The sequence below is a fragment of the Citrobacter cronae genome, from assembly GCF_016893685.1.
Lineage (GTDB): Bacteria > Pseudomonadota > Gammaproteobacteria > Enterobacterales > Enterobacteriaceae > Citrobacter > Citrobacter werkmanii.
Window position 1 is genome coordinate 1966333 of sequence record NZ_CP069763.1, and the last position, 57015, is coordinate 2023347.

Sequence of the window (57015 nt, forward strand, 5' to 3'; positions counted from 1 at the left end):
CTTTTTTTAACCCTGAGCTGCCACCACTTTGATTTCAACCATCCCGATCCCCAGCTTCCGCGGCGAGTGGCCGAGAATATTGCCCTCGTTGGTGGCAACCGGATCGGGTGGGATAATCACCAGCGTATTGGCATCCGCCGGGTTTTCAAAATGTAGGGTAGTGGTGCTGATATCATGGCTTAACACCAGCGTCTGTTCTTCATTGCCAACGCGCACGGGTATCGGGCGATTGGCGTTATCGCCATAGGCTTTGGCGGTGATGACCAGATCGAATTTCTTCGGCAATGGCGCTTTGTATTCGATTTTTACCTCTTCACTGAGCTGCGCATTGGACCAGCGTCCCCAGGATTCGGGGCGTGAAATACCACTAAATTGTTTCACCTCTTCCGGCGCGCCCGCCACGTTAAAGACGAAGCTGTCGGCTTTGTAGCGAATATCGTTATCGACAATTTTCAGCGTATCGACGTTTCCTTTGTAGCGCTCCATGTCGATCACCGTGTCTTTAAAGGCGGTTTTGCTTTTCCATTTGGCTTTGTCAACGTGCTGCACAATTTGTTGCCCGCCCAGTTGCCCCTGAGAGACGCACCAGTCGGTGGAAAGCGCCAACTCCGGCGCCCACAGCTGCGCCATTTTGTAGCAGCGATCGACCCAGACAAAGTTATCGCGCGGCGCGAAATCCGCCAACTGGAAGCGCAACGGCGCCGAGTATTCGCTTTCTGGTAGTGGTTCGACGCGTTTATCCGATACGCGCAGCAGCAGTGGCAGGCGGAAATGACTGCCGGAGAACGCGATCATGTTCTTGTCATGGTCAATGGTGAACTCTTTCATCTCCTTCGGGAAATTCCACAGGCGGATGATATCGGGCTTCCACGCCAGCATTTTTTCTTTGATGTTGAGGAATACTTCCGACACGGATTCGCCCGACAAACTGCTGCGGCCAAGGCCGATAAAGTTATCGCCGCCCAGAATATCCAGCACCGTTGCGCCGTTATCCATCGTGTTACGTTTCACCGCCAGCGTATCCTGTTGCGGCTGGTCGCCGCGTAGCACGAAGAACAGGTTGTTGCGGTCCTGCTTGTTCAGATACTTCCAGGCGGTGTTGTTCATTGCCAGATGATCGGACGAAACCACGATCACGGTATCTTTAAACCACGGGGATGCTTTGATTTTATTAATAAATTCAGCGATGTTTTCCTGACTGCAGCTCACCGCGCTGAAAGATTGATTGGCCTTACCGTCGATGTCATAACGTTTACGGTTACAGCTACGAGAGATAAATCCATCCGGATGATGGGTATCCACGGTCAGGGTAAACAGTGAAAAACGTTGTCCTGAACGCGAAAGTTCTTCAAATTTTTTCCATGCTTCGTCCAGCACGGTGTCATCGTAAAAGCCCCAGTCGTTACGATATGCGGGATCCGCCACCACGCTTTTTAACTCTTCTGCGCCGTACAGATGATCAAACCCGTGAGATTTCAGGAACACATCCTTCCCGGCAAAGCGCAGGTTGGCCCCCTGCACAAAGTAGTTTTGGTAGCCGGAGTTTTTCAGGATATCGCCGAGACAGATATTGTTGGGGAAAAAGCTGGAAACCGATGCCGAGGCGTTGCCTTCAAATGGCGCAAATAACGGGATGCCACATTGCGAAGCGACCATGCCAGCGATGGTGTAATCCGTCCCTGGTAGCTGCATGGTGTTGCTGAAATCCATGCCTTCGTTTTTCAACGCGCCGAGCTCCGGGGTCAGATCCGGGAACGCCTCGTTATTAAAGTAGGTGCGTTCGAGACTTTCGCCGTAGATATAAACCAGGTTCAGCTTCGGATGAGGGATGGTTTTCGACGGCTCTTTATAATAGGTCAGGAAATCCGGATCGCCATCGCGCGACTGAGATTTCACCAGTTCAGTTATCTGGTGAAACGCCGGGCTGGCGTCAACGGAGGCCAGCGCCAGCAGCAGGGCCAGTAGGCTGTAACCCACGTGATGCGGGTGATGGCGACGGCGGCGAAGGATCCAGCCGAGGGCGACGAAGACGGTCGTCAGCGCCAGCGCAATGCCGACGCCAGGCAGAATATATTTCCCGATACCTGCGCCGGTCAGGCTGTTGGTCAGAGTATAAAGCACCGCGTCGTTGATTCCGTCGCCGGTAAAATAGTCACTGGCATACAGTGTGATATTTAAGACAATAAAAATCCCCAGCACCGTTAACGTGGCGGCAAACCACCAGGTATTGCGACCCGCTTTCCAGGCATAAATCAGCACTGAAGCGAGAAACAGAGTGATGGAGATTAATTCTGACACGGTCGATCCTCAGTAAACCGGGCACATGCCTGGCAGGCTAATCATTTGGTGAGAGAACAATGTAATAGCGTTGTTATATTGCTGCAATTGTAGTGACATTAAATTACGTTGTTATTCAGAATTGGTTTAGATATGCGCGTTTTTGGCGGGTAATTACGGCTTTCGTGATGGCGGTCTGTATCGGCAGGAATAGGGGGATGCCGCGCAGGGGATACGCGGCATTTAATGCCTCAGGAAATGAAGTTCATACCCTGTTTTAACACCAGATCGCAGGCCTTGGTTTTTACCTGCTTCGCCAGCGAGCTATTACCAATCGTGTTCAGGTCCAGCTGTTGGCCATCTTTGGCGTTGAGCAGGCCCTGAATGCCGTCCATGTAGTTGGTGTCTTGTTTCTGCTCTGGGGCACTGAGGCCGAGTTTATCCAGCACCTGGTTTTTGACGTTTTGCGCGTCGGTGACCGAGGCCAGTTTCTGTTTGGCGCAATATTCCAGGATCCCGGCGGCGTTATTCATGCTGCTTGAGGTCAGTGACTGATTGCTGCCATTCAGCAGACTGGTCAGGGAGGAGAGCGACGAGCTGCCCTGCGAGCCGGAGCTTTGTTTGCTCAGTTCGCTGGCCGCGCTGGAGAGCGAGTCCTGCCAGGAGGCGGCAAAAACGCTGGTGGAGATGAGCGTACTGGCGGCAAGCGCACAGCACAGCAGACGTTTGGTTGTTTTCATCATTATATGCAACTCGTGTTATGCCTTTTCAGCGCAGTATAGCGCTGGCAGCTTTAGGAGTGGTCCTAATACGTTAATACTCTTTTCCTGTTACCCGGCTACGGTAGCTGTCCCAGTTAAAAATCACCCACAGGCTGTTACCGAGACGCATGCGATCCATCACGCGCTCACCCAGCAGTTTGTTCATTTCGTCCATATTGCTGTTGGTTAACATACCGGTCGGGCGTTTTGAGGACGATCGGCGATCGACGATCTGATTGATGATCACTTTTTCATAGCGGGATTCGGTCTGCATGCCGATCTCATCGATCACCAGCAGATCTACATTGCTAAGATCGTTGAGCAACTGTTCTTCGCTGGTTTCACGGTTACTAAAGGTTTCTTTCATCGCCGACATGATATCAGCCACGGTAATGATCAGTACCGACTTACCGCGGAGCAGCAGTTCGTTGCAGATAGCTGCCGCCAGATGGTTTTTGCCGGTGCCGGGTTTGCCCGAGAAAATAAAGCTGGCGATGTTGCCGTCAAACTCATCAACGTACTGGCGGGCTTTGCTCAGGGCATTCATCTGACCTTCGCATTCCACCCGATAGTTATCGAATGAACAGTTTTGGTGCAGCGGACGGATACCGGAGCGGTTGAATGTGCGCTGCATTTTCATGGCCCGGTTTTCGCGGGCCAGCGCTGCGGCACGAATTTCACCTTGCTCTTTTTGCCATGCCAGTAGCTCTTCGCCCGTTTTAAAGGCAGGCTCGACATTGGGCGGCATCATTTTTTGCAGACGTTTCATCAGATCGCCAACGTTTTTCATCGTTATCCTCTAAAACCTGGTGGAATATGGCTGTCAGGTTCGCTGACACTGTTCACATCGCGCTTGGGCATTCCGCCATTGCTGGCCCGGCCAATCTGGATGCTACGCGCCAGTTTTTGCTGCCACTGAATATGGTGAAAGACTTTGCCTTCGGCCTGCCAGTAGGCGACGAATGAGGCCAGTTCCTCGGCGGTGACCGGTTCTCTTAACGCCACGCCCCACAGGGCGGCCTGGCGCTGAAAGTCGGCATCGGGCTGCCAGTCAGCGTACATCGCAAATTTCCCCATTGGCACGGCCACGGGCGCAGCTTGGGGCTCTTCATAAAATTGCGCATCCAACGTCACATCGCTTCCTGGACGTGACAGCTTCTCTTCAAGCGCCAACAACTGAGCCAGTCGCGCAGGCGTCAGCGCGTAAAACGCTGGCGCATTGTTGGCGAATACCGCTACGGCGCCACCCGCAGACTTTGTCAGTACCGCGTGGTGATCGTGTAGTAAGGCGTCAATGCTGATGACGTCCGGCGTCAAAATTTTGCAGGGCATAATGTTTCTCAAAACTGAACAACAACCGAGAAGGGACTGCTTTTATAGTAACACAGAGAACCAGGAGAGCAGCAGATGAGGGGGAGATTCCCCCTCTGCGAGGCGCTAAGAAATTACCGCGCTAGACGCGTGGGCGTTTGCGATACAGCCATAAGCCTGGTACGGATAAGCCGATAGAGAGCGCGCCGACAATCGATGAAGCTTTCAGGAAATTGGTCAATAGGGTGATCATCAGCGCTTCGCTGTAGCCGAAATGGCCGATTTTTACCGCGGAGATCATGGCGGTGTAGGCGGAGATCCCGGGAAACATCGGGATCACAGCCGCAACGGTGAAGACCTTAGGATGCGCCAGATACCAGCGCGACCACTGGATCCCAATGCAGCCAATCAGCAGCGACGCCATAAAGGTTGACCATTCAATATTAAACCCTGCGCTCATCATCACCATTCGTGAACCGTGGCCCAGCGCGCCGAGTAACGCACACCAGGGAAGCGCGCGGTGCGGGACGTTAAACACCATGGCAAAGCCCAGAGCCGGGATCGCCGACAGGATCATGTCCTGTATCAGCGCCAGAATGAAATCGATCACGCCCATCCGCGCAGCCCCCATAAGGTCATCGACATAACCACCCCAATGCAGGTTGCCAACGTCAGGAGACTGGCAATGGCCCAGCGAGCCAGCCCGGTATTAATGTGCCCCTTAAACATATCCGCGACAGAGTTGATCAACGGAAAACCCGGAACCAGCAACAGCACGCTGGCAGCCATGGCGATGGTTGGGGTGTGATTAAAGGTCGGCAGCGTCAGCAACAGGCCGGATATTGTGGTCGCCACAAAGGCGGTGATACAAAAGTTGATTTGTGGGTGCAAATGCCGTGACGCCAGAATCTGGCGGATATACATTGCCACCATGCTGGCGAAAAAGGTGATCACCGCGCCGTCCCATCCGCCGTTATTGAGTTTGCAAAAGCAGGCGCAGGACAAACCGACCATCAATGCGACCAGCCATCTTGGATAGCGTAGCGGCTTAATCTGGCTGAAGCGCTTCTCAACGCCTTTTATATCCAGTAGTTTGTGTTCCGCTAAAATAACGATGTGCTGCACTTCCGTCACGACGTGCATGTTAATGCCGCGATCATGATTTTTTCGGGTCGACGTCAGGCATTGCCCATCTTTAATGGTAGTCAGGACAATCGCGTTGGAGGAGATGGCGCTTTCTACGCTATCCATGCCAAGCGCCAGGCCGAGGCGAGTGGATAGCTCGTCAACCAGCGCGCTTTCTGCACCATGCTGGAGTAAAAAAAGCCCACATTGTATACATAACCGTGTAACCGTTCGCTGTGACGACTGCTCTGTTTGCATGGTTCGCTCTGACTGAAAAGGATCTCATTGAATAGTGAATGTCTTCTTTTTATCATGAAGCATGAGCCAGTTGGCTCTGGCAAGATCAATCTTTGTGTTGAAAAAAGACGCAGGTCGTACTCGCTTACATGCCTTACCTGCTAATCAATAAAAACAGTATCACATGATAAGATAGTTTTATTTATCAGGATGGCAAATACGTAAGCAATTCTAACGTTCTATTTTAGTTCTTTTAATTGTACATAGAATGTATTTATGCGTAATTTTGTAATAACGGTTCAATAGTTTGAACGCTATTGGGATTATAGCGCCATTATTTTAATGTTTGAATGAAATCCAAGGATAAACAATTCACCTCGTCTATTGTTTAGGGTTTTCCTGTTAATTAATACGTTTAATTTATCAGGGATCTTCTAATAAATGCGAATACGGACTGGTGAATGTGGAGGGGATATGTTGCCAGGACGCTGCAAAAACGCAATTATTATTAGCAAATTACCGATCGTACAAACTGGGCTTAAAGGTGTAATGCAAGAACAGTTTGCTGATTACGAATTGACTTACTGTCGTTCTGTTGAAGAACTAACATTGTTGCAGTTGCGGTGCGCTGATTTGGTGATTGCTGATTTATCAGCAGACTGCAATCATCCTCGCTCAGTTTGCGAACAATTTTATTCTTTATTATCTCAATACCGTGATATTCATTGGGTGTTTCTTGTATCTCGTGTTTTTTACCCTCTCGCCATCGAACTGCTGATGTGCCCGATCAGTTCGCTGTTATCTGATGCTGAGCCGATTGAAAGTTTAGTGAATGTAATTCACGCGGGAAATACCCGAGCTGAGAGGATAAGTAAATCTCTGATTTCCCCTCCCGTAATGCCAGAGTTGGCTGACAATAGCGCCCGCTCAATTGCACTTACTCTCTCGGAGAGGAAAGTGCTGAGACTCCTGGGAAAAGGTTGGGGAATTAACCAGATTGCATCGTTACTTAAGAAAAGTAATAAAACAATCAGCGCCCAAAAGAACAGCGCCATGCGTCGCTTATCAATACATAGCAATGCAGAAATGTACGCATGGATAAATAGTTCTCAAGGATCGCGAGAACTGAATTTACCTTCAGTATATGGGGAGACCACGGAATGGAAAGCAGAAGCATTAAAAGAAACGTCGCACTTGTAGAAAAATGTGCGATGAGTCGCGTGGGTATTGAGAGTTTATTTAATACCATGCCGGATGACCAATACGCACTTCATCTTTTTTCGAACCAGCCTGCCTTTAGTCAGGCGATGTTAAAAATGTCATTTTCGGCAGTAATTTTTTCTCTTTCTGCTATCAGAACCGATCGCAGAGCAGGACTCGCCTATCTGACGGAGATGGCGATAAATTTCCCTCGCATCAGGCGTGTGGTGATTGCCGATGACGATGCTGAGGCACGTTTAATTGGCTCTCTGTCACCATTGCCGCTGGATGGGGTCGTTAGCAAAGCCTCTTCGTTAACTGTGCTGCAGGAAGCTTTGTTTACGTCGTTGAATTGCCCTACCCGGACAACCGAAAGCGCGAAAAACCATTGGTTTATCAATCAAAGCCGTGTGCTTAGCCCCACAGAACGAGAAATACTGCGTTTTATGTCAAATGGCTATTCGATGCCGCAGATTGCCGTTCAGCTTGAACGGAATATTAAAACCATTCGGGCGCATAAATTTAACGTAATGTCCAAGCTGGGCGTGAGCTCAGATGCGGGTTTACTGGATGCTGCCGATATCCTGCTGTATCTGCGCGCAGGCGAACCGACACCCATTTTTCAAGCGGCGTCGTGACGGTCAACGTAGACGTATTTTGTGTCGGGTTCAGTCACCGACCCGGGGCGTGAAACATCATTGGCACACATCAACCCAGGTGGCTGACGTTAGCTCAGCCATCCTTTCCGGCGTGATGCGAACCGCGCTGTGAATGGCTCCTGCCGCAGGCAGCACTTCAGCATAGTGCTTCAGAGAGACATCGCAATAAACCGATATCGGTGTTTCCAGCCCGAAAGGACAAACGCCGCCAACGGGGTGACCCGTCGCATTCACGACCTCATCACTACTCAGCATACGGGCTTTGGCGCCGAATGTGCTCTTTAGCTTTTTATTATCCAGCCGGGCATCGCCTTTGGCGACGACCAGAATGATGTCGTTCTTCACTTTTAGCGAAAGTGTTTTCGCGATCTGACCGGGTTCGACATTATGGGCTTTTGCTGCCAGCTCGACGGTTGCCGTGCTCTGATCTAATTCGATGATCTCAATATCTGGGGCATGTTGCGCCAAAAATTGGCGTACTGATTGCAAACTCATTCTTCTCTCCAAATCGCCTACGGGCAGCTCCATACAGCAGAAAACCGCATGGCGTAATTTGTCATAGGGGCAAGCTCGCTGTAAATATTTTATTGTAACAACATGGCAACATTGGCAGTTTTTCGATCATCTTCACAATCAAAGAAACCGGTTACAGTAACCGGTTGCAGAATGTTGAAATGACGATTAATACTGAAGTTGTCACTTCCTCTGTATCACATAATAAGAGCCATCTATGAAACTTAACTCAAAATGCAGTAGCGCTGGTGTTCTTCCCGGCACGGTTGCGAAAAAGTGTAATGAGCTTTGCGTGGTGGTGTTGATGCCTGCATGGCCGCAGGGTTTTGCGCAACGGGAGAGCGGCTATGTCTACTAATCATGCTGTGTTTAATGTGATTTTCCGCTTTGTTGAAAACTACGTCAGCCCTGTCGCCGGACGAATCTCTTCACAACGTCATGTGATGGCAATCCGTGATGGGTTTATTTCGGCTATGCCCTTTATGATCGTCGGTTCATTTCTGCTGGTTTTCGCCTACCCGCCATTTTCTCCTGATACCACATGGGGATTTGCCCGTGCATGGCTGGATATGGCAAAACAGTTTGAAGGCCAGATCCTCACACCGTTTGATATGACGATGGGGATCATGTCGGTCTACATCTGTGCGGCTATCGCTTATAACCTGGGTAAGCACTATGTGAAGTCGCATCAGTTAGATCCGTTTATGTGCGCAATGCTGTCCATCATGGCTTTTTTGCTGATTGCCGCGCCGAAAACCAAAGGCGCGATGCCCGTCGATAGCCTGGGTGGGACGGGGATTTTCACTGCTATCCTCGTGGCGATTTACTGTGTGGAAATGATGCGTTTCCTGAAGGCGCATAACATCGGCATCCGTTTACCCGATCAGGTGCCGCCAATGATCAAAAACTCCTTCGATCTGCTGATCCCGGTGCTGGTGGTGGTGCTAACGCTGTACCCTCTGAGCCTGGTGATACAGTCGCAGTTTGACATGCTAATTCCGCAGGCCATTATGGCCATCTTTAAACCACTGGTATCCGCTGCTGATTCTCTCCCGGCGATACTACTGGCCGTGCTGATTGGTCATCTACTGTGGTTTGCTGGGATCCATGGTGCGGCGATTGTGTCGGGGATGCTGCAAATGTTCTGGCTAACCAATCTCGGAATGAATCAGTCGGCGCTGGCACAGGGCGCGCCTTTGCCACATATCTTTATGGAAGCATTCTGGACGTTTTTCATCGTGGTTGGTGGGTCCGGCGCGACGATGGGGTTAGTGATTTGCTATCTGCGCAGCCGTTCGGCTCATTTACGCTCGATTGGGCGTTTGAGCGTGGTCCCCAGCATTTTTAATATTAACGAACCGGTGATTTTCGGTGCGCCGATTGTTATGAACCCGGTGTTCTTTATCCCATTCCTGCTGGCCCCGATGGTGAATGCGGTGCTGGCCTGGGCGGCGATGAAGCTGGATTTAATTGGACGGGTGATTTCCGTCGTTCCCTGGACGGCCCCGGCACCGGTTGGCGCGGCATGGGCGTTAGGCTGGGATTATCGCGCGGCCATCCTGGTCGTCCTGCTGGCGTTGGTGTCGGCGATCATCTATTTCCCATTCTTTAAGGTCTATGAAAAGCAGCTATTGGCGCAGGAAAAAGAAGAAGCACAGCGTATAGAAGAGGAAAACCAGCAGGTTGCATAAATTGTTGACGAGGGGCTACGGCTCCTCGCTTACTTCAGCGTACAGTCACCGCATTGCTGAACGTCGGGCAGGCGGTAACGCTGGCAGCAGGTTCTGCGCACCAGTAATCCTTCGCGTGGAACAACGGTACGCCACAACGGATTATCCTGACCGCAGGAGAGTTGTTTCTCAAAAAAGCAGGTTTGCCGCAGTGAGTTCAGCAGCTCTTCACCTAACAATGGCTTCATTTCCGTTAAATACCAGTGAATTAAATACCCGGTATTGCTCCAGATAAGCCTGGCGTTGATCTCGCCTGTTGCTTCCAGCGCCTGCACAACCGGCGTTAGTGCCGAGAGAATCAGCGTTTCCATGCGTTGTTGAGGCGACAGGGCTGTAGTCTGGTGATCCTGGTGGACGTCAATCCAGAAGCAGGCTGCACGGCCCGTTTCGTGAAACTCAACGCGCATGTGTTCAGGTGAGACGTCAATGGCCTCTTTTTGCGTTAGCAGGGCTACCATGAGTGGGGGCATCATCAGCCCGATATACCATTGCGCCCAGAGAGAAATCAGCGGCTTATTTTCGCGTGTCAGCGTGGGCTGGTTGCGATAGATATGGTCTGAATAAACGGCCAACAGCGAACTGAGCGTCGCTGGTTGCGTCCATTCATGTAGCGTCATCGCGCCCGGTACGGGGATTTCGTCAAGACGAATAAAGTCCAGCAGGTGCTCACGAGTTTGGGCTATCGTTTCGCGTACAGCAGCAGCCAGCGAGGGCATCTTTGCTGGAAGGTGGCTACGCCAGATGACATCTTCAACGATCGGTGCGGAACGATAAGCCATGGGAATATAAGGATGTTAATCTAAATGATAATGATTGCTAATCCTATAGTTGACGATGAACGATGGCAAGATCTTTGTCGCGATGACGGATGCCACCGCACAGATAGCTCAGAGTGAAGGGCGGTTTCCCCTCAGCTCATCGCTGACCAGCGTGTTGTTACGCCCAAGATTTTTCGCCTCGTACAGGGCTTTATCCGCTCTGGCGATAGCGGCCTCAATATCCTGCTCTACCAGCGGCGCAATGCCGATACTGACGGTCACGTTGGTTGCCACGTTTTCGTTAAACATGTGGGGGATTTTAAGGTCGTACACTTTCTGACGAATACGCTCGGCGGCGGCCTGTGCCTGCTGCGGATCGATCGCGGTCAGCAAAACCATAAATTCTTCGCCGCCGAATCGCGCCACCACATCCCGGGATCGTACGGAATCACGAATGGCGGCTGAGACGCGGATCAGCGCCTGGTCGCCCATCATATGCCCGTAATGATCGTTATAGGCTTTGAAGTGGTCGATATCCAATAACAGCACGTAGTGTTTCGAGTTACTCAGCGCCAACAGCGTATCGAGTCTGTGTTGCAGTCCCCGGCGGTTATACAAACCGGTAAGCGGGTCAAGCATGCTGAGTCCGTTGAGCGTTTCCCGTTCCTCAAGCAGTTTGTACATCAACTGCTGGGCGAAACCATCGTAGCGCTTTTGTATCACATGTTGGATGGCGATCCCGGCCATCGGTAACGCCATAAAATAGAAAATTCGTAAACTATGCTCGTTGCCGCTAAGCCATAAACAGACGGCGACGGAGGGGAGAGAATGAAGCGTAAACGCGATGATATTATTGGCGAAAGCAATAGATCCAATAAACAGCACGCTGAGCAGTGCGATTAACAGAAAATAATAGTCATTATGACCGAGTGTGGAATATTTCTGAAAAATATGGAATGCCCATAACAAGCCAAAGATTATTGAAATAAAAGGGAGATTAATTTTTTTATCCGTGTATTTCCCATGCCATATAAGCAGCAGCGTACTGGTGATCAGTATCAGCAGAGCCGGTACAGATAAGGCTTTGACGGCAAAAAGTGGGAAAAAAAGCGTAAACAGCGCGGAGACTGCGTTGAGAAGCAGAAACAAACGCAAAGAGAGTTGATATTTTTTAGTGCGCAGAGTTCGCCAGGATTGTACTGTCATAGTAAATATTGTTAGTTATCTGTAATATACGAAGATGTGTTGGTAAATAAAACAAATAACGAACGGGGTATCATTCGCTGAGGTCTTTATTTTTAGTCGAAGCGTTAACCGGCGAGCAATTTATCACCTTAGATTATTCATGTCATCAATCGTTAAGTAAAACTCATATAATTGATAGTGCCTCCCAGCTGACAAATGAGAAAATATATCATATGATATTGGTTATCATTATCAATGTCGTAGGTGGAACCATGTTGCAACGTACGCTGGGCAGTGGATGGGGAGTTCTGCTGCCAGGGATACTCATTGCCGGGATGGCATTTACCGACCTGTCGGTCAATGTATGGAAGGTAATGATTGTATTAGGATTACTATTGACTTCGCTCATGCTATACCACAAGCGCTTACGGCATTTTATTCTGTTACCTTCATGTGCAGCGCTGATTGGCGGCATTGTGCTGGTAATGATGAACTGGAATCAGGGATAAGCAAAACAGGGAAAAAGAGAAGGAAATAAGATAATTGGTGCGAGGGGGGGGACTCGAACCCCCACATCCTAAGGACACTAACACCTGAAGCTAGCGCGTCTACCAATTCCGCCACCTTCGCACAGTCATCTTATTTTTTTGATATCGCCTCGTTGGTGCGAGGGGGGGGACTTGAACCCCCACGTCCGAAAGGACACTAACACCTGAAGCTAGCGCGTCTACCAATTCCGCCACCTTCGCCCAGTGCGAGCAATATCAACGTGGATTATGGTGCGAGGGGGGGGACTTGAACCCCCACGTCCGAAAGGACACTAACACCTGAAGCTAGCGCGTCTACCAATTCCGCCACCTTCGCATACCATCGACACTCAAAAAGTATCGTTACCACGGAGGCGAATTCTAGAGATTTTATGCAGGGCGTCAACAGTTAATTATCGAACTTAACGTGATTGCCGAAAAAAAAGGCGTTTCTACGGTTTTTGGCGTTTTATCCAGGCCGGATAAGCGATAGCGCTATCCGGCGTTGCTCAGTGTCACGTCTGGTGGCAGCGTAAATGCCTGATCCAGCCTTGATCAGTTAGGCTTTTTTCGCCTGACGCGTCATGATGGTGCGATAGACCTTGAAGCGTCCGGTCTGTGCGATAACTTCATGGAATCCGAATACCTCATCCAGCACCTTCGGATAGGGCAGGAAGGCGTTCGCCACGATACGCAGTTCACCGCCGCTGTTGAGATGACGCACCGCGCCGCGAATCAGCGTTTGCGCGGCATCGAGGCTGGTCTGCATCCCATCATGGAAAGGTGGGTTGGAGATGATCATATCAAAGCGGCCCGTCACGTCAGAAAAAACGTTGCTGGCGATCACATCACCTTCAATACCGTTGGCGGCAAGCGTGGCGCGGCTGGCTTCAACAGCGGCCGCACTTACATCACACAGGGTTAAGCGGACTTTGGGCGAATGGCTGGCTAAAGCGACGGAGAGTACGCCTGCGCCACAACCGACATCCAGAACTTTACCTTTGGTATGTGGCGTCAGAGTGGAGAGCAGCAATTGGCTGCCAACATCCAGGCCGTCACGGCTGAATACGCCCGGCAGCGTTTTGATGGTCAGATTATCAACCTGATATTCATCCCAGTATTTTTCTGCATCAAAGACCGGCTGTTTTTCCAGACGACCGTGATACAGGCCACAGCGACGCGCGCTGTCGACTTTATTCAGCGGTGCGTATTCGGCCAGCATTTGCTCTGCGCTACGTACGCCGCTGCGGTTCTCACCCACAACAAAAACATCGCTGCCCACCGGTAACAGCGACAAAATGTTCATCAGCTGGAACTGCGCTTCCGGCTTATTCTTCGGCCAGTAGTAGATTAGCGTATCGCTATCGGCAACGTCATCGGCCTTAGCGACGAGGCTGAAACGGACGTTGTCACCCATCTGGCGGTTCAGCACCTGCCAGTGGTGAAGTTGTTGAGTGTGCGCACGGCTGGCAGCGCTTTCGAAGTGGGCAGGCAGATCATCCTGCAAATCACCGGCAAACAGAATACGGCTTTGTTCGAAATCATCACTGTGGCGCAGCAAGACTTCACTTGCCGGGGTAAAAGCAGACATGGAGTGCTCCTTAAATTGTACAGCCGGGGATTATAGTTGTTTGATGGCACGGATTCGACAAATTTGCTATATTTGCGCCCCTGATAGACAGGAGTGTTTCGCTATGACATCCCGACGAGACTGGCAGTTACAGCAACTGGGCATTACGCAGTGGTCGCTGCGTCGTCCTGGCGCACTGCAGGGCGAAATCGCGATCTCCATTCCTGCGCATATCCGTTTAGTGATGGTTGCTGCACAGCTACCCGCGCTAACCGAACCGTTAATGAGCGATATTTTACGCGCAATAACCGTCAGCCCGGATCAGGTTTTACAATTGACGCCTGACCGTGTCGCCCTGCTGCCGCAGGGCAGTCGCTGTAATAGTTGGCGGCTGGGAACCGAAGAGCCGCTGCTGCTGGAAGGCGCTCAGGTCGAGAGTCCTGCGTTTAATGAATTACGGGAAAACCCAGCGGCCCGCGCCGCGTTATGGCAACAAATCTGCGCATATGAACACGATTTCTTCCCTCGAACCGACTGATTTACCTGCAGCATTTCAGATTGAAAAACGCGCCCACGCTTTTCCGTGGAGTGAAAAAACATTTGCCAGCAACCAGGGCGATCGCTACCTCAATTTTCAGTTGAGGGTTGACGACGTGATGGCCGCCTTTGCGATTACGCAGGTGGTACTGGATGAAGCTACGCTGTTCAATATCGCCGTCGATCCTGACTTTCAGCGCCAGGGCCTGGGGCGCGAGCTACTGGAGCACCTGATCGATGAGCTGGAAAAGCGCGGCATTTTGACGCTGTGGCTGGAAGTGCGCGCCTCAAATGCTGCCGCTATCGCGCTGTATGAAAGCCTGGGCTTTAACGAGGCGACGATCAGGCGCAATTATTATCCGACGGCCGATGGTCATGAAGACGCCATTATCATGGCATTGCCAATCAGCATGTAAGACAAGGTGTAATGATGAAGAAGTGGGACTGGATTTTCTTTGATGCCGACGAAACGCTGTTTACGTTTGACTCGTTTACCGGCTTACAGCGGATGTTTCTCGACTATAGCATTACCTTTACCGCTGAAGACTTTCAGGACTACCAGGCCGTGAATAAACCGCTATGGGTGGATTATCAAAACGGCGCGATTACGTCATTACAATTGCAGCATGCCCGTTTCCAGAGCTGGGCTGAACGCCTGAAGGTCGAACCAGGCCAGCTTAATGACGCATTTATCAATGCGATGGCTGAGATCTGCTCGCCGTTGCCAGGGGCGGTCTCTCTGCTCAATGCGATTCGTGATAAAACGAAAATTGGCATCATTACTAACGGCTTTACGGCGTTGCAGCAAATCCGCCTTGAGCGGACGGGGCTGCGCGACTATTTCGATCTGCTGGTGATTTCTGAGCAGGTTGGGGTAGCAAAACCCGATCCCCGTATTTTTGACCATGCGCTGGAGCAGGCGGGCAATCCTGACCGTTCCCGCGTGCTGATGGTGGGCGATACCGCAGAGTCCGATATTCTTGGCGGCATTAACGCCGGGCTATCCACCTGCTGGCTAAATACGCACCATCGCGAGCAGCCAGCAGGCATTCAGCCGACCTGGACGGTCGCGTCATTAAGCGAACTGGAGCAGCTCCTGTGTAAACACTGATTGCCTCCCCCCCGTTGATGGGTAAAATAGCCGCAATTTTTCGTATTCAACTTGCACGGCCCGTTGCCGTGCTTACCTAAGAAGATTTGACTATGACGTTGTCTCCTTATTTGCAAGAGGTGGCCAAACGCCGCACTTTTGCCATTATTTCTCACCCGGATGCCGGTAAAACGACCATTACTGAAAAGGTGCTGTTATTCGGACAGGCGATTCAGACCGCCGGTACGGTAAAAGGCCGTGGCTCCAGCCAGCATGCGAAATCTGACTGGATGGAGATGGAAAAGCAGCGTGGTATCTCCATTACCACCTCTGTGATGCAGTTTCCGTATCACGACTGCCTGGTGAATCTGCTGGACACCCCGGGGCACGAAGACTTCTCCGAAGATACTTACCGTACCCTGACGGCGGTGGACTGCTGTCTGATGGTTATCGACGCCGCGAAAGGCGTTGAGGATCGTACCCGCAAGCTGATGGAAGTTACCCGTCTGCGCGATACGCCGATCCTGACCTTTATGAACAAACTCGACCGTGACATCCGTGACCCGATGGAGCTGCTGGATGAAGTCGAGAACGAGCTGAAAATCGGCTGTGCGCCGATCACCTGGCCGATTGGCTGCGGGAAGCTGTTCAAGGGCGTTTATCACCTTTATAAAGACGAAACTTACCTGTACCAGACGGGTAAAGGCCACACCATTCAGGAAGTGCGCATTGTTAAGGGGCTGAATAACCCGGAACTCGATGCCGCCGTGGGCGAAGATCTGGCGCAGCAGTTGCGCGACGAGCTGGAGCTGGTGCAGGGCGCGTCTAACGAGTTCGACCATGATCTGTTCCTCGCGGGCGAAATCACCCCGGTCTTCTTCGGTACCGCGCTGGGTAACTTCGGCGTTGACCATATGCTGGACGGCTTAGTGGAGTGGGCGCCTGCGCCGATGCCGCGTAAAACTGATACCCGCACCGTGGAAGCCTCAGAAGAGAAGTTCACCGGCTTCGTGTTTAAAATCCAGGCCAACATGGATCCGAAACACCGTGACCGCGTGGCGTTCATGCGCGTGGTTTCCGGTAAGTACGAGAAAGGCATGAAAATGCGTCAGGTGCGCATTGGTAAAGACGTGGTGATCTCCGATGCGCTGACCTTTATGGCCGGTGACCGTTCTCATGTGGAAGAAGCGTATCCGGGCGATATTCTCGGTTTGCACAACCATGGCACTATTCAGATCGGCGATACCTTCACCCAGGGTGAAATGATGAAGTTCACTGGTATTCCGAACTTCGCGCCGGAGCTGTTCCGTCGTATTCGCCTGAAAGATCCTTTGAAGCAGAAACAGCTGCTGAAAGGGCTGGTTCAGCTGTCGGAAGAGGGTGCGGTGCAGGTCTTCCGTCCAATTGCTAATAACGATCTGATCGTGGGCGCTGTTGGTGTGCTGCAGTTCGACGTGGTGGTTTCGCGTCTGAAGAGCGAGTACAACGTTGAAGCGATTTATGAGTCGGTCAACGTGGCGACCGCGCGCTGGGTAGAATGTTCTGACGTGAAAAAATTCGAAGAATTTAAGCGTAAAAACGAAGTGCAGCTGGCGCTGGATGGCGGCGATAACCTCACCTATATCGCACCGACCATGGTTAACCTGAATCTCACCCAGGAACGTTACCCTGACGTTCAGTTCCGCAAAACGCGCGAACACTAATCGCCTTCCAGGGCACGGTATTCGCCGTGCCCTGCAACTTTCCCTGTCTTTTAAATCCCTTGCGGAATGTTCTTAAAACCTCTCGTTTTTCTGTTGTTTGCCTGTTTTTTAGCCAATCCGGACTGCGATCACGAAATCCTGAACTATATTTAACAATGTGATGACATAAATATCGGCGTTAAATGCTTTTTAGGCTGCCTGTTGCAGCTTCTATTGCTGATATTTATTCCACTTACAAGATTAGTTGCTGGTTAACGCCGTTTTACGGCAGACCATCGCTTTTAGCAAAACATACAGGAATACATCGATGACAATGACAGGACTTAAGATTTCTAAAACGCTGCTGGCCGTGATGCTGACCTCCGCTGTTGCAACGGGTTCTGCTTTTGCAGAAAACGCCACGACGGATAAAGCGCAATCTGGTGTCGAAAGTGCGGGGCAGAAAGTCGATAGCTCTATGAACAAAGTCGGTAATTTCATGGATGACAGCACTATCACAGCAAAAGTAAAAGCTGCGCTGGTGGATCACGAAAGCATCAAGAGCACCGATATTTCTGTGAAAACAGACCAGAAAGTGGTGACGTTAAGCGGGTTTGTTGAAAGCCAGGCACAGGCTGAAGAAGCCGTGAAAGTGGCCAAAGGCGTTGAGGGCGTAACCTCAGTGAGCGACAAACTACACGTACGCGACAGCAAAAGCACATCCGTAAAAGGCTATGCGGGCGACACGGCAACCACCAGCGAAGTTAAAGCAAAACTGCTGGCTGATGACATTGTCCCTTCCCGTAAAGTGAAAGTAGAGACCACTGATGGAGTGGTTCAACTTTCCGGCACCGTTGACTCAAAAGCACAAAGCGATCGTGCTGAGAGCATCGCCAAAGCCGTTGATGGCGTGAAAAGCGTCAAAAACGACCTTAAAACTCAGTAATTCGACTTAATTCGTCCTCCTGACGTTTGTCGGGAGGCGTGTTGTGCACCACACTAAAAATATCGCCGATGAGCAGCCTGAGCGCTCATAACAAGCGGTGACATTAACTATGGTAAAGGAGAAGCGCATGTTTCGATGGGGCATCATATTTCTGGTTATCGCGTTAATTGCCGCCGCACTGGGTTTTGGTGGACTGGCTGGTACCGCTGCAGGCGCAGCGAAAATTGTTTTCGTGGTGGGGATCATTCTGTTTCTGGTCAGCCTGTTTACAGGGCGTAAACGACCCTAGTCAGTAAATCGTAAAGATAACTTGCTACCAAGCCAGTCCAGTGGACTGGCTTTTACGGTTTTAGCATCAGGCAATTTGCGTTACTTTGTTGTTCCAGTACAAAAATAACAGGAAGGCAGAGGTGGGGCAGAGAATACCCGTCACGCTCGGTAATATTGCGCCGTTATCGTTACGTCCGTTTCAACCAGGCAGTATGGCGCTGGTGTGTGAGGGTGGGGGACAAAGAGGAATCTTTACCGCTGGCGTACTGGATGAGTTCATGCGTGCGCAGTTCAATCCCTTTGACCTTTACTACGGGACGTCCGCCGGGGCGCAAAACCTTTCAGCCTATCTGTGTAACCAGCCCGGTTACGGTCGTAAAGTCATTATGCGTTACACCACCCGCCGTGAGTTTTTTGACCCGGTGCGCTTTGTGCGCGGGGGAAACTTAATCGATCTCGACTGGCTGGTGGATTCGACCTCATCCCAGATGCCGCTGGCGATGGATAACGCCGAGCGTCTGTTTGCCTCTGGGAAAGCGTTTTATATGTGCGCCTGTCGGGGTGATGATTATACGCCTGGTTATTTTTCGCCAAACCGGCAAAACTGGCTCGATCTCATTCGCGCCTCCAGCGCTATTCCGGGATTCTACCGCACTGGCGTTGCGCTGGACGGTGTGAACTATCTGGACGGGGGAGTCAGCGATGCCATACCCGTACAGGAAGCGGCGAAGCATGGCGCAAAAACGCTGGTGGTGATCCGCACTGTGCCTTCGCAAATGTACTACACCCCGCAGTGGTTCAAACGTATGGAGCGCTGGCTGGGCGAAAGCAGTCTGCAACCGTTGCTGAATTTGGTCCAGCACCATGAAACCAGCTATCGCGCGATCCAGAGTTTTATTGAAAAGCCGCCGGGTAAGCTGCGAATCTTTGAGATCTATCCGCCTAAACCGCTCCACAGCATGGCGCTGGGCAGCCGTATTCCGGCGCTGCGAGAAGACTATAAGACCGGGCGTTTGTGTGGTCGTTACTTCCTGGCCACCGTCGGCAAGTTGTTGGCGAAAAACGCGCCATTGCCTCGTCAGACGCCGAAGATTGTCGTGCCGGGACCGGTGGTGGTTCCTCCCGCACCGGTGGCCAACGATGCCCACGCGCCCGTGGTGACCAATGCGCCTCAGGCTAACGATACAACGTTTGATAGCGAGGATCTGGCGTGAGTTTTCGCTTCATTGATACACATTGTCACTTTGATTTCCCGCCGTTTACCGATGATGAGTCCGCCAGCATTCAACGTGCCGCGGCGGTCGGTGTGAATTGCATCATTGTTCCGGCGACGCAGGCGGCAAACTTTTCCCGCGTACTGGCGTTAGCGGAAAAGTATCCGCCGTTGTTTGCTGCTTTGGGTCTGCATCCGATTGTTATTGAACAACACGGCGATGACAGTCTGGACCAACTGCAGCAGGCGCTGGATACGCGCCCGCAAAAGCTGGTAGCCGTAGGCGAGATTGGACTGGACCTTTATCGGGACGATCCGCAATTTGATAAACAAGAACGGGTGCTGGACGCGCAGCTTAACCTGGCGAAGCGTTACGAACTGCCGGTGATCCTGCATTCGCGACGGACTCATGACAAGCTGGCGATGCATCTGAAACGCCATGCTCTGCCACGAACCGGCGTGGTGCATGGTTTTTCCGGGAGTTTGCAGCAGGCGCAACGCTTTGTGCAACTGGGGTACAAACTTGGCGTTGGCGGCACCATTACCTATCCACGCGCCAGTAAAACCCGTGAGGTGATGGCGCAACTGCCGCTGGAATCACTCCTGCTGGAAACCGACGCGCCAGACATGCCGCTCAATGGTTTTCAGGGGCAGCCCAATCGTCCCGAGCAGGCCCTCAGAGTGTTTGAGACATTATGCGAACTGCGTCAAGAGCCTGCGGACGTGATAGCAGATGCGCTGTATCGCAATACGACCGCGTTGTTTAATGTGTGATTGTTGGGCGCCGGATGGCGGCTGTGCCTTATCCGGCCTACCTATGATGTCGTCGCATCCGGTAATCACAGATACAGCGCCGGGAAAATCAGGTTATCCACCCCACGCTCGCGCAATCCTGCCGCCAGTTGCTCCACATCCTCTGGCGTTGCGCTCGGCCAGTCTTTTGCTTCGCCATACACCCCATGCGCATGAAAGGCATTCAGCCGTACCGGTACCTCGCCTGACTGCTTAATGAACGCCGCCAGCGCATCAATATGCTGCAAATAATCCACCCGATCGGGGATCACCAACAGGCGTAGCTCAGCAAGCTTGCCCTGCCTTGACAGAAAGGTAATGCTTTGTTTAATCAGCGTATTATCTCGACCGGTAAGCTGGCGATGGCACGTGCTATCCCAGGCTTTTAAATCGAGCATTACCCCGTCGCACACCGGCAATAGTTTTTGCCAGCCGGTTTCGCTCAGCATGCCGTTGCTGTCGACCATGCAGGTCAGATGTTGTAGCAGAGGATCGCTTTTGAGCGCGGTAAACAGCGCCACAATAAACGGCAACTGGGTAGTCGCTTCACCACCGCTGACCGTAATTCCCTCAATAAACAGGGCTGCCTTGCGAATATGCTGCAGCACCTGATCAACGCTCATGGTTTGCGCCATCGGCGTCGCCTGCTGCGGGCACAGGCGCAGGCAGGTGTCGCACTGCTGACACACATCGGACTGCCACCATACTTTTCCTGCACTCAGGCTTAACGCTTCATGCGGGCAATGCAGCACACATTCTCCGCAGTCGTTGCAGCGCCCCATCGTCCATGGATTGTGGCAGTTCTTACAGCGCAGATTACACCCTTGCAGGAACAGAGCCAGGCGGCTGCCCGGCCCGTCGACGCAGGAGAAAGGGATCAGTTTACTTACTGAAGCGCATCTGCTGTTCATGGCTTATCACACGAGGTTGTCGTTCCAGAATGCGCGTATTGCGTGCGGCCTCTTCACCAAGCCAGGTGGTGTTAATGCGAGATCCTTCGGCACGATATTTTTCCAGATCCGACAGGCGCACCATATAGCCCGTGACGCGGACCAGATCGTTGCCGCTCACGTTGGCGGTGAATTCACGCATTCCGGCTTTAAACGCGCCGAGGCACAGTTGCACCAGCGCCTGTGGATTACGCTTGATGGTTTCATCCAGCGTCAGGATATCGCTGATCCCGGCGTGATAATATGCGTGATGCGGCGCGACGGTTTGCAGATGGGTGATCGGGTCAGGTTCATCACCATAAGGCAGACGCGCGCCGGGCGTGGTGCCGATGTCAGAACTGATCCCCGACTGCGCATGCAGCATCGCGCGCTGCTGCCAGCCATACTTCACCGGCGTGCGTTCGACAAACTCCGCCAGTTGGGCGCTAATGCGATACCCGAGCTGATTGGCGAACGCATCTTTCCCGTAGCGGGCGCTTTGTCCTGCCTTTTCGCACAGCAGGTTTACCGCTTCCGCCAGACCATACATCCCGAACATCGGCACAAAACGTTCGGGATCAATCAACCCTTCCTGCACGAGGAAGCTATTCTCAAAGAAATGTGATTTCGTGTAGAGGAATTCACATCGTGAATCAATGATGGCGATTTGCTGCTGGCAGTAGTGCGGTAGGGTGCGTGTAAAGAAGTCATCGACAGAGGTGCTGCGCTCTGCGATGGCTTTCAGATTGAGCCTGACCAGCGTGCTGCCGCCCCCGGCGAGCGGTAAAGAGTTGTAACAACTCACGACGCCATACTGACCTTTTGTGAATATTTTATCATTTGCGGGGCCGTTGGATATGTGCGGCTTACTGCACTCGCAGATATTTTGCGCCACGTTGAGCAGCAGATCATCAGGGGTAATTTGCGGATCATAAATGAATGTCAGATTCGGTGAAACCTGCTTTAACTCTGCATCTGCACGTAAAATTGCGCGGGTGACTGGCGTATCGGCAGGGCCGATATTGGCATGCATAAACGCGTCTGGCAGGGTTCTGTCGAGATAACGCCAGAAACGTTTTATTCGAATATCGATCTCTTCTTGTGTTAGAATTCTAACATACGGTTGCAACAGAGCGTCGAGCTGACCGAGGTAGACCGGCATCGAGGTCACTGACGGAACGTGGTGGTACAGGATGGTGAGCAAGGACAGCGCATCATCAAGGTCGCTGGCGCCTTCAAGCTCCAGCCATGAGGAACCGTTGGCCAAAAAACGCGCGTAATCAGGCAGCACATAGCGCGGTTTGAACGGGGCATGACCTTCGTACATATCGCAGATCACCCCGTCATCCAGCGCCTGGCGGGCCTCAGCGGACAGTGGCGGATAAGGCAGCGCGTTTTCAGCCTCCAGCGCCAAAAAGTGGCGTTTCTGCTCAGGACTGAGCGTCGGGCTGGTCACGATTTGTTGGCACCGCTGTTGCAGCGCGAATTCGCTTGAAGTGGGCATCGTTGGTTCCTTTATGTGCCGAAGGTATAGCGCCATTGTAGAAAGCTATGCCGCCGCAACTTTTGATCCGGATGCGTCTGATGCCACCGCACCTGTGGTGTAAAGGTAAATTATTTGAAGTGGATCTCATTAGAGTAATGCAAATCTGTATGTGGTTTTCATTAACTGTGATGTATATCGAAGTGTAATCGCGAGCGGATGTTAGAATACTAACAAACTCGCAAGGTGAAATTTTATACGGCGATGCCGTTGGAGAATGTTATGACCGATTTAACAGCAAGCAGCCTGCGTGCACTGAAACTGATGGATCTGACCACCCTGAATGACGACGACACCAATGAAAAAGTGATCGCGCTGTGTCATCAGGCGAAGACCCCGGTTGGCAACACGGCAGCAATTTGCATCTATCCACGTTTCATTCCTATTGCGCGTAAGACCCTGAAAGAGCAGGGCACACCGGATATCCGTATTGCCACCGTCACCAACTTCCCGCACGGCAATGACGACATTGAGATCGCGCTGGCTGAAACCCGCGCGGCGATTGCCTACGGTGCTGACGAAGTTGACGTGGTGTTCCCGTATCGTGCGCTGATCGCGGGTAATGAGCAGATTGGTTTTGATCTGGTTAAAGCCTGTAAAGATGCATGTGCGGCAGCAAATGTGCTGCTGAAAGTGATCATCGAAACTGGTGAGCTGAAAGAAGAAGCCCTGATTCGCAAAGCGTCTGAAATTTCTATCAAAGCGGGTGCTGATTTCATCAAAACGTCTACCGGTAAAGTACCGGTCAATGCGACGCCGGAAAGCGCACGCATCATGATGGAAGTGATCCGTGATATGGGCGTTTCTAAAACCGTTGGTTTCAAACCGGCTGGCGGCGTGCGTACTGCAGAAGACGCACAGCAGTTCCTGGCGATTGCCGACGAACTGTTTGGCGCTGACTGGGCAGATTCCCGCCATTACCGTTTTGGCGCATCCAGCCTGCTGGCGAGCCTGCTCAAAGCGCTGGGTCACGGCGACGGTAAGAGCGCAAGCAGCTACTAAGTTTGAATTGCCCATCGTAGGCCGGATAAGGCGTAAGCCGCCATCCGGCATCAATACGACTAGCCGGGGAGCGTACTGCTTACCCGGCCCATAATCGGGAGGTTACCGTGTTTCTCGCACAAGAAATTATTCGTAAAAAACGTGATGGTCATGCACTGAGCGATGAAGAAATTCGTTTCTTTATCAATGGGATTCGCGACAACACCATCTCTGAGGGGCAAATCGCCGCCCTGGCGATGACCATTTTCTTCCACGATATGACAATGCCTGAGCGAGTTTCGCTGACCATGGCAATGCGTGATTCAGGAACCGTGCTGGACTGGAAAAGCCTGCAACTGAACGGCCCGATTGTGGATAAACACTCTACCGGCGGCGTGGGCGACGTAACGTCGCTGATGTTAGGCCCGATGGTGGCTGCCTGTGGCGGCTATATTCCGATGATTTCCGGGCGCGGCCTGGGTCATACCGGCGGTACGCTCGATAAACTGGAAGCGATTCCTGGGTTTGATATCTTCCCGGACGACGCGCGTTTCCGTGAAATTATTAAAGATGTGGGTGTGGCGATTATTGGGCAAACCAGCTCGCTCGCACCGGCGGATAAACGTTTTTATGCCACCCGCGATATTACCGCGACGGTGGATTCCATCCCGCTGATTACCGGCTCTATCCTGGCGAAAAAGCTGGCGGAAGGGCTGGATGCGTTGGTGATGGATGTGAAAGTAGGCAGCGGCGCGTTTATGCCGACCTATGAACTTTCTGAAGCCCTTGCCGAAGCAATTGTCGGCGTGGCGAACGGGGCGGGGGTACGTACCACCGCGCTGTTAACTGATATGAACCAGGTGCTGGCTTCCAGCGCAGGTAACGCGGTAGAAGTCCGCGAGGCTGTCCAGTTCCTGACAGGTGAATACCGTAATCCACGTCTGTTAGATGTCACCATGGCGCTGTGCGTGGAAATGCTGATCTCCGGCAATCTGGCGAAAGATGACGCCGAAGCCCGCGCGAAATTGCAGGCGGTGCTGGACAACGGTAAAGCGGCGGAAATTTTTGGCCGTATGGTTGCGGCGCAGAAAGGCCCGACCGACTTCGTCGAAAACTATGCGAAGTATCTGCCGACGGCGATGCTCAGTAAAGCCGTCTATGCTGATACCGAAGGTTTCGTCAGCGCGATGGATACCCGCGCGTTGGGTATGGCAGTCGTTTCCATGGGCGGTGGACGCCGTCAGGCATCGGATACCATCGATTACAGCGTCGGCTTTAGCGACATGGCCCGTTTGGGCGACAGCGTAGACGGACAGCGTCCGCTGGCAGTGATCCACGCGAAAGATGAAGCCAGTTGGCAGGAAGCGGCGAAAGCGGTCAAAGCGGCAATCAGCCTTGACAATAAAGCGCCAGAAATTACACCGACAGTCTATCGTCGTATAACCGAATAACTGTATACTGATCTGATCGCTTTTTTGCGGCGCAGATGTATGGAGAACAAGATGAAACGTGCATTTATTATGGTGCTGGACTCCTTTGGTATTGGTGCGACTGAAGATGCGGATCGCTTTGGCGACGTAGGCTCAGACACTATGGGACACATTGCAGAAGCCTGTGCGAAAGGTGAGGCTGACAATGGTCGCAAAGGCCCACTGAATCTGCCTAACCTGACCCGTCTGGGCCTGGTGAAAGCTCACGAAGGTTCTACCGGTAAAATTGCTGCTGGTATGGACGGTAATGCGGAAGTCATTGGCGCCTACGCATGGGCGCATGAACTCTCTTCCGGGAAAGATACGCCGTCTGGCCACTGGGAAATCGCCGGAGTGCCGGTTCTGTTTGACTGGGGTTACTTTAGCGACCACGAAAACAGCTTCCCGCAGGAACTGCTGGATAAGCTGGTAAAACGTGCCAACCTGCCGGGTTACCTCGGTAACTGCCACTCTTCCGGTACCGTGATTCTGGATCAACTGGGCGAAGAACATATGAAAACCGGGAAGCCGATTTTCTATACCTCCGCTGACTCCGTGTTCCAGATTGCCTGTCATGAAGAGACCTTTGGCCTGGATAAACTCTACGAGCTGTGTGAAATCGCGCGTGAAGAGCTGACCGAGGGTGGTTACAACATCGGTCGTGTTATCGCGCGTCCGTTTATCGGTGATAAAGCCGGTAACTTCCAGCGTACCGGTAACCGTCACGACCTGGCCGTTGAGCCGCCAGCGCCGACCGTGCTGCAGAAACTGGTTGACGAGAAAAAAGGTCATGTTGTCTCTGTCGGTAAGATCGCGGATATTTACGCCAACTGCGGTATCACCAAAAAAGTGAAAGCGACCGGCCTGGATGCGCTGTTCGACGCCACGATTAAAGAGATGAAAGAAGCGGGTGACGAGACCATTGTCTTCACTAACTTCGTGGACTTCGACTCTTCCTGGGGGCACCGCCGCGACATTGCGGGCTATGCTGCTGGTCTGGAACTGTTTGACCGTCGTCTGCCGGAGCTGATGGAACTGGTGGGTGAAGATGACATTCTGATCCTCACCGCCGACCACGGCTGCGACCCGAGCTGGACCGGTACCGACCATACCCGTGAGCACATTCCGGTGCTGATCTACGGTCCGAAAGTGAAACCGGGCTCTTTAGGTCACCGTGAAACCTTCGCGGATATCGGCCAGACGCTGGCGAGCTACTTCGGTACGTCGCCAATGGACTACGGTAAAAACATGCTGTAATGCCCGTTGCCGGATGGCGCTACGCTTATCCGGCCTACCAGGAATCGTTTGTAGGCCGGATAAGGCGCAGCCGCCATCCGGCAAAAACAACAATGTAAAAGGAACTGAAGATGGCAACTCCACATATTAATGCAGAAATGGGTGATTTCGCTGACGTCGTATTGATGCCGGGCGACCCGCTGCGTGCAAAACATATTGCTGAAACTTTCCTCGAAGATGTTCGTGAAGTGAATAACGTTCGCGGCATGTTAGGTTTCACCGGTACTTACAAAGGCCGTAAGATTTCTGTTATGGGCCACGGTATGGGTATCCCATCCTGCTCCATCTACACCAAAGAGCTGATCACCGATTTCGGCGTGAAGAAAATCATTCGCGTCGGCTCCTGCGGTGCTGTGCGTATGGACGTCAAACTGCGCGACGTGGTGATCGGTATGGGCGCCTGCACCGACTCCAAAGTGAACCGTATCCGTTTTAAAGATCATGACTTTGCGGCTATCGCTGACTTTGACATGGTACGTAACGCGGTTGATGCGGCAAAAGCGCTGGGCGTTGACGCGCGCGTAGGCAACCTGTTCTCCGCTGACCTGTTCTACTCTCCGGACGGCGAAATGTTCGACGTGATGGAAAAATACGGCGTACTGGGCGTGGAAATGGAAGCGGCGGGCATCTACGGCGTTGCTGCTGAGTTTGGTGCGAAAGCGCTGACCATCTGCACCGTGTCCGACCATATTCGTACCCACGAGCAGACCACGGCCGCTGAGCGTCAGACGACCTTCAACGACATGATCAAAATCGCGCTGGAATCTGTTCTGCTGGGCGATAAAGAGTAAGACTGTGTGATGCCCGGTGGCGCTGCGCTTACCGGGCCTCGCGATCGTAGGCCGGATAAGGCGTAGCCCCCATCCGGCTTTTTTTATTAACGCACCGCTCCGGCAATCCATGCCGACAGTTCCCGCAGTTCTTTTTCTTGCTCCGGGAAATCAACCAGCAGCGCCTCGCACTCCTGTTGCAGCATATCCGCGCGATACAAACACCCTTGCAACCGCCCCGCCAGCGCTTCCAGTGGCGCGGGATTGAGGCTGTCGGTAAAGACCTGTGCACGGGTGATATGACCTTTTTCGACGTCGAAGTGTAGCTCGACGCCGCCCCAGGTAAAACGCTCGTCCAGCAGATGGCTGAACGCTGGCGCCTGGCCGAAATTCCACTCCCAACTGCTCTGGCGCGCAAAGGTTTCGGCAAAATTCGGCAGATCCGGCGTTTTATCCGGGGATATTACTTCTGCTTCGACGCGTTCGCCGTAATGGGCGAAAAAGGCGTCCGTGACCGCCTGACAGACCTGTTCATGGGTGATGCCCGGTAATAGCTCGGTAAGATTGGCCACGCGGGAGCGAACGGAGGTAATCCCTTTCGCCGCGAGTTTCTTTTTATCCGGATTCAGATAGTTCGCCAGGCGGCTGAGGTCTGCATTCAGCAGCAGCGTACCGTGATGGAAGCCGCGATCTTTGGTTTCGCGATAGGCTGAACCAGAGACTTTGCGATCGCCGTCCGGCGTTTTCACCACCAGATCGTTGCGTCCCGAAGCATCGGCCATAACGCCCAATGAATTCAATGCATTGAGTACGATAGCGGTAGAGATAGTTTTGTCGTATTCCGGTTTGCCGGCCATAAAGGTAAAGCAGGTATTGCCTAAATCATGGAACACCGCGCCGCCGCCGCTGCTGCGACGGGCGAGCCGCACGTTATCCTCTTCCATACGGCGGGTATTACACTCTTTCCATGGGTTTTGCGCCCGGCCAATCACCACCGTATCGGCGTTACGCCATAAGAACAGAACGCGTTGCGTAGCGGGCATCTGGCGAAATATGCACTCTTCAACCGCCAGGTTAAACCACGGATCGTAAGAGTCTGAGATAAGCAGGCGCAGGGTAGTCATAGCGATTTCCTTTTCTTAATCATCTTTATCTTCTTCCTGCACCGGTTTGTTGGCGGTAAGCAGGAACGGCGATTGTTGCCAGCGGGTGCGCTTACCTTGCAGTAAGGTGCGGGTCAGCACCACGCCAATCGCCAGTGACAGGAGCAGCATAAGGCGTAGAATGTTGGTGGTGTTATCCACCTGTTTGGCCTCGGTGGCGAGCGTGTGGGTATCCAGCGTCAGGCGCAGATAGCCCAGTGGACCATTTTTGCCTTGAATGGGTTCGACAATCTGCTGGTTAAAATAGCCCCCGGCTTTTTTACCGTCCAGCGCCAGTCGGTCACGAACGTTGACGCTCTCACCGGTACGAGTAATCAGGTCTCCCTGTTCATCGTACACGCCCGCATCCAGAATACGGCTGCTTTCCGTCAGTTGCGTGAGCACTGCTTTAATGCGCTTTTCATCCGGCGTTTCGGTATGCATCAGCGGCGCGACGTTTAATGCGACCTGACGTGCCAACGTACGGGCCAGCTCTTCCAGTTGCGGATTACGTTGTTGCTGGTGGCTTTGACTAAACCAGGATGCGCCCTGCATCAGGGCGACGAGCAGCGCCAGGCAGGACAATACAATCACTGCACGATGTAGTCGGAATTTCAGTTTTGTGCGAGCCATATTCCACCTGCTGAAAATTTGAGACTTAATGTTGCCAGAAGCGCTGGTTACAGGGTAGCCTCATGCGTTATTTTCCCCTGGATGATTCCGACCCGAACGATTTTACAGGAGCTTTAATGCCTAACATTACCTGGTGCGATCTACCTGAAGATGTCTCTCTGTGGCCAGGTCTGCCCCTCTCTTTAAGTGGCGATGAAGTCATGCCGCTGGATTACCACGCGGGCCGTAGTGGCTGGCTGCTGTATGGTCGCGGGCTGGATAAACAACGTCTCACGCAATACCAGAGCAAACTGGGCGCGGCGATGGTGATCGTGGCCGCCTGGTGCGTTGAGGATTATCAGGTGATTCGCCTGGCGGGTTCGTTAACGCCGCGTGCGGCAAAACTGGCGCATGATGCCAAACTGGATGTTGCGCCACTCGGCAAGATTCCACATCTGCGTACGCCGGGTTTGCTGGTGATGGATATGGATTCAACGGCGATCCAGATCGAGTGCATTGATGAAATCGCGAAGCTGGCCGGCACCGGCGAGATGGTTGCCGAAGTCACTGAACGTGCGATGCGCGGTGAACTGGACTTTACCGCCAGCCTGCGCAGCCGTGTGGCAACGCTGAAAGGCGCGGATGCCAATATTTTGCATCAGGTACGCGAAAATTTACCGCTGATGCCTGGTCTGACTCAACTGGTGTTGAAGCTGGAAACGCTGGGTTGGAAAGTGGCTATCGCCTCCGGCGGGTTTACCTTCTTTGCGGATTATCTGCGTAATAAGTTACGTCTGACGGCGGCTGTAGCAAACGAGCTGGAGATCATGGACGGGAAATTTACCGGCAATGTGATTGGCGATATCGTCGATGCGCAATACAAAGCCAATACGCTGACCCGTCTGGCGCAAGAGTATGAGATCCCGATGGCGCAGACGGTGGCGATCGGCGACGGCGCGAACGATCTGCCGATGATTAAAACCGCAGGGTTGGGCATTGCGTATCATGCCAAACCCAAAGTGAATGAAAAGACAGAGATTACTATCCGTCACGCCGATCTGATGGGGGTGTTCTGCATTCTCTCCGGCAGTATGAACCAGAAATAGTGTTGATGCCGGATAAGCGTCAGCGCCATCCGGCAAAAGCGTTAACGAAAGAGGTAAAACGTGGCAAAAGCTCCAAAACGCGCCTTTGTTTGTAATGAATGCGGGGCCGATTACCCGCGCTGGCAGGGGCAATGCAGCGCCTGTCAGGCCTGGAACACCATTACCGAGGTGCGCCTTGCCGCGTCGCCGACGGTGGCGCGTAACGAGCGGCTCAGCGGCTATGCCGGGAATGCGGGTGTCGCAAAAGTGCAGAAGCTGTCTGACATCAGCCTTGAGGAATTGCCGCGTTTTTCCACCGGATTTAAAGAGTTTGACCGCGTGCTGGGCGGTGGGGTGGTACCTGGCAGCGCTATTCTGATTGGCGGTAACCCTGGCGCGGGCAAATCGACGTTGCTGCTGCAAACGCTGTGCAAGCTCGCCGAGCAGATGAAAACGCTGTACGTCACCGGCGAAGAGTCGCTACAGCAGGTGGCGATGCGCGCGCATCGGCTTGGCCTGCCGACGGCGAATCTGAACATGCTGTCGGAAACCAGCATCGAACAAATTTGCCTGATTGCCGAAGAAGAACAGCCGAAGCTGATGGTGATCGACTCCATTCAGGTGATGCACATGGCGGATATTCAGTCTTCGCCGGGCAGCGTGGCGCAGGTGCGCGAAACGGCCGCTTACCTGACGCGCTTTGCCAAAACGCGCGGCGTGGCGATTGTGATGGTAGGTCATGTGACGAAAGACGGATCGCTGGCCGGGCCAAAAGTGCTGGAGCACTGTATCGACTGCTCGGTACTGCTCGACGGCGATGCCGACTCCCGTTTCCGTACCCTGCGTAGCCATAAAAACCGCTTTGGCGCGGTGAATGAGCTGGGCGTCTTTGCCATGACCGAGCAGGGCCTGCGTGAAGTCAGCAATCCTTCCGCTATCTTTTTAAGCCGTGGCGATGAAGTTACTTCCGGTAGTTCGGTGATGGTGGTCTGGGAAGGTACGCGTCCGCTGCTGGTAGAGATTCAGGCGCTGGTCGATCACTCAATGATGGCGAACCCGCGTCGCGTGGCGGTCGGTCTGGAACAGAACCGTCTGGCGATTCTGCTGGCGGTGCTGCATCGTCACGGCGGCTTGCAGATGGCGGATCAGGATGTGTTCGTCAACGTGGTCGGTGGTGTCAAAGTCACTGAAACCAGCGCCGATCTGGCGCTGCTGCTGGCAATGGTCTCCAGCTTACGTGACAGACCGCTACCGCAGGATTTAGTGGTCTTTGGCGAAGTGGGACTGGCGGGCGAGATTCGCCCGGTGCCGAGCGGCCAGGAACGTATTTCTGAAGCGGCGAAGCATGGCTTCCGTCGGGCGATTGTGCCTGCCGCCAACGTCCCGAAAAAAGTGCCGGAAGGGATGCAGGTTTTTGGCGTTAAAAAGCTTGCAGATGCGTTAAGCGTGTTTGACGACTTATAATCCTCTGTATGCAGTGATGTTGTATAATTTGCCGGATGGCGACGCAATGCGTCTTATCCGGCCTACGGATTGATGTTGTAGGCCTGATAAGCGAAGCGCCATCAGGCAGTGTTACGCGATTTTTCCAGCAGGAGGCTCTTGTGTCATCGTTCGACTATCTCAAAACCGCCATAAAGCAAAAGGGCTGTACCCTGCAACAGGTGGCGGATGCCAGTGGCATGACCAAGGGATATTTAAGCCAACTGCTGAATGCCAAAATCAAAAGCCCCAGCGCGCAAAAGCTGGAGGCGCTGCACCGTTTTCTCGGGCTGGAGTTTCCGCGCCAGCAGAAAAATATCGGTGTGGTATTCGGTAAGTTTTATCCGCTGCACACCGGCCACATCTATCTGATCCAGCGTGCCTGTAGTCAGGTCGATGAGCTGCATATCATCATGGGTTATGACGATACGCGCGATCGCAGCCTGTTTGAAGACAGCGCCATGTCGCAACAGCCGACGGTGCCCGATCGTTTACGTTGGCTGCTGCAAACATTTAAATATCAGAAAAATATCCGAATTCATGCCTTCAACGAAGAGGGCATGGAGCCGTATCCGCACGGTTGGGACGTATGGAGCAACGGCATCAAAACGTTTATGCAGGAGAAGGGGATCCAGCCAAACTGGATCTACACCTCTGAAGAGTCAGATGCCCCGCAGTATCTGAAACATCTGGGGATCGAAACGGTGCTGGTGGATCCGAAACGGACGTTTATGAGCATCAGTGGCGGGCAAATCCGCGAAAACCCGTTTCGCTATTGGGAGTATATTCCCACCGAAGTGAAGCCGTTTTTCGTGCGCACCGTGGCGATCCTTGGCGGGGAGTCGAGCGGAAAATCCACGCTGGTGAACAAGCTCGCCAATATCTTTAACACCACCAGTGCGTGGGAATACGGGCGTGATTACGTCTTCTCCCATTTGGGCGGCGACGAGATGGCGTTGCAATATTCCGACTACGATAAGATTGCCCTCGGACAAGCGCAATACATTGATTTTGCTGTCAAGTATGCCAATAAAGTGGCGTTTATCGATACCGATTTCGTGACCACTCAGGCATTCTGTAAAAAGTACGAAGGGCGTGAACACCCGTTTGTGCAGGCGCTGATTGATGAGTACCGTTTTGACCTGGTGATCCTGCTGGAAAACAACACCCCATGGGTGGCGGATGGTTTGCGTAGCCTTGGCAGCTCGGTTGACCGAAAAGCGTTTCAGTCGCTTCTGGTCGAGATGCTGCAGGAAAACAATATCGATTTCGTGCACGTTCAGGAACCTGACTACGATGGTCGATTCCTGCGCTGCGTGGAGCTGGTGAAAGAGTTGATGGGCGAGCAGAGATAGGTTAAATGCCGGATAGCGCCGCGCTTATCCGGCCTGGAAGTTGCATTAACCTCGTAGACCGGATACGGCGCTTAACGGTAATTACTTAGAAATACGCTTGTACTTGATACGCTTCGGCTCCAGAGCATCGGCGCCCAGCGTGCGTTTCTTATACTCTTCGTATTCGGTAAAGTTACCTTCGAAGAACTCAACCTTACCTTCATCCTGGTAGTCCAGAATGTGGGTGGCGATACGGTCGAGGAACCAACGGTCGTGCGAGATAACCATCGCGCAGCCCGGGAACTCCAGCAGGGCGTTTTCCAGCGCGCGCAGGGTTTCGATATCCAGGTCGTTGGTCGGTTCATCGAGCAGCAGCATGTTGCCGCCAACCTGCAGCAGCTTCGCCAGGTGCAGACGACCGCGCTCACCGCCGGACAGTTCGCCCACGCGTTTACCCTGATCCACGCCTTTGAAGTTAAAGCGGCCTACGTAGGCGCGGCTTGGCATTTCGGTGTTGCCGATCTTCATGATATCCAGCCCGCCGGAAACTTCTTCCCACACGGTTTTGCTGTTATCCATTGCGTCACGGAACTGGTCAACGGAGGCCAGCTTCACGGTTTCGCCCAGCGTGATGGTGCCGCTGTCAGGCTGTTCCTGGCCGGACATCATGCGGAACAGCGTCGATTTACCCGCGCCGTTCGGACCGATGATGCCGACGATAGCGCCTTTCGGTACCGAGAAGCTCAGGTCGTCGATCAGCACGCGATCGCCGTAGGATTTACGCAGATTGCTGACCTCAACGACTTTATCGCCCAGACGAGGCCCAGGTGGAATAAACAGTTCGTTGGTTTCGTTACGCTTCTGGTATTCGGTGTTATTCAGCTCTTCAAAGCGCGCCAGACGGGCTTTGCCCTTAGACTGGCGGCCTTTCGCGCCCTGACGCACCCACTCCAGCTCTTTCTCGATAGATTTACGACGAGCGGCTTCCTGAGAAGCTTCCTGCGCCAGACGCTGATCTTTCTGCTCCAGCCAGGAGGAGTAGTTGCCTTCCCATGGAATACCTTCGCCGCGGTCCAGCTCCAGAATCCAACCCGCAACATTGTCGAGGAAGTAACGGTCGTGGGTAATCGCCACGACGGTACCCTCGAAGTCGTGCAGGAAGCGTTCCAGCCAGGCAACGGATTCGGCATCCAGGTGGTTGGTTGGTTCGTCGAGCAGCAGCATGTCTGGTTTTTCCAGCAGCAGGCGGCACAGCGCGACGCGGCGGCGCTCACCACCGGAAAGGTTCTCGATTTTGGCATCCCAGTCCGGCAGACGCAGGGCGTCAGCGGCACGCTCGAGCTGCACGTTCAGGTTATGGCCGTCGTGCGCCTGAATAATCTCTTCAAACTTGCCCTGCTGCGCGGCCAGTTTATCGAAGTCGGCGTCCGGTTCTGCGTACTTGGCATACACTTCATCCAGGCCTTTCAGGGCGTTAACGACTTCGGCCACCGCTTCTTCAACAGATTCACGGACGGTGTGTTCCGGGTTCAGTTTTGGTTCCTGCGGCAGGTAACCGATTTTAATGCCCGGCTGTGGGCGAGCTTCGCCTTCGATTTCGGTATCAATGCCGGCCATGATGCGCAGCAGGGTAGATTTACCCGCGCCGTTCAGACCCAGTACACCGATTTTGGCGCCAGGGAAGAAGCTCAGTGAGATGTTTTTAAGAATATGACGTTTCGGCGGAACGACTTTGCCGACACGATGCATGGTATAAACGAATTGAGCCACGTGGACTTCGCCTCTTTTATAGTGATGAATAGAGTTATCAAAAGCGAAGTGTAGCCTTTTTCATTGCCCAATCCCAGCCAGCAGATCTCACTCGCAACAAAAGTAAAAAAGTGTCCGTGACGTGGCGCATTCTGCAATGTCTGGTTAGCATGAATGAATTAAGCGGCATGATGCTGCACAGACGTAACATGACAAGAGGAAGAGCTTGTGGACAAAGCCAAACAATTTACCTGGCGCCTGCTGGCGGCCAGCGTATGTCTGCTGACGGTCAGTCAAGTGGCGCGAGCCGATTCCCTGGATGAGCAGCGCAATCGCTATGCGCAAATTAAGCAGGCCTGGGACAACCGACAGATGGATGTCGTAGAGCAGATGATGCCCGGCCTGAAGAACTATCCTCTGTATCCCTATCTGGAATATCGTCAGATTACTGACGATCTGATGAATCAGCCGACCATTACCGTCACCAATTTTGTGCGCGCCAACCCGACGCTGCCCCCGGCGCGTACTCTGCAATCGCGTTTTGTGAATGAACTGGCGCGACGGGAAGACTGGCGTGGACTGCTGGCGTTTAGCCCGGAAAAACCGGGTACCACGGAAGCGCAATGTAACTATTACTTCGCGAAATGGAGTACCGGACAAACCGAAGAGGCATGGCGGGGCGCGAAAGAGCTGTGGCTGACCGGGAAAAGTCAGCCGAACGCCTGTGACAAATTATTCGGCGTGTGGCGCGCCTCAGGCACTCAGGATCCGCTGGCTTATCTGGAGCGTATTCGTCTGGCGATGAAAGCGGGCAATACGGGGCTGGTCACCGCGCTGGCCGGGCAAATGCCTGGGGAATATCAGACGATTGCGTCGGCAATCATTGCGCTGGCTAACGATCCAAACACCGTAATGACCTTTGTGCGCACCACTGGCGCAACGGATTTCACCCGGCAGATGGCGGCGGTGGCTTTTGCCAGCGTGGCGCGTCAGGATGTCGAAAACGCCCGCCTGATGATCCCCTCTTTGGTGCAGGCGCAGCAGTTAAATGACGAGCAGACTCAGGAGCTGCGCGACATCGTCGCCTGGCGTCTGATGGGCAATGACGTCACCGACGAACAGGCGAAATGGCGTGATGATGCGATTATGCGCTCAAATTCCACCTCGCTTGTGGAGCGTCGCGTGCGGATGGCGCTGGGAACTGGCGATCGTCGCGGCCTGAATACCTGGCTGGCGCGTCTGCCGATGGATGCAAAAGAAAAAGACGAGTGGCGCTACTGGCAAGCGGATCTGCTGCTGGAGCGCGGACGCGAGGCAGAAGCGAAAGAGATCCTGCATCAACTCATGCAGCAGCGCGGTTTCTACCCGATGGTGGCGGCGCAACGCCTCGGTGAAGAGTACGAGCTGAAGGTGGATAAAGCGCCAGCGAACGTTGACTCTGCGCTGACTCAGGGACCGGAAATGGCGCGCGTACGCGAGCTGATGTACTGGAATCTGGATAATACCGCGCGCAGTGAATGGGCAAATCTGGTCACCAGCCGCACCAAGTCCGAGCAGGCGCAGCTGGCGCGCTACGCGTTTAACAATCATTGGTGGGATCTGAGCGTACAGGCGACGATCGCCGGTAAACTGTGGGATCATCTGGAAGAGCGCTTCCCGCTGGCCTATAAAGATCTGTTTACCCGCAACACCAGCGGGAAAGATATTCCGCCAAGTTATGCGATGGCGATCGCGCGTCAGGAAAGCGCCTGGAACCCGAAAGTGAAATCGCCGGTTGGCGCCAGTGGGCTGATGCAGATTATGCCGGGCACCGCAACGCACACGGTGAAAATGTTCTCGATTCCGGGTTACAGTAGTCCGAGTCAACTGCTGGATCCTGATACCAACATCAACATTGGCACCAGCTATTTGCAGTATGTTTATCAGCAATTTGGCAATAACCGCATCTTTGCATCGGCGGCCTATAACGCCGGACCGGGGCGCGTGCGCACCTGGCTGGGCAATAGCGCAGGTCGGATCGATGCCGTGGCGTTTGTCGAAAGCATTCCGTTCTCAGAGACGCGTGGTTATGTGAAGAATGTGCTGGCTTACGATGCGTACTATCGTTATTTCCTTGGCGATAAACCGGAGCTGATGAGCGACGCAGAATGGCAACGTCGTTACTGATCGTATCGGTTGTGTTATGCTATCGTACTCGTTAAAGAGTACAAAAGGGGGAGGCAAGCACGCTTCCCCCACAACGATGGCGATATCTTATGACTCAGCAATCACCCTATTCAGCAGAGATGGCAGAACAGCGTCACCAGGAGTGGTTACGTTTTGTCGACTTACTTAAACACGCCTATGAGCAAGATTTACATCTGCCGCTACTCAATTTGATGTTGACGCCGGATGAGCGCGAAGCATTGGGCACGCGCGTGCGTATCATTGAAGAGCTGTTGCGCGGCGAGATGAGCCAGCGCGAGCTGAAAAATGAGCTTGGGGCGGGCATCGCCACCATTACGCGCGGTTCGAACAGCCTGAAATCCGCGCCGGTGGATCTGCGCCAGTGGCTGGAGCAGGTACTGCTCGGGAAAAATTGATCCGCCGGATGCGGCTTTGCCTTATCCGGCCTACGATTGAACATCCGGCACAATGCTATAAATACACCGCGTTATGAAACGGACTAAGCGCCAGAATGACCGCCTGATGGTAAACGCTTGAGCGCGTCAGCTTACCCGCGGTAAATACGCCAATCGCGCCCTCTTTACGACCAATCTCATCAATGCCTGTGTACTGCGACATCACCGGGCCAAGCGCTTCTCCCTGGCGGACTCTGTCGAGAATAACGGCGGGCAGCGGCAGCGTGGCCGATCGCGCTTCACCGCGCTGAACGCCGTTATCAATCACCACCCAACTGAAGGTGGCGTCATCGTCAATTCCAGCTTCGATGGCTACCCAGAAATCAGCTTGTGGATGCAGGCGTCGCGCATTATCCACGCGATTTCGTGCGCCAGTGCGCGTTTCCTGGCTTCCAAAAGGCTGTTCCGGTACGCCGCTCTCGACGGCGACGGGTTCGATATGGCAGGATCCTTCCCCGAAAATCTCTTCAAATGCCCGGAGAATTGCCTGAATTTTGGCAGGATTGGTGGTAGCAGAGATAACCTTGTGCATAATAAAGCTCAGTTTGAAAATTCATCGCATCGCAGTATAACGGAAAAAAAGCATGTTACAGGTATACCTTGTTCGCCATGGTGAAACGCAGTGGAACGCCGAGCGACGTATTCAAGGCCAGTCAGACAGCCCACTGACCGCTAAAGGTGAGCAGCAGGCCATGCAGGTTGGTGAACGCGCCCGCTCGTTGGGTATTACGCATGTCATCAGTAGTGATTTAGGTCGTACACGACGCACAGCAGAAATCATCGCTCAGGCTTGTGGTTGTGATATCACTTATGACTCCCGGCTGCGTGAACTGAATATGGGCGTGCTGGAAAAACGTCATATCGACACGCTGACGGCTGAAGAAGAGGGCTGGCGTCGTCAGTTGGTGAACGGTACGGTTGATGGGCGTATTCCGGAAGGGGAATCGATGCAGGAGCTGAGCGATCGCGTCAACGCGGCGCTGGCAGCCTGCCTGGACCTTCCGCAGGGGAGCCGCCCACTGTTGGTGAGCCACGGTATTGCGCTGGGCTGCCTGGTGAGTACGATTCTGGGATTGCCGGCATGGGCCGAACGTCGCCTGCGTCTGCGCAATTGCTCTATTTCCCGCGTTGATTACCAGGAAAGTTTATGGCTTGCGCCGGGATGGGTGGTTGAAACGGCAGGGGACATCTCACATCTGGACGCCCCTGCGTTGGATGAGCTGCAGCGTTAGCGGCGAATCGGTATCAGGAATTCGCAGCGCAGGTTGATCGGGCGATCTCCCGCTTTGGCATCTTCTGCCGGGTAGTATCGCTCGATATCCTGCCCTTTACGGCGGGTCAGGTTTAGCATCGGCATGCAGGTGCCGTATACCGTCAGGATAAACTCCTGTACGCCGGTCCCCAGCCCTTCATAGGTAAACATCACGTACTCGCCGCCCTGCAGCAGGATAGGCTGCGCCGACGGTACATAGCCATTGGCTTGTTCCGGCGTCAGTGCCGTGGTGTAAAACACTTCCTGTTCGTCGTCCTTTTCAATGCTCGGACGCGTTTCGTTCAGCCCGTACAGCACCGGCGGGATTGAAGGCGCATGGCCAAGGAAGTCGCGCCAGAACTGAATACGCATTTCATGACGGAAATCTGAAATCTGTTCCAGCGAGCAGGAATAGCTTTGCGTGGTGCCCAGCAGTTGCGTATCTTCCAGCGTCACAAACTCGTGCGCAGGCATGGCAAATTCACCGAGTCGCATTGGCGGGCGAATACCAAAAGCGCTCCATTCCGGCGAGCGGCGATACAGCGCTGGCGTCTGAGAAAACTGTTTCTTGAACGCGCGGGTAAAGGTTTGTTGAGAGTCGAAGCGGTATTGCAGGGCAATATCCAAAATAGGGCGCGCAGTCAGGCGAAGCGCCACTGCGGATTTCGATAAACGACGGGCGCGGATATAGGCGCCAATAGCATGGCCCGTCACGTCCTTAAACATTCTCTGCAGGTGCCACTTGGAATAGCCTGCTTTTGCCGCCACATTGTCAAGCGACAAAGGCTGATCCAGATGACCTTCCAGCCAGATTAATAGGTCGCGAATAATGCCAGCCTGATCCATAAAATATCCTCATCCTTTCAACAACGAGTACCTGACGTCAGGTATGAGGATAATAGCATTTTTTGTTGTTTTAGCATTCAGTGTTTTTTTTGCTCATAAATGCTTTTTTTGGACATTCGAAAGCGTGATTATTGTAATCCTGTGATCTGTATACGTTTTATCTTAGAATGTCGAATAATTACCCAGAGTAACTTTTAAGAATGGTAACAATATGAAATATAAGAGCTTAGCCATTTCCTCAATTTTGCTGATGTTGGCGCAAGTCGCCCATGCGGAGCAGATTGGATCTGTCGATACGGTGTTCAAAATGTTTGGGCCGGACCATAAAATTGTGGTCGAGGCGTTTGACGATCCGGATGTGACCAATGTGACCTGCTACGTGAGTCGTGCCAAGACCGGCGGCATCAAAGGTGGGTTGGGGCTGGCTGAGGATACCTCTGATGCCGCCATCTCCTGCCAGCAGGTAGGACCGGTGGAACTGAGCGACAGAATCAAGAACGGTAAAGCACAAGGCGAAGTGGTGTTTAAAAAACGGACCTCGCTGGTGTTTAAGTCCTTACAGGTCGTACGTTTTTATGACGCAAAACGTAATGCGCTGGCCTATCTGGCCTATTCAGATAAAGTGGTTGATGGATCGCCCAAAAATGCCATCAGCGCTGTGCCCATTATGCCGTGGCGGCAATAACAAGGAAGCAAAATGCAACAGCCGTTGATCTGGTTGGTTGAGGATGAGCAGGGCATCGCGGATACGCTTATTTACATGCTGCAGCAGGAAGGCTTTCGCGTAGAAGCGTTTGAGCGCGGGCTGCCGGTGCTGGAAAATGCGCGCCAGAGATGCCCCGATGCGATAATTCTGGACGTCGGCCTGCCGGATATCAGTGGTTTTGAGCTGTGTCGACGCCTGCTGGAACGTCATCCGGCGCTGCCGATCCTCTTTCTCACCGCGCGCAGCGATGAAGTGGACCGCTTGCTGGGGCTGGAGATCGGCGCGGATGATTATGTTGCCAAACCCTTCTCGCCGCGTGAGGTGTGCGCCCGCGTACGTACACTGCTGCGGCGGGTGCAAAAATTCGCCTCTCCTTCCACAACGACGCGCTGCGGGGATTTTGAGCTTAATGAGCTGGCCGCGCAGATTACCTGGTTCGGTATACCGTTAACTCTGACGCGCTATGAATTCCTGTTGCTGAAAACACTGCTGATGTCGCCGGGGCGCATTTACTCTCGCCAGCAATTGATGGATTTAGTCTGGGCCGATGCGCAGGACACCTTCGACAGAACGGTCGATACCCACATCAAAACGCTGCGAGCCAAACTACGGGCGATCAACCCTGAGATCTCGCCCATTAATACGCATCGCGGTATGGGATACAGCCTGAGGAGCGTCTGATGCGCATTGGTATGCGTTTGCTGCTCGGCTATTTCCTGATTGTCGCCGTTGCCGCCTGGTTCGTGTTGTCGATCTTTGTGCAGGAAATTAAGCCTGGCGTCCGCCGGGCGACTGAAGGCACATTGATTGATACCGCCACGTTGCTGGCTGCGCTGGCGCGTGATGATTTACTCTCTGACGCTCCCGCCAACGGTAAACTGGCGCAGGCATTTTCCCAACTGCATAACCGCCCATTCCGTGCCAATATCAGCGGCATTAACAAAGTGCGTAATGAATACCATGTCTATATGACGGACGCGCAGGGTAAGGTGCTGTTTGATTCCGCTAACAAAGCGCTCGGCCAGGACTACTCCCGTTGGAATGACGTGTGGTTAACGTTGCGTGGGCAGTATGGCGCCCGCAGTACGTTGCAGAATCCGAACGATCCGGAAAGTTCGGTAATGTACGTTGCCGCGCCGATCGTTGACGGCGGGCGTATTATCGGGGTGCTTAGCGTTGGCAAACCCAATGCGGCGATGGCGCCGGTGATTAAACGCAGTGAACGGCGGATGCTGTGGGCCAGCGCGGTATTGCTGGGGATCGCCTTAGTGATTGGCGCGGGGATGGTATGGTGGATCAACCGTTCTATTGCCCGACTGGCGCGCTATGCCGATTCCGTTACTGAGAATCGCCCCGTCCCACTACCTGATTTAGGCAGCAGCGAGCTACGTAAACTGGCGCAGGCGCTGGAAAGTATGCGTCTGAAGCTGGAGGGCAAGAATTATATTGAGCAGTACGTTTATGCGTTAACGCATGAACTCAAAAGTCCGCTGGCGGCCATTCGCGGCGCGGCGGAAATTTTGCGCGAAGGCCCGCCGCCGAACGTGGTGGCGCGTTTTACCGATAATATTCTGGTACAAAATGCGCGCATGCAGGCGCTGGTTGAAACTTTGTTACGCCAGGCGCGCCTGGAGAATCGCCAGGACATTACGTTGACGCCGGTGGCGGTAGATGCGCTGTTTGCCCAGCTCAAAGAGGCCCGGAGCGTGCAACTGGCGGCAAAAAACATCACGCTGACCATTATGCCTTCATCGCTTAGCGTTGATGCCGATCCCGCGCTGCTGGAGCAGGCATTGGGGAATTTGCTCGACAACGCTATCGACTTTACGCCACAGGACGGGACGATTGTGTTGAGCGCGCATCAGCACGAAGATCAGGTCACGTTGCAGGTTACCGACAGCGGCAGCGGGATCCCTGACTTTGCGTTGCCGCGTATTTTTGAACGCTTCTACTCGCTGCCCCGTGAAAATGGGCTTAAGAGCAGCGGATTGGGACTGGCGTTTGTCAGTGAGGTTGCGCGACTGCATGCAGGCTCGGTGACCTTACGCAATCGACCGGAAGGTGGGGCACAGGCTTCGTTTACGCTTCACCGTCACTTCACATAACTTCAAATTCCCCGCACATAGCTGTTCTACCTTGTTGGTATTGCAAAGGAGAACGCTATGTTGAAATCACCCCTGTTCTGGAAAATCGTCACCTTAGGTGGCGCTATGCTGCTGTTGTTAATTCCCCTGACAATGGTCAGGCAGATAATCGTTGAGCGATCGGACTATCGCCATGACGTTGAAGATGCAATCCGCCAGAGCACCAGCGGACCGCAAAAGATGGTCGGCCCGTTGATTGCCGTTCCGGTGACGGAACTTTATACCGAGCTGGAGGAGGGGAAAGAGGTCCAGCGTAAGCGCAGCTATATCCATTTCTGGTTACCGGAATCGTTGGTCGTCGAGGGAAGCCAAAACGTTGAAGCGCGTAAAATTGGTATTTATGAAGGCCAGGTCTGGCATAACGATTTGGCGGTGAAAGCCGAGTTTAACGCTGAACGTTTGAGTGATTTAAACCATCCTAATGTCAGTATCGGCAAACCGTTCATAGTGGTGGGCGTGGGGGATGCGCGTGGGATCGGCGTAGTGAAAGCCCCCCAGGTTAACGGCACGTCGCTGGCCGTGGAGCCAGGAACGGGTCTGGCGGGGCGTGCTCAGGGGATCCATATTCCGCTACCCAACGCGAGCTGGACGGCGCAAAATCTCAGCATGGCGCTGTCGCTTAATTTGAGCGGAACCGGCGACTTCTCCGTCGTTCCGGTTGGCCGTAACAGTGAAATGACCTTAACCAGCAATTGGCCGCATCCCAACTTTCTTGGGGATTTTCTTCCGGCTAAGCGCGAAATCAGTGAGTCTGGATTCAGTGCCCAGTGGCAAAGCAGTTGGTTTGCCAATAACCTCGGCGAACGCTTTGATGGTGAAAAGATTGGCTGGGAGGGAATGCCTGCATTTAGCGTTGCTGTCGCCACGCCTGCGGATCAATATCAATTGACGGACAGGGCGACAAAATATGCCATTTTGCTGATTGTGTTGACCTTTATGTCTTTCTTTGTGCTTGAAAGCATGACCAGCCTTCGACTGCACCCGATGCAGTACCTGCTGGTGGGGTTATCGCTGGTGATGTTTTATCTGTTGCTGCTGGCGTTGTCAGAACACATTGGTTTTACCGCCGCGTGGATTACGGCAAGCCTTGTGGGCGCATTGATGAACGGTGTATATCTGCAGGCGATATTACAGGGTTGGCGCAAGAGTATTTTGTTCACCGTAGCGCTGCTGGGGCTGGATGGCGTGATGTGGGTGTTGCTCCGTTCGCAGGACAGTTCTTTACTGCTTGGCACCAGCGTGCTGTTATTCGCGCTGTGTGGCGTGATGTTCCTGACGCGTCATCTTGACTGGCACTCGCTGGCGCAGCCAAAACCAACGTCGAAAGCGCTTCCTGAGCCGCAACCCGTTGAGAGTGATGAATTACGTATATGGAAATAGCGGAGCGGTGAAATGAAAAACGGCGCATAAAGCGCCGTTTTTATACGTGTGAGGATCGAATTAATCCTGCAGGTCGCCGCAGAAACGGTAGCCTTCACCGTGGATGGTAGCGATGATTTCTGGCGTATCCGGCGTTGATTCGAAATGTTTACGAATGCGGCGGATAGTCACGTCAACGGTACGGTCATGTGGCTTCAGTTCGCGACCGGTCATTTTTTTCAGCAGTTCTGCGCGAGACTGGATTTTGCCAGGATTCTCACAGAAGTGAAGCATGGCGCGGAATTCGCTGCGTGGCAGTTTATACTGCTCGCCATCAGGACCAATCAGAGAGCGGCTGTTGATGTCCAGCTCCCAGCCATTGAACTTGTAGCTCTCGACGCTACGGCGTTCTTCGCTGACGGTACCCAGGTTCATGGTACGCGACAGCAGGTTACGAGCACGGATAGTCAGTTCGCGCGGGTTAAACGGCTTGGTGATGTAATCGTCGGCGCCGATTTCGAGGCCGAGAATTTTATCGACTTCGTTATCACGGCCCGTCAGGAACATCAGCGCAACGTTAGCTTGTTCGCGGAGTTCGCGCGCTAACAGGAGGCCATTTTTCCCAGGCAGATTGATATCCATAATCACAAGGTTGATGTCATATTCAGAGAGAATCTGATGCATTTCCGCGCCATCTGTCGCTTCGAATACATCATAGCCTTCTGCTTCGAAAATGCTTTTCAACGTGTTGCGTGTTACTAACTCGTCTTCAACGATAAGAATGTGCGGGGTCTGCATGTTTGCTACCTAAATTGCCAACTAAATCGAAACAGGAAGTACAAAAGTCCCTGACCTGCCTGATGCATGCCGTAAATTAACATGATCGGCGTAACATGACTAAAGTACGTAATTGCGTTCTTGATGCACTTTCCATCAACGTCAACAACATCATTAGCTTGGTCGTGGGTAGTTTCCCTCTGGACCCGACAGTGTCAAAAACGGCTGTCATCCTAACCATTTTAACAGCAACATAACAGGCTAAGACGTACCGGACACCCAATAAAACTACGCTTCGTTGACATATATCAAGTTCAATTGTAGCACGTTAACAGTTTGATGAAATCAACGCATCCAAATGTTTGCTTTCATCACAAAATTGCAATATTACAACTAGTTGCACGAGCTAATTAATAAATGTAATGAATCCAACCAATGCTATCCATTTTAAATTAAATTATCATGGATAAACAGCAGGATATGCAACTTCTGTTAACATAAAAAGCAATAGTACAGGTTGGAAATAGTTTAGCATTTTTTATTAGATGCGAAATCCTTTTTCAGTGATTTCTGTTAAAAATATGTAAATTCGCGCTGCGTAATATGTTGATGTGCGTCACATTATTACCTGCCGACTGGCCAAAAGAGTATCGAAATGCGTTTAACAATTATTCTGGTTGCCCCTGCCAGAGCGGAAAATATTGGTGCGGCTGCCCGCGCGATGAAGACCATGGGATTCACTCAATTGCGGATCGTGGACAGCGAGGCCCACCTGGAGCCTGCAACGCGATGGGTCGCACATGGATCGGGCGACATTATTGATAATATTAGCGTTTTTCCAACTCTTGCCGAAGCGTTGCACGACGTTGATTTTACCGTTGCGACCACGGCACGTAGTCGGGCGAAGTTTCATTATTACGCCACGCCGGTCGAACTCGTTCCTCTGTTGCAGGAAAAATCCGCGTGGATGGATCACGCCGCGCTGGTGCTTGGGCGCGAAGATTCCGGGCTGACCAACGAAGAATTAGCGCTGGCGGATGTCCTTACCGGGGTACCAATGGTGGCTGACTACCCTTCACTTAATCTGGGGCAGGCGGTGATGGTGTATTGCTATCAATTAGCAGGTTTAATACAACAACCGGCCAAAAATAATGAGGTAGCGGATGAACTTCAGTTGCAGGCGTTGCGCGCGCGCGTTTTACGTTTATTAGCCACGCTGAACGTTTCTGACGACATCAAACTCACCGACTGGCTGCAACAGCGAATGGGCTTATTAGGGCAGCGAGACACGGCAATGCTGCACCGTTTTTTACATGATATAGAAAAAAACATAACAAAATAAAATGCTGGTTAATGTCTTATTGTTGGCGTTTTGTTTTGGTTTCAAGTGGGTCTGACATACTGTATTGGTTGAAAGTAAAAGGGCAAGCAGTGGCTCATGAACAAGTTTCGGAATGTGATCAATTTAAAAATTTATTGACTTAGGTCAGCAGATACTTTAACCCTAAAAGAATACAAGACAGACAGATAATAATTACAGAGCACACAACATCATGAAACGCATCAGCATCACCATTACCACAACCATCACCATTACCACAGGTAACGGTGCGGGCTGACGCGTACAGGAAACACAAGAAAAAGCCCGCACCTAAACAGTGCGGGCTTTTTTTTCGACCAAAGGCAATGAGGTAAACCATGCGAGTGTTGAAGTTCGGCGGTACATCAGTGGCAAATGCAGAGCGATTTCTGCGGGTTGCCGACATTCTGGAAAGCAATGCCAGACAGGGGCAGGTCGCGACCGTTCTCTCTGCCCCCGCCAAAATTACCAACCATCTGGTGGCGATGATTGAAAAGACCATCGGTGGTCAGGATGCTTTAGCCAACATCAGCGATGCCGAACGCATTTTCTCAGAGCTTTTAGCTGGTCTTGCCGCCGCGCAGGCGGGTTTCCCGCTGGCTCCGCTCAAAGCCTTGGTTGAACAAGAATTTGCTCAGATTAAGCACGTCCTGCACGGTATCAGCCTGTTGGGGCAGTGCCCGGACAGCATCAATGCCGCGCTTATCTGCCGTGGCGAAAAAATGTCGATCGCCATCATGGCTGGCCTGCTGGAAGCGCGCGGGCACAACGTGACGGTCATCGACCCGGTTGAGAAACTGCTGGCGGTTGGCCATTACCTCGAATCTACTGTTGATATCGCCGAGTCTACGCGCCGCATTGCCGCCAGCCGTATTCCAGCGGACCATATGATTCTGATGGCCGGATTTACCGCCGGGAATGAAAAAGGTGAGTTAGTGGTGCTGGGGCGTAATGGCTCTGACTACTCCGCCGCCGTACTGGCCGCCTGTTTGCGTGCGGACTGTTGCGAGATCTGGACCGATGTCGACGGCGTATATACCTGCGATCCGCGTCAGGTACCCGATGCCCGACTGCTGAAGTCGATGTCTTATCAGGAAGCGATGGAGCTTTCTTACTTCGGCGCTAAAGTACTACATCCGCGCACCATTACCCCTATTGCCCAGTTCCAGATCCCGTGCCTGATTAAAAATACCGGCAATCCGCAAGCGCCCGGTACGCTGATCGGTGCCAGCAGTGATGACGACGACTTGCCGGTAAAAGGCATTTCTAACCTCAATAACATGGCGATGTTTAGCGTCTCCGGCCCTGGAATGAAAGGTATGGTGGGCATGGCGGCGCGCGTTTTCGCCGCGATGTCGCGTGCAGGCATCTCGGTGGTGCTGATCACGCAATCCTCTTCTGAATACAGCATCAGCTTCTGTGTCCCGCAGGGCGACTGCGCGCGTGCGCAGCGCGCGATGCAGGATGAATTCTATCTCGAGCTGAAAGAAGGTCTGCTGGAGCCGCTGGCGGTGACTGAGCGTCTGGCTATCATCTCGGTGGTTGGCGACGGTATGCGCACGTTGCGCGGCATCTCGGCGAAATTCTTTGCCGCGCTGGCTCGTGCGAACATCAATATCGTGGCGATCGCCCAGGGGTCTTCTGAGCGTTCTATTTCGGTGGTGGTGAACAACGACGACGCCACCACCGGCGTACGCGTGACCCATCAGATGCTGTTCAATACCGATCAGGTGATCGAAGTGTTTGTGATTGGCGTCGGTGGGGTGGGCGGTGCGCTGCTGGAGCAGCTTAAACGTCAGCAAACCTGGCTGAAAAACAAGCATATCGATTTGCGCGTGTGCGGCGTGGCGAACTCGAAGGCCCTGCTGACCAACGTCCACGGTCTGAATCTGGAAAACTGGCAGTCTGAGCTGGAGTGTGCGAAAGAGCCTTTCAACCTTGGGCGTTTAATTCGTCTGGTGAAAGAATATCATCTGCTCAATCCGGTGATTGTCGACTGTACCTCAAGCCAGGCGGTGGCGGATCAGTATGCCGACTTCCTGCGCGAAGGCTTCCATGTGGTCACCCCGAACAAAAAGGCCAATACGTCGTCGATGGATTACTACCATCAACTGCGTTTTGCTGCGGCGAAATCGCGACGTAAATTCCTGTACGACACCAACGTGGGCGCGGGCTTGCCGGTTATTGAAAACCTGCAAAACCTGCTCAGCGCAGGCGATGAACTGCAACGATTCTCCGGCATCCTTTCCGGTTCGCTGTCATTTATTTTTGGCAAGCTGGATGAAGGCATGAGCTTCTCGCAGGCGACCACTATGGCGCGTGAGCTGGGCTATACCGAGCCCGATCCGCGTGATGATCTTTCCGGTACAGATGTGGCGCGTAAGCTGCTGATCCTGGCCCGTGAAACCGGCCGCGAGCTGGAGCTGTCTGACATTGTCATTGAACCGGTCCTGCCAACAGAATTTGATGATTCCGGTGATGTTCCCGCGTTTATGGCGAAGTTGTCGCAAATGGATGACGCCTTTGCCGCGCGCGTGGCGAAAGCTCGTGATGAGGGGAAAGTATTGCGCTATGTTGGCAATATTGAAGAAGACGGTGTCTGTCGCGTGAAAATTGATGCAGTAGACGGCAACGATCCGCTGTACAAAGTGAAAAACGGTGAAAACGCGCTGGCGTTCTATAGCCATTACTATCAGCCGTTACCGTTGGTGCTGCGCGGATACGGCGCAGGTAATGACGTAACGGCGGCGGGCGTATTTGCCGACCTGCTACGTACCCTTTCATGGAAGTTAGGAGTCTGACATGGTAAGAGTTTATGCCCCGGCTTCCAGCGCCAATATGAGCGTCGGATTTGATGTGCTCGGGGCGGCGGTAACCCCCGTAGACGGTTCGCTATTGGGTGATGTGGTCTCTGTTGAGCCAGCCGACCAGTTCAGTCTGAATAATCTTGGGCGCTTTGCTGACAAACTGCCTTCTGAGCCGCGAGAAAATATCGTCTATCAGTGCTGGGAGCGATTCTGTCAGGAGCTGGGTAAAACCGTTCCGGTGGCAATGACGCTGGAAAAAAATATGCCGATTGGCTCCGGGTTAGGTTCCAGCGCCTGTTCCGTTGTGGCGGCGTTAGTCGCCATGAACGAGCACTGTGGGAAACCGCTCAACGACACGCGCCTGTTGGCGATCATGGGAGAGCTGGAAGGACGTATCTCCGGCAGTATTCATTACGATAATGTTGCCCCGTGCTTTTTGGGCGGTATGCAGTTAATGATCGAAGAAAACGGCATTATCAGCCAGCAGGTGCCAGGCTTTGATGAGTGGCTGTGGGTACTGGCGTATCCGGGGATTAAAGTGTCGACGGCGGAAGCGCGGGCCATTTTACCTGCGCAGTATCGCCGTCAGGACTGCATCGCCCACGGGCGGCATCTGGCAGGGTTTATCCATGCCTGCTATTCCCGTCAGCCTCTTCTGGCCGCGAAGCTGATGAAAGATGTCATCGCTGAGCCGTATCGTACCCGCTTGCTGCCAGGCTTCAGTCAGGCGCGTCAGGCGGTAGCGGAAATCGGCGCGTTGGCCAGCGGGATCTCCGGGTCAGGACCGACGCTGTTCGCCTTGTGCGATAAGCCGGATACGGCGCAGCGTGTTGCAGACTGGCTGGCTAAACATTATCTGCAAAATCAGGAAGGCTTTGTTCATATTTGCCGGTTGGACACGGCAGGCGCACGGGTACTGGGATAATCAATGAAACTCTATAATCTGAAAGATCATAACGAACAGGTCAGCTTTGCGCAGGCCGTCACGCAAGGGCTTGGCAAGAATCAGGGGTTGTTTTTTCCGCACGATCTGCCGGAATTCAATCTGACAGAAGTGGATGAGATGCTGAACCAGGACTTCGTTAGCCGCAGCGCTAAGATCCTTTCCGCATTTATTGGCGACGAGATCTCGCAGGAGATCCTGGAAGAGCGCGTACGCGCGGCGTTTGCGTTCCCGGCGCCGGTTGCTCAGGTTGCAGCGGACATTGGCTGTCTGGAGCTGTTCCACGGTCCTACACTGGCATTTAAAGACTTTGGCGGGCGCTTTATGGCGCAGATGCTGACGCACATCAGCGGCGACAAACCGGTAACGATTCTGACGGCGACCTCCGGCGATACCGGTGCTGCGGTGGCGCATGCGTTTTATGGTCTGCCGAACGTTCGCGTGGTGATCCTCTACCCGAACGGCAAGATCAGCCCATTACAGGAAAAACTGTTCTGTACGCTGGGCGGTAACATTGAAACCGTCGCTATTGATGGTGATTTTGATGCTTGCCAGGCGTTGGTGAAACAGGCGTTTGATGACGAAGAACTGAAGGTAGCGCTGGGGCTGAATTCGGCTAACTCAATCAATATCAGCCGTCTGCTGGCGCAAATCTGTTACTACTTTGAAGCTGTGGCTCAACTGCCGCAAGAAGCGCGCAACCAGCTGGTTATTTCCGTTCCCAGCGGCAACTTTGGCGATCTGACCGCCGGACTGCTGGCGAAATCGCTGGGCTTGCCGGTGAAGCGCTTTATTGCGGCGACCAACGTCAACGATACGGTTCCACGCTTCCTTGCAGAAGGCGAGTGGGCGCCGAAGGCGACGCAGGCGACGTTATCCAACGCGATGGATGTCAGCCAGCCGAACAACTGGCCGCGTGTGGAAGAACTGTTCCGCCGTAAAATCTGGCGTCTGAATGAGCTGGGGTATGCCGCCGTTGACGATGCTACCACTCAGGATACGATGCGCGAGCTGCATGAAATGGGGTACACCTCAGAACCGCATGCGGCGGTGGCTTACCGTGCGCTGCGTGACCAGTTGAATCCTGGCGAGTATGGCTTGTTCCTCGGCACCGCGCATCCGGCGAAGTTTAAGGAAAGCGTTGAAGAGATTCTTGAGCTTACGCTGGCTCTGCCAAAAGAGCTGGCGGAGCGCGCTGATTTGCCGCTGCTCTCTCATCACCTGCCTGCTGATTTTGCTGCGCTGCGTAAGCTGATGATGACCCGCGGTTAACGGTAGTGCCCGCTGGCGTTGTGCTTAGCGGGCCTGCAAAACCTGTAGGCCGGATAAGGCGTTAGCCGCCATCCGGCATGTACACTACTGCTCGTGGCGTTTAAACACCAGTTCGCCATTCCCTGACGCTTCTTCATCAAAGAAATAGCCTTCACTGTTAAATGCCGTCAGTTGCTCTGGCTGAGTTAAGCGATTTTCAATGATGTAGCGGCTCATCAGGCCACGCGCTTTTTTGGCATAAAAGCTGATGACTTTGAACTTACCGTTCTTCTCATCGAGGAAGACCGGTTTGATAAGTTCGGCGTTCAGTTTTTTCGGCTTCACGGATTTAAAATATTCATCTGATGCGAGGTTAATCACCACGCTGTCGCCTTGTGCTTCCAGCGCTTCGTTAAGTTTGTCGGTGATGGTATCGCCCCAGAACTGGTAAAGATCTTTCCCCTTTGGATTGGCCAGACGAATGCCCATCTCCAGACGGTAAGGCTGCATCAAATCCAGCGGACGCAACACGCCGTACAGCCCGGACAACATGCGTAAATGCTGCTGAGCGAAGTCAAAATCCGCTTCGCTGAAGGTTTCAGCCTGCAGCCCGGTATAAACGTCGCCTTTAAACGCCAGAATAGCCTGACGCGCATTCTCCGGTGTGAAATCGGGTTGCCAGTCATGGAAACGGGTGGCGTTCAGATCCGCCAGCTTGTCGCTAATTCCCATCAGCTTGCCAATCTGCGGCGCGGAGAGTTGTCGCGCCACGTGAATAAGCTGCTGCGAGTGATCCAGCAGTTCGGGCAGCGTGTGGCGTGTGGTTGCCAGCGGACTTTGGTAGTCGAGCGTTTTTGCAGGTGAAATCAGAATCAGCATATCCAGTCCTTGCAGGAAATTTACTGCGACTTTAGCAAAAAAATGGACAGAATTGATCGATGGTTGCGATTGCCGCGTTAATCACGCGGCGTTTCATCCCAGCTTTCGGGCGCAAGCTGCTGCCTGATATCAGGATAACGACGCGGATCAAATTCCGGGCGCACCCCGAGTTTACGCTGGCGCAGATAGTCGCTGGCGAGGGTATGGACAACCGGTGAGAGCAGTAAAATCGCCGTCAGGTTAGTGATGGCCATACAGGCCATGATGATGTCGGCAAGTTGCCAGAGCAGCGGGAAGCTGAGTAATGTGCCGCCGACAACGGTGCTCACGGTCGCGATACGTAATAGCCAAATTACCCGGATATTGTCCAGCTTCAGGAAAATAAGGTTGTTTTCCGCGTAGATGTAGTTGGCGACGATAGAGCTAAAGGCAAACAGGATCACAATAAAGGCGACGAATCCGGCACCCCATTCACCCGTCAGCGAGACCATCGCTCTCTGCAGCAACTGGATGCCTTCAATGGGGATAGAACTGGTGCCATTACCCGCCAGCAGAACGATCATCGCACTGGCCGTACAAAGAATCAGCGTATCGCCTAAAACACCGATCATTTGCACAATGCCTTGTGCCGCAGGATGCGGAGGCCATGACGCAGCCGAGGCGGCGGCGTTCGGGGTTGAGCCCATTCCGGCCTCATTCGAGAACATACCGCGTTGAAAGCCGCTGGCAATGGCCTGGCTTAGCGTATACCCGGCGGCGCCGGCGGCGGCTTCCTGCCAGCCAAAGGCACTTTTAACGATGGTTATGATAATGTCGGGAAGCTGAGCGAAATGCCAAAGGCAGATGACCAGGCTACAACCGACCCACAACAGAGCCATCACCGGAACAAACCATTGCATCAGACGGGCAACGCCTTTAATACCGCCGACGATGACCAGTAATGATGCGATAGCCAGGGCGATACCGGAGAAGAGGGGTGGGATATCGAAAGCAAAAGCAAGTGCGCGCGAGACCGAGTTTGCCTGCACGCTGTTAAAAATCAGTCCATATGCGATGAGTAAAAAGATGGCAAAAAGCACGCCCATCCAGCGCATACCCAGTCCACGCGCCATATACCACGCAGGACCGCCGCGAAACTGTCCCTTGCTGTCGCGTTCTTTATACAGTTGCGCAAGTGAGCATTCGGCAAACGAGGTTGCCATCCCAATGACTGCCGAGACCCACATCCAGAAAACGGCTCCCGCGCCGCCTGCGGCGATTGCCAATGCCACGCCCGCCAGATTTCCGCTGCCGATCCGCGCGGCAAGACTGGTGCATAAAGCCTGAAAGGAAGTTAAATCGCCCGGTTGCGGGCTGATGCTGTTTTTAAGACTTCTGCCAAACTGGCGAATGTAGCGAAACTGGATGAACCCCGTACGCCAGGTGAACCAACATCCTGCGCCAAGCAGGAGGTAGATCATTACCGAGCCCCAGAGTATTTCATTAATAAATGCGAAAAAATCAGGCATTAACATCCCTCTTGTTGATGCCGGTAAGCGCGAATAATCCCATGTAAGCGCTACCAATTATCGACCAGTATATACCTTCTAAGTAGATTGATTACGGGAGTTTATCATAACAACAGGTATATCCCTTAATTGCGCATCTCAGGCTTTGAGCTGCGTAATCAGAGCTGAGCGGCAGGTCGGACAATACAGGCGGTTGCGCTGAGAGTGCGTCGTGCTATCATCAGGGAAGATCGGTTACATCCCCCTAACAAGCTGTTTAAAGAGAATCACTATCATGACGGACAAATTGACCTCCCTTCGTCAGTTCACCACAGTAGTGGCCGACACCGGAGACATCGCGGCAATGAAGCTGTATCAGCCTCAGGATGCCACAACTAACCCTTCTCTCATTCTTAACGCAGCGCAGATCCCGGAATATCGCAAGCTGATTGATGACGCTGTAGCCTGGGCTAAGCAGCAGAGCAACGACCGCGCGCAGCAGGTCGTCGACGCGACCGACAAACTGGCGGTAAACATTGGTCTGGAGATCCTGAAACTGGTCCCGGGTCGCATTTCCACAGAAGTTGACGCTCGCCTGTCCTACGACACCGACGCATCCATCGCGAAAGCAAAACGTCTGATTAAACTGTACAACGATGCTGGCATCAGCAACGATCGCATTCTGATCAAACTGGCTTCAACCTGGCAGGGCATTCGTGCCGCTGAGCAGCTGGAAAAAGAAGGCATCAACTGTAACCTGACTCTGCTGTTCTCTTTCGCGCAGGCGCGCGCTTGTGCAGAAGCTGGCGTATACCTGATTTCTCCGTTCGTTGGTCGTATTCTTGACTGGTACAAAGCCAACACCGACAAGAAAGAGTATGCACCGGCAGAAGATCCGGGCGTGGTTTCCGTAACGGAAATTTACGAGTACTACAAACAGCACGGTTACGAAACCGTAGTTATGGGCGCGAGCTTCCGTAACATCGGTGAAATCATCGAGCTGGCGGGCTGCGATCGTCTGACGATTGCACCGGCGCTGCTGAAAGAGCTGGCGGAAAGCGAAGGCGCTATCGAACGTAAACTGTCCTTCTCTGGCGAAGTGAAAGCGCGTCCTGCACGTATCACTGAAGCTGAGTTCCTGTGGCAGCACAACCAGGATCCAATGGCTGTAGACAAACTGGCGGACGGTATCCGTAAGTTTGCTGTAGACCAGGGCAAACTGGAAAAAATGATCGGCGATCTGCTGTAATCATTTCGGCGTGGCCCTGACAGGGGTCACGCTACCTCTTCTGAAACCTGTCTGTCCTTCCTTTCGCAGTGTATCATTCTGTTTAACGAGACTGTTTAAACGGAATAATCATGAATACTTTACGCATTGGCCTGGTGTCCATTTCTGATCGTGCTTCCAGCGGCGTTTACCAGGATAAAGGTATCCCGGCCCTTGAAGAGTGGCTGGCATCAGCCCTAACAACCCCTTTTGAGCTGCAAACACGGCTGATCCCGGATGAACAGGCGATCATCGAACAAACCTTATGCGAGCTGGTTGATGAAATGAGCTGTCATCTGGTACTGACGACCGGCGGAACGGGGCCGGCACGTCGCGACGTAACGCCAGACGCTACGCTGGCCGTAGCCGACCGCCAGATGCCTGGTTTTGGTGAGCAAATGCGCCAGATAAGTCTGCACTTTGTGCCAACCGCAATCCTTTCCCGTCAGGTTGGCGTGATTCGCAAACAGGCGCTGATCCTGAATCTGCCTGGGCAGCCGAAATCGATCAAAGAAACGCTGGAAGGCGTGAAAGATGCCGATGGTAAGGTCATCGTGCCAGGCATTTTTGCAAGTGTACCGTATTGTATACAGCTGTTGGATGGACCTTATGTTGAGACTGCACCGTCAGTAGTAGCATCTTTTCGCCCTAAAAGCGCGATCCGCGATACAAACGCCTGAAAGTAGCCTGGTCGTGATATAAGTAATAATGAAGGTGGAGTATTGAATTGTTTACGATATAGTAATTTTTGATTTACATATATCGACAGACATATTCAATTACTCCACTGACTCATGGCTTGCTATGTCACAACACACTCGACCTCTGAATCGACAGGATTATAAAACCCTTACGCTTGCTGCCCTCGGCGGGGCGCTTGAGTTTTATGATTTCATTATCTTCGTCTTCTTTGCCGCGGTAGTTGGCGAACTTTTCTTCCCGGCCGATATCCCTGAATGGCTACGTCAGGTTCAAACCTTCGGCATTTTTGCCGCCGGATACCTGGCGCGTCCATTGGGCGGCATCATTATGGCGCATTTTGGCGACCTGGTCGGACGCAAGAAAATGTTTACCCTGAGCATTTTGCTGATGGCGATACCGACGCTGGCGATTGGCTTGTTGCCTACCTATGCCTCAATGGGGATCCTTGCGCCGTTACTGTTATTACTGATGCGCATTTTGCAGGGCGCAGCCATTGGGGGCGAAGTGCCGGGGGCGTGGGTGTTCGTGGCGGAACACGTACCGGAGCGTCGCATCGGTATCGCCTGCGGCACGCTGACGGCCGGGCTTACTGTGGGGATTCTGTTGGGGTCGGTTGTTGCAACGCTGGTGAACACCAGCCTGACGCAGCAAGCGGTGCATGACTACGGCTGGCGTATTCCTTTCCTGCTGGGCGGCGTGTTTGGGCTGGTGGCGATGTATCTGCGCCGCTGGCTGCAGGAAACGCCCATCTTCCTCGAAATGCAGCAGCGTAAGGCGTTGGCGCAAGAGCTACCGGTAAAGTCGGTGGTGAGCAAACATAAAAAAGCGGTGGTCATTTCCATGCTGCTGACCTGGCTGTTATCGGCCGGGATCGTGGTGGTGATCCTGATGTCGCCAGTCTGGCTGCAGAAACAGTATGGCTTTGCGCCAGCATTGACATTACAAGCCAACAGTGTCGCGACCATTATGCTGTGCGTCGGTTGTCTGCTGGCCGGGTTTATTGTCGACCGGGTTGGCGCCAGCAAAACCTTTATTGTCGGTAGCCTGTTGCTGGCCTGTTCGAGCTGGTTTTTCTATCATCTGACCGGTAGCCATCCTCAGCATTTGTTCTTGTTGTATGGGCTGGTGGGCTTGTGCGTTGGCGTGGTGGGGGCTGTGCCTTATGTCATGGTACGAGCGTTTCCAGCGGAAGTCCGCTTTACAGGCATCTCGTTTTCTTACAACGTTTCGTACGCCATTTTTGGTGGTCTGACGCCAATCGCCGTGACGATGTTAATGAGCGTGTCGCCAATGGCTCCAGCCTGGTATGTACTGGCGTTATCGCTGGTGGGGTTAGGGCTGGGGATTTGGCTGCGACAGGATATTTATCATCGCGATACCAGCGTGCAGGGAGAGTTACAGCGCTTGTAAGGAATATCCCCCCGTCCGGGGGGATAGCGTCAGATTAGTGCGCTTCACCAATCGGCAGGATGGTACGGCCAAACTGTTCGTTCAGCACTTCGCCCATCGCCAGGTAAATGGCGCTTGCACCACACACTAAGCCAACCCAGCCGGCAACATGGATGATCGCTTCGTTACCTGCAATGTTGCCCACGGCCAGTAGCGCGAACAGCACCGTCAGGCTCAGGAAGACAAACTGCAGCGCACGCGCAGCTTTCAGCGTGCCGAAGAACATGAACAGTGTGAACACGCCCCACAGACCCAGGTATACGCCCAGGAACTGGCCGTTGGTTGCATCCGCCAGGCCCATTTTCGGCATGATCAGGATCGCAACCAGCGTCAGCCAGAACGAGCCGTAGGAGGTAAAGGCGGTTAAACCGAAGGTGTTGCCTTTTTTAT

General features: G+C 53.2%; 57 protein-coding genes, 3 tRNA genes and 1 other annotated feature (1 of these 61 only partly in view). Of the genes, 36 read left to right on the forward strand and 24 right to left on the reverse strand.

Annotated features, from left to right (window positions below; all coding sequences use genetic code 11):
• Positions 1–6: 6 nt before the first annotated feature.
• From opgB to JSN25_RS08385, 6 genes are all read right to left on the reverse strand, one after another.
• A complete protein-coding gene (gene opgB / locus JSN25_RS08360; RefSeq protein ID WP_204525614.1) occupies positions 7–2298 on the reverse strand; it encodes a phosphatidylglycerol--membrane-oligosaccharide glycerophosphotransferase in 2292 nt (763 codons plus the stop codon).
• A 230-nt stretch (positions 2299–2528) separates the two neighbouring features.
• On the reverse strand, positions 2529–3020 hold the full coding sequence (locus JSN25_RS08365) for a YjjA family protein (RefSeq protein ID WP_048215003.1): 492 nt from the start codon (positions 3018–3020) through the stop codon (positions 2529–2531).
• Positions 3021–3090: 70 nt separating this feature from the next.
• Entirely contained in the window at positions 3091–3828 is a 738-nt protein-coding gene (gene dnaC / locus JSN25_RS08370) for a replicative helicase loader DnaC (protein WP_038636979.1), read from the reverse strand.
• A 2-nt stretch (positions 3829–3830) separates the two neighbouring features.
• Positions 3831–4370, reverse strand: a complete 540-nt coding sequence (gene dnaT, locus JSN25_RS08375) for a primosomal protein DnaT (protein WP_087857412.1) — start codon at positions 4368–4370, stop codon at positions 3831–3833.
• Positions 4371–4491: 121 nt separating this feature from the next.
• The gene (locus JSN25_RS08380; protein WP_038636981.1) at positions 4492–4965 is read right to left on the reverse strand and encodes a threonine/serine exporter; all 474 of its coding nucleotides are present in this window, start codon (positions 4963–4965) and stop codon (positions 4492–4494) included.
• Complete coding sequence (locus tag JSN25_RS08385) at positions 4956–5732, reverse strand: threonine/serine exporter family protein (protein ID WP_085048363.1); 777 nt, start codon at positions 5730–5732, stop codon at positions 4956–4958. The genes JSN25_RS08380 and JSN25_RS08385 overlap by 10 nt, the downstream gene beginning before the upstream one ends.
• A 453-nt stretch (positions 5733–6185) precedes the next feature.
• Here JSN25_RS08385 and JSN25_RS08390 point away from each other — a divergent pair, with 453 nt between their 5' ends.
• Together JSN25_RS08390 and bglJ are read left to right on the forward strand one after the other, a co-directional pair.
• Entirely contained in the window at positions 6186–6911 is a 726-nt protein-coding gene (locus JSN25_RS08390; RefSeq protein ID WP_038636985.1) for a helix-turn-helix transcriptional regulator, read from the forward strand.
• Positions 6872–7549, forward strand: a complete 678-nt coding sequence (gene bglJ, locus JSN25_RS08395) for a DNA-binding transcriptional activator BglJ (RefSeq protein ID WP_199979771.1) — start codon at positions 6872–6874, stop codon at positions 7547–7549. Before JSN25_RS08390 ends, bglJ begins: the two co-directional genes overlap by 40 nt.
• Positions 7550–7606: 57 nt before the next feature.
• Here the strand turns inward: bglJ and JSN25_RS08400 are convergent, their stop codons facing one another.
• Positions 7607–8065 carry a YbaK/EbsC family protein gene (locus tag JSN25_RS08400; protein WP_038636987.1) on the reverse strand — a complete coding sequence of 153 codons (459 nt, stop codon included), beginning with the start codon at positions 8063–8065 and terminating at the stop codon, positions 7607–7609.
• Positions 8066–8300: 235 nt separating this feature from the next.
• On the opposite strand from JSN25_RS08400, the gene JSN25_RS08405 reads away from it, so the two are divergent.
• Positions 8301–8441 carry a hypothetical protein gene (locus tag JSN25_RS08405; protein WP_170973693.1) on the forward strand — a complete coding sequence of 47 codons (141 nt, stop codon included), beginning with the start codon at positions 8301–8303 and terminating at the stop codon, positions 8439–8441.
• A complete protein-coding gene (locus JSN25_RS08410) occupies positions 8431–9774 on the forward strand; it encodes a PTS sugar transporter subunit IIC (protein WP_204525615.1) in 1344 nt (447 codons plus the stop codon). Before JSN25_RS08405 ends, JSN25_RS08410 begins: the two co-directional genes overlap by 11 nt.
• Before the next feature lie 29 nt (positions 9775–9803).
• Here JSN25_RS08410 and fhuF read toward each other — a convergent pair whose 3' ends face one another.
• Together fhuF and JSN25_RS08420 are read right to left on the reverse strand one after the other, a co-directional pair.
• On the reverse strand, positions 9804–10592 hold the full coding sequence (fhuF, locus tag JSN25_RS08415) for a siderophore-iron reductase FhuF (protein WP_038636988.1): 789 nt from the start codon (positions 10590–10592) through the stop codon (positions 9804–9806).
• A 108-nt stretch (positions 10593–10700) separates the two neighbouring features.
• On the reverse strand, positions 10701–11777 hold the full coding sequence (locus JSN25_RS08420; RefSeq protein WP_185656045.1) for a GGDEF domain-containing protein: 1077 nt from the start codon (positions 11775–11777) through the stop codon (positions 10701–10703).
• Between the two features lie 251 nt (positions 11778–12028).
• Here JSN25_RS08420 and JSN25_RS08425 point away from each other — a divergent pair, with 251 nt between their 5' ends.
• Entirely contained in the window at positions 12029–12265 is a 237-nt protein-coding gene (locus JSN25_RS08425; protein WP_074458506.1) for a DUF1435 domain-containing protein, read from the forward strand.
• Positions 12266–12300: 35 nt separating this feature from the next.
• On the opposite strand, the gene JSN25_RS08430 is transcribed toward JSN25_RS08425, so the two are convergent.
• The 4 genes from JSN25_RS08430 to rsmC form a co-directional block, all read right to left on the reverse strand.
• A tRNA-Leu gene (locus tag JSN25_RS08430) sits at positions 12301–12386 on the reverse strand.
• Between the two features lie 32 nt (positions 12387–12418).
• A tRNA-Leu gene (locus tag JSN25_RS08435) sits at positions 12419–12505 on the reverse strand.
• A 28-nt stretch (positions 12506–12533) separates the two neighbouring features.
• Positions 12534–12620, reverse strand: a tRNA-Leu gene (locus tag JSN25_RS08440).
• A 222-nt stretch (positions 12621–12842) separates the two neighbouring features.
• Positions 12843–13874, reverse strand: coding sequence for a 16S rRNA (guanine(1207)-N(2))-methyltransferase RsmC (gene rsmC, locus JSN25_RS08445; protein WP_038636991.1), 1032 nt, complete (start codon positions 13872–13874; stop codon positions 12843–12845).
• Positions 13875–13977: 103 nt separating this feature from the next.
• On the opposite strand from rsmC, the gene holD reads away from it, so the two are divergent.
• The 8 genes from holD to JSN25_RS08485 all read left to right on the forward strand — a co-directional run bounded on the left by holD (position 13978) and on the right by JSN25_RS08485 (position 20365).
• Complete coding sequence (gene holD / locus JSN25_RS08450) at positions 13978–14391, forward strand: DNA polymerase III subunit psi (protein ID WP_121529976.1); 414 nt, start codon at positions 13978–13980, stop codon at positions 14389–14391.
• On the forward strand, positions 14360–14806 hold the full coding sequence (gene rimI / locus JSN25_RS08455; protein WP_038636994.1) for a ribosomal protein S18-alanine N-acetyltransferase: 447 nt from the start codon (positions 14360–14362) through the stop codon (positions 14804–14806). The genes holD and rimI overlap by 32 nt, the downstream gene beginning before the upstream one ends.
• A gap of 14 nt (positions 14807–14820) precedes the next feature.
• Positions 14821–15501: a pyrimidine 5'-nucleotidase gene (gene yjjG / locus JSN25_RS08460; protein WP_008786125.1), complete on the forward strand. Its 681-nt coding sequence runs from the start codon at positions 14821–14823 to the stop codon at positions 15499–15501.
• A gap of 92 nt (positions 15502–15593) precedes the next feature.
• Positions 15594–17183, forward strand: a complete 1590-nt coding sequence (gene prfC, locus JSN25_RS08465) for a peptide chain release factor 3 (RefSeq protein ID WP_006686587.1) — start codon at positions 15594–15596, stop codon at positions 17181–17183.
• 307 nt (positions 17184–17490) lie between these two features.
• Positions 17491–18108: a molecular chaperone OsmY gene (osmY, locus tag JSN25_RS08470; protein WP_038636996.1), complete on the forward strand. Its 618-nt coding sequence runs from the start codon at positions 17491–17493 to the stop codon at positions 18106–18108.
• 127 nt (positions 18109–18235) lie between these two features.
• Positions 18236–18397: a DUF1328 domain-containing protein gene (locus JSN25_RS08475; RefSeq protein WP_003019081.1), complete on the forward strand. Its 162-nt coding sequence runs from the start codon at positions 18236–18238 to the stop codon at positions 18395–18397.
• A 121-nt stretch (positions 18398–18518) separates the two neighbouring features.
• Entirely contained in the window at positions 18519–19592 is a 1074-nt protein-coding gene (locus tag JSN25_RS08480; RefSeq protein ID WP_159121726.1) for a patatin-like phospholipase family protein, read from the forward strand.
• Positions 19589–20365, forward strand: a complete 777-nt coding sequence (locus JSN25_RS08485; protein ID WP_159121725.1) for a metal-dependent hydrolase — start codon at positions 19589–19591, stop codon at positions 20363–20365. Before JSN25_RS08480 ends, JSN25_RS08485 begins: the two co-directional genes overlap by 4 nt.
• A 65-nt stretch (positions 20366–20430) precedes the next feature.
• On the opposite strand, the gene JSN25_RS08490 is transcribed toward JSN25_RS08485, so the two are convergent.
• The gene (locus tag JSN25_RS08490; protein WP_085048355.1) at positions 20431–21294 is read right to left on the reverse strand and encodes a YjjW family glycine radical enzyme activase; all 864 of its coding nucleotides are present in this window, start codon (positions 21292–21294) and stop codon (positions 20431–20433) included.
• Complete coding sequence (locus JSN25_RS08495; protein WP_204525616.1) at positions 21266–22816, reverse strand: YjjI family glycine radical enzyme; 1551 nt, start codon at positions 22814–22816, stop codon at positions 21266–21268. Before JSN25_RS08495 ends, JSN25_RS08490 begins: the two co-directional genes overlap by 29 nt.
• A gap of 261 nt (positions 22817–23077) precedes the next feature.
• Between JSN25_RS08495 and deoC the strand changes: the two genes are divergently transcribed.
• The 4 genes from deoC to deoD all read left to right on the forward strand — a co-directional run bounded on the left by deoC (position 23078) and on the right by deoD (position 27392).
• A complete protein-coding gene (deoC, locus tag JSN25_RS08500; RefSeq protein WP_003019042.1) occupies positions 23078–23857 on the forward strand; it encodes a deoxyribose-phosphate aldolase in 780 nt (259 codons plus the stop codon).
• Positions 23858–23964: 107 nt separating this feature from the next.
• Complete coding sequence (gene deoA, locus JSN25_RS08505; RefSeq protein ID WP_069324099.1) at positions 23965–25287, forward strand: thymidine phosphorylase; 1323 nt, start codon at positions 23965–23967, stop codon at positions 25285–25287.
• 51 nt (positions 25288–25338) lie between these two features.
• Entirely contained in the window at positions 25339–26562 is a 1224-nt protein-coding gene (gene deoB / locus JSN25_RS08510) for a phosphopentomutase (protein WP_042312511.1), read from the forward strand.
• 110 nt (positions 26563–26672) lie between these two features.
• Complete coding sequence (gene deoD / locus JSN25_RS08515) at positions 26673–27392, forward strand: purine-nucleoside phosphorylase (protein ID WP_000224864.1); 720 nt, start codon at positions 26673–26675, stop codon at positions 27390–27392.
• 86 nt (positions 27393–27478) lie between these two features.
• Here the strand turns inward: deoD and lplA are convergent, their stop codons facing one another.
• Together lplA and JSN25_RS08525 are read right to left on the reverse strand one after the other, a co-directional pair.
• Positions 27479–28495, reverse strand: coding sequence for a lipoate--protein ligase (lplA, locus tag JSN25_RS08520; protein ID WP_038637010.1), 1017 nt, complete (start codon positions 28493–28495; stop codon positions 27479–27481).
• 15 nt (positions 28496–28510) lie between these two features.
• Positions 28511–29146, reverse strand: coding sequence for a YtjB family periplasmic protein (locus JSN25_RS08525; RefSeq protein ID WP_038637011.1), 636 nt, complete (start codon positions 29144–29146; stop codon positions 28511–28513).
• Positions 29147–29262: 116 nt separating this feature from the next.
• Between JSN25_RS08525 and serB the strand changes: the two genes are divergently transcribed.
• From serB to nadR, 3 genes are all read left to right on the forward strand, one after another.
• A complete protein-coding gene (gene serB / locus JSN25_RS08530) occupies positions 29263–30231 on the forward strand; it encodes a phosphoserine phosphatase (RefSeq protein ID WP_038637014.1) in 969 nt (322 codons plus the stop codon).
• Positions 30232–30291: 60 nt separating this feature from the next.
• Entirely contained in the window at positions 30292–31674 is a 1383-nt protein-coding gene (gene radA / locus JSN25_RS08535) for a DNA repair protein RadA (RefSeq protein WP_003829944.1), read from the forward strand.
• A gap of 140 nt (positions 31675–31814) precedes the next feature.
• The gene (gene nadR / locus JSN25_RS08540; RefSeq protein WP_038637017.1) at positions 31815–33047 is read left to right on the forward strand and encodes a multifunctional transcriptional regulator/nicotinamide-nucleotide adenylyltransferase/ribosylnicotinamide kinase NadR; all 1233 of its coding nucleotides are present in this window, start codon (positions 31815–31817) and stop codon (positions 33045–33047) included.
• 81 nt (positions 33048–33128) lie between these two features.
• Here the strand turns inward: nadR and ettA are convergent, their stop codons facing one another.
• Positions 33129–34796: an energy-dependent translational throttle protein EttA gene (gene ettA, locus JSN25_RS08545; RefSeq protein ID WP_038637020.1), complete on the reverse strand. Its 1668-nt coding sequence runs from the start codon at positions 34794–34796 to the stop codon at positions 33129–33131.
• Between the two features lie 207 nt (positions 34797–35003).
• Between ettA and sltY the strand changes: the two genes are divergently transcribed.
• Both sltY and trpR read left to right on the forward strand, forming a co-directional pair.
• On the forward strand, positions 35004–36941 hold the full coding sequence (sltY, locus tag JSN25_RS08550; protein ID WP_204525617.1) for a murein transglycosylase: 1938 nt from the start codon (positions 35004–35006) through the stop codon (positions 36939–36941).
• 89 nt (positions 36942–37030) lie between these two features.
• Positions 37031–37357, forward strand: a complete 327-nt coding sequence (trpR, locus tag JSN25_RS08555) for a trp operon repressor (protein ID WP_003837292.1) — start codon at positions 37031–37033, stop codon at positions 37355–37357.
• Between the two features lie 55 nt (positions 37358–37412).
• On the opposite strand, the gene yjjX is transcribed toward trpR, so the two are convergent.
• Positions 37413–37928 carry an inosine/xanthosine triphosphatase gene (gene yjjX / locus JSN25_RS08560; RefSeq protein WP_038637026.1) on the reverse strand — a complete coding sequence of 172 codons (516 nt, stop codon included), beginning with the start codon at positions 37926–37928 and terminating at the stop codon, positions 37413–37415.
• A 52-nt stretch (positions 37929–37980) separates the two neighbouring features.
• Between yjjX and gpmB the strand changes: the two genes are divergently transcribed.
• A complete protein-coding gene (gene gpmB, locus JSN25_RS08565; protein ID WP_069324097.1) occupies positions 37981–38628 on the forward strand; it encodes a 2,3-diphosphoglycerate-dependent phosphoglycerate mutase GpmB in 648 nt (215 codons plus the stop codon).
• Here gpmB and robA read toward each other — a convergent pair.
• The gene (gene robA, locus JSN25_RS08570; protein ID WP_038637031.1) at positions 38625–39494 is read right to left on the reverse strand and encodes an MDR efflux pump AcrAB transcriptional activator RobA; all 870 of its coding nucleotides are present in this window, start codon (positions 39492–39494) and stop codon (positions 38625–38627) included. The two genes, gpmB and robA, sit on opposite strands and share 4 nt — an antisense overlap.
• Positions 39495–39705: 211 nt before the next feature.
• Here robA and creA point away from each other — a divergent pair, with 211 nt between their 5' ends.
• The 4 genes from creA to creD are packed head-to-tail and all read left to right on the forward strand — an operon-like array spanning position 39706 to position 43724.
• Positions 39706–40179, forward strand: a complete 474-nt coding sequence (gene creA / locus JSN25_RS08575; RefSeq protein WP_038637033.1) for a protein CreA — start codon at positions 39706–39708, stop codon at positions 40177–40179.
• 12 nt (positions 40180–40191) lie between these two features.
• Positions 40192–40881 carry a two-component system response regulator CreB gene (gene creB / locus JSN25_RS08580; RefSeq protein ID WP_038637035.1) on the forward strand — a complete coding sequence of 230 codons (690 nt, stop codon included), beginning with the start codon at positions 40192–40194 and terminating at the stop codon, positions 40879–40881.
• Positions 40881–42305 carry a two-component system sensor histidine kinase CreC gene (creC, locus tag JSN25_RS08585; RefSeq protein ID WP_150344636.1) on the forward strand — a complete coding sequence of 475 codons (1425 nt, stop codon included), beginning with the start codon at positions 40881–40883 and terminating at the stop codon, positions 42303–42305. The genes creB and creC overlap by 1 nt, the downstream gene beginning before the upstream one ends.
• Positions 42306–42362: 57 nt before the next feature.
• The gene (gene creD, locus JSN25_RS08590; protein WP_204525618.1) at positions 42363–43724 is read left to right on the forward strand and encodes a cell envelope integrity protein CreD; all 1362 of its coding nucleotides are present in this window, start codon (positions 42363–42365) and stop codon (positions 43722–43724) included.
• 60 nt (positions 43725–43784) lie between these two features.
• Here the strand turns inward: creD and arcA are convergent, their stop codons facing one another.
• The gene (gene arcA / locus JSN25_RS08595) at positions 43785–44501 is read right to left on the reverse strand and encodes a two-component system response regulator ArcA (protein ID WP_001194359.1); all 717 of its coding nucleotides are present in this window, start codon (positions 44499–44501) and stop codon (positions 43785–43787) included.
• A 95-nt stretch (positions 44502–44596) separates the two neighbouring features.
• Here arcA and yjjY point away from each other — a divergent pair, with 95 nt between their 5' ends.
• The 6 genes from yjjY (at position 44597) to thrC (ending at position 50862) form a co-directional block, all read left to right on the forward strand.
• Positions 44597–44737 carry a YjjY family protein gene (yjjY, locus tag JSN25_RS08600; RefSeq protein ID WP_042998021.1) on the forward strand — a complete coding sequence of 47 codons (141 nt, stop codon included), beginning with the start codon at positions 44597–44599 and terminating at the stop codon, positions 44735–44737.
• Between the two features lie 398 nt (positions 44738–45135).
• Entirely contained in the window at positions 45136–45822 is a 687-nt protein-coding gene (locus JSN25_RS08605; RefSeq protein WP_204525619.1) for a tRNA/rRNA methyltransferase, read from the forward strand.
• 206 nt (positions 45823–46028) lie between these two features.
• Positions 46029–46155: a sequence feature (Thr leader region), on the forward strand.
• Positions 46034–46099, forward strand: coding sequence for a thr operon leader peptide (thrL, locus tag JSN25_RS08610; protein WP_032337689.1), 66 nt, complete (start codon positions 46034–46036; stop codon positions 46097–46099). (Overlaps the previous feature by 66 nt.)
• Positions 46156–46178: 23 nt before the next feature.
• The gene (thrA, locus tag JSN25_RS08615) at positions 46179–48641 is read left to right on the forward strand and encodes a bifunctional aspartate kinase/homoserine dehydrogenase I (protein ID WP_204525620.1); all 2463 of its coding nucleotides are present in this window, start codon (positions 46179–46181) and stop codon (positions 48639–48641) included.
• Position 48642: 1 nt separating this feature from the next.
• On the forward strand, positions 48643–49572 hold the full coding sequence (gene thrB, locus JSN25_RS08620; protein WP_038637046.1) for a homoserine kinase: 930 nt from the start codon (positions 48643–48645) through the stop codon (positions 49570–49572).
• A 3-nt stretch (positions 49573–49575) separates the two neighbouring features.
• A complete protein-coding gene (thrC, locus tag JSN25_RS08625; protein ID WP_069324092.1) occupies positions 49576–50862 on the forward strand; it encodes a threonine synthase in 1287 nt (428 codons plus the stop codon).
• A gap of 84 nt (positions 50863–50946) precedes the next feature.
• Here the strand turns inward: thrC and yaaA are convergent, their stop codons facing one another.
• Positions 50947–51720 (reverse strand): peroxide stress protein YaaA, encoded by a 774-nt coding sequence (yaaA, locus tag JSN25_RS08630; RefSeq protein ID WP_042312480.1) that lies wholly within the window; start codon positions 51718–51720, stop codon positions 50947–50949.
• 77 nt (positions 51721–51797) lie between these two features.
• Positions 51798–53228 carry an alanine/glycine:cation symporter family protein gene (locus JSN25_RS08635; RefSeq protein ID WP_204525621.1) on the reverse strand — a complete coding sequence of 477 codons (1431 nt, stop codon included), beginning with the start codon at positions 53226–53228 and terminating at the stop codon, positions 51798–51800.
• 274 nt (positions 53229–53502) lie between these two features.
• Here JSN25_RS08635 and tal point away from each other — a divergent pair, with 274 nt between their 5' ends.
• The 3 genes from tal (at position 53503) to JSN25_RS08650 (ending at position 56586) form a co-directional block, all read left to right on the forward strand.
• Positions 53503–54456, forward strand: a complete 954-nt coding sequence (gene tal / locus JSN25_RS08640) for a transaldolase (RefSeq protein WP_005124064.1) — start codon at positions 53503–53505, stop codon at positions 54454–54456.
• Between the two features lie 110 nt (positions 54457–54566).
• Positions 54567–55154: a molybdopterin adenylyltransferase gene (gene mog / locus JSN25_RS08645; RefSeq protein ID WP_044699039.1), complete on the forward strand. Its 588-nt coding sequence runs from the start codon at positions 54567–54569 to the stop codon at positions 55152–55154.
• 124 nt (positions 55155–55278) lie between these two features.
• Positions 55279–56586, forward strand: coding sequence for an MFS transporter (locus tag JSN25_RS08650; RefSeq protein ID WP_003829746.1), 1308 nt, complete (start codon positions 55279–55281; stop codon positions 56584–56586).
• A gap of 34 nt (positions 56587–56620) precedes the next feature.
• Here the strand turns inward: JSN25_RS08650 and satP are convergent, their stop codons facing one another.
• Positions 56621–57015: the 3' portion of an acetate uptake transporter gene (satP, locus tag JSN25_RS08655; protein WP_006686623.1), read on the reverse strand. It continues 172 nt past the right edge of the window; only the last 395 of its 567 coding nucleotides appear in the window; its start codon lies beyond the right edge, outside the window — the gene reads right to left on this strand; its stop codon occupies positions 56621–56623.

Coding starts and splice junctions, on each gene's coding strand:
- JSN25_RS08365 (WP_048215003.1), bottom strand. CDS start 3,020: ATGATGAAAACAACCAAACGTCTGCTGTGCTGTGCGCTTGCCGCCAGT.
- dnaC (WP_038636979.1), bottom strand. CDS start 3,828: ATGAAAAACGTTGGCGATCTGATGAAACGTCTGCAAAAAATGATGCCG.
- dnaT (WP_087857412.1), bottom strand. CDS start 4,370: ATGCCCTGCAAAATTTTGACGCCGGACGTCATCAGCATTGACGCCTTA.
- JSN25_RS08380 (WP_038636981.1), bottom strand. CDS start 4,965: ATGGGCGTGATCGATTTCATTCTGGCGCTGATACAGGACATGATCCTG.
- JSN25_RS08385 (WP_085048363.1), bottom strand. CDS start 5,732: ATGCAAACAGAGCAGTCGTCACAGCGAACGGTTACACGGTTATGTATA.
- JSN25_RS08390 (WP_038636985.1), top strand. CDS start 6,186: ATGTTGCCAGGACGCTGCAAAAACGCAATTATTATTAGCAAATTACCG.
- bglJ (WP_199979771.1), top strand. CDS start 6,872: ATGGAAAGCAGAAGCATTAAAAGAAACGTCGCACTTGTAGAAAAATGT.
- JSN25_RS08400 (WP_038636987.1), bottom strand. CDS start 8,065: ATGAGTTTGCAATCAGTACGCCAATTTTTGGCGCAACATGCCCCAGAT.
- JSN25_RS08405 (WP_170973693.1), top strand. CDS start 8,301: ATGAAACTTAACTCAAAATGCAGTAGCGCTGGTGTTCTTCCCGGCACG.
- JSN25_RS08410 (WP_204525615.1), top strand. CDS start 8,431: ATGTCTACTAATCATGCTGTGTTTAATGTGATTTTCCGCTTTGTTGAA.
- fhuF (WP_038636988.1), bottom strand. CDS start 10,592: ATGGCTTATCGTTCCGCACCGATCGTTGAAGATGTCATCTGGCGTAGC.
- JSN25_RS08420 (WP_185656045.1), bottom strand. CDS start 11,777: ATGACAGTACAATCCTGGCGAACTCTGCGCACTAAAAAATATCAACTC.
- JSN25_RS08425 (WP_074458506.1), top strand. CDS start 12,029: ATGTTGCAACGTACGCTGGGCAGTGGATGGGGAGTTCTGCTGCCAGGG.
- rsmC (WP_038636991.1), bottom strand. CDS start 13,874: ATGTCTGCTTTTACCCCGGCAAGTGAAGTCTTGCTGCGCCACAGTGAT.
- holD (WP_121529976.1), top strand. CDS start 13,978: ATGACATCCCGACGAGACTGGCAGTTACAGCAACTGGGCATTACGCAG.
- rimI (WP_038636994.1), top strand. CDS start 14,360: ATGAACACGATTTCTTCCCTCGAACCGACTGATTTACCTGCAGCATTT.
- yjjG (WP_008786125.1), top strand. CDS start 14,821: ATGAAGAAGTGGGACTGGATTTTCTTTGATGCCGACGAAACGCTGTTT.
- prfC (WP_006686587.1), top strand. CDS start 15,594: ATGACGTTGTCTCCTTATTTGCAAGAGGTGGCCAAACGCCGCACTTTT.
- osmY (WP_038636996.1), top strand. CDS start 17,491: ATGACAATGACAGGACTTAAGATTTCTAAAACGCTGCTGGCCGTGATG.
- JSN25_RS08475 (WP_003019081.1), top strand. CDS start 18,236: ATGTTTCGATGGGGCATCATATTTCTGGTTATCGCGTTAATTGCCGCC.
- JSN25_RS08490 (WP_085048355.1), bottom strand. CDS start 21,294: ATGAACAGCAGATGCGCTTCAGTAAGTAAACTGATCCCTTTCTCCTGC.
- JSN25_RS08495 (WP_204525616.1), bottom strand. CDS start 22,816: ATGCCCACTTCAAGCGAATTCGCGCTGCAACAGCGGTGCCAACAAATC.
- deoC (WP_003019042.1), top strand. CDS start 23,078: ATGACCGATTTAACAGCAAGCAGCCTGCGTGCACTGAAACTGATGGAT.
- deoB (WP_042312511.1), top strand. CDS start 25,339: ATGAAACGTGCATTTATTATGGTGCTGGACTCCTTTGGTATTGGTGCG.
- deoD (WP_000224864.1), top strand. CDS start 26,673: ATGGCAACTCCACATATTAATGCAGAAATGGGTGATTTCGCTGACGTC.
- lplA (WP_038637010.1), bottom strand. CDS start 28,495: ATGACTACCCTGCGCCTGCTTATCTCAGACTCTTACGATCCGTGGTTT.
- JSN25_RS08525 (WP_038637011.1), bottom strand. CDS start 29,146: ATGGCTCGCACAAAACTGAAATTCCGACTACATCGTGCAGTGATTGTA.
- serB (WP_038637014.1), top strand. CDS start 29,263: ATGCCTAACATTACCTGGTGCGATCTACCTGAAGATGTCTCTCTGTGG.
- trpR (WP_003837292.1), top strand. CDS start 37,031: ATGACTCAGCAATCACCCTATTCAGCAGAGATGGCAGAACAGCGTCAC.
- yjjX (WP_038637026.1), bottom strand. CDS start 37,928: ATGCACAAGGTTATCTCTGCTACCACCAATCCTGCCAAAATTCAGGCA.
- gpmB (WP_069324097.1), top strand. CDS start 37,981: ATGTTACAGGTATACCTTGTTCGCCATGGTGAAACGCAGTGGAACGCC.
- robA (WP_038637031.1), bottom strand. CDS start 39,494: ATGGATCAGGCTGGCATTATTCGCGACCTATTAATCTGGCTGGAAGGT.
- creA (WP_038637033.1), top strand. CDS start 39,706: ATGAAATATAAGAGCTTAGCCATTTCCTCAATTTTGCTGATGTTGGCG.
- creB (WP_038637035.1), top strand. CDS start 40,192: ATGCAACAGCCGTTGATCTGGTTGGTTGAGGATGAGCAGGGCATCGCG.
- creC (WP_150344636.1), top strand. CDS start 40,881: ATGCGCATTGGTATGCGTTTGCTGCTCGGCTATTTCCTGATTGTCGCC.
- creD (WP_204525618.1), top strand. CDS start 42,363: ATGTTGAAATCACCCCTGTTCTGGAAAATCGTCACCTTAGGTGGCGCT.
- arcA (WP_001194359.1), bottom strand. CDS start 44,501: ATGCAGACCCCGCACATTCTTATCGTTGAAGACGAGTTAGTAACACGC.
- yjjY (WP_042998021.1), top strand. CDS start 44,597: ATGACTAAAGTACGTAATTGCGTTCTTGATGCACTTTCCATCAACGTC.
- JSN25_RS08605 (WP_204525619.1), top strand. CDS start 45,136: ATGCGTTTAACAATTATTCTGGTTGCCCCTGCCAGAGCGGAAAATATT.
- thrA (WP_204525620.1), top strand. CDS start 46,179: ATGCGAGTGTTGAAGTTCGGCGGTACATCAGTGGCAAATGCAGAGCGA.
- thrB (WP_038637046.1), top strand. CDS start 48,643: ATGGTAAGAGTTTATGCCCCGGCTTCCAGCGCCAATATGAGCGTCGGA.
- thrC (WP_069324092.1), top strand. CDS start 49,576: ATGAAACTCTATAATCTGAAAGATCATAACGAACAGGTCAGCTTTGCG.
- yaaA (WP_042312480.1), bottom strand. CDS start 51,720: ATGCTGATTCTGATTTCACCTGCAAAAACGCTCGACTACCAAAGTCCG.
- JSN25_RS08635 (WP_204525621.1), bottom strand. CDS start 53,228: ATGCCTGATTTTTTCGCATTTATTAATGAAATACTCTGGGGCTCGGTA.
- tal (WP_005124064.1), top strand. CDS start 53,503: ATGACGGACAAATTGACCTCCCTTCGTCAGTTCACCACAGTAGTGGCC.
- mog (WP_044699039.1), top strand. CDS start 54,567: ATGAATACTTTACGCATTGGCCTGGTGTCCATTTCTGATCGTGCTTCC.
- JSN25_RS08650 (WP_003829746.1), top strand. CDS start 55,279: ATGTCACAACACACTCGACCTCTGAATCGACAGGATTATAAAACCCTT.